At 62.4% G+C, this 56585-nt stretch carries 50 protein-coding genes (1 of these 50 running past the window's edge); 19 read left to right on the top strand and 31 right to left on the bottom strand.

Features of this window, described 5'->3' with window-relative positions:
• Together HBN54_RS08395 and HBN54_RS08390 are read left to right on the top strand one after the other, a co-directional pair.
• A protein-coding gene (locus HBN54_RS08395; RefSeq protein WP_168672756.1) for a sensor histidine kinase crosses the window boundary here: on the top strand, positions 1 to 1251 show its 3' portion. It extends 129 nt beyond the left edge of the window; the window shows 1251 of its 1380 coding nt (coding positions 130–1380); the start codon falls outside the window, past its left edge; the stop codon is at positions 1249 to 1251.
• Between the two features lie 36 nt (positions 1252 to 1287).
• Positions 1288 to 1542: a hypothetical protein gene (locus tag HBN54_RS08390; RefSeq protein WP_168672755.1), complete on the top strand. Its 255-nt coding sequence runs from the start codon at positions 1288 to 1290 to the stop codon at positions 1540 to 1542.
• A gap of 59 nt (positions 1543 to 1601) precedes the next feature.
• Here HBN54_RS08390 and surE read toward each other — a convergent pair whose 3' ends face one another.
• On the bottom strand, positions 1602 to 2468 hold the full coding sequence (surE, locus tag HBN54_RS08385; protein ID WP_168672754.1) for a 5'/3'-nucleotidase SurE: 867 nt from the start codon (positions 2466 to 2468) through the stop codon (positions 1602 to 1604).
• A 189-nt stretch (positions 2469 to 2657) separates the two neighbouring features.
• Here surE and HBN54_RS08380 point away from each other — a divergent pair, with 189 nt between their 5' ends.
• Positions 2658 to 4421: a M14 family metallopeptidase gene (locus HBN54_RS08380; protein ID WP_235955449.1), complete on the top strand. Its 1764-nt coding sequence runs from the start codon at positions 2658 to 2660 to the stop codon at positions 4419 to 4421.
• Positions 4422 to 4727: 306 nt separating this feature from the next.
• Entirely contained in the window at positions 4728 to 6545 is a 1818-nt protein-coding gene (locus tag HBN54_RS08375; RefSeq protein ID WP_168672752.1) for an alpha-amylase domain-containing protein, read from the top strand.
• 166 nt (positions 6546 to 6711) lie between these two features.
• Here HBN54_RS08375 and HBN54_RS08370 read toward each other — a convergent pair whose 3' ends face one another.
• The 4 genes from HBN54_RS08370 to HBN54_RS08355 all read right to left on the bottom strand — a co-directional run bounded on the left by HBN54_RS08370 (position 6712) and on the right by HBN54_RS08355 (position 11105).
• On the bottom strand, positions 6712 to 7179 hold the full coding sequence (locus HBN54_RS08370; protein WP_235955448.1) for a DUF4112 domain-containing protein: 468 nt from the start codon (positions 7177 to 7179) through the stop codon (positions 6712 to 6714).
• Positions 7180 to 7290: 111 nt separating this feature from the next.
• The gene (locus HBN54_RS08365) at positions 7291 to 8052 is read right to left on the bottom strand and encodes a COG4705 family protein (RefSeq protein ID WP_168672750.1); all 762 of its coding nucleotides are present in this window, start codon (positions 8050 to 8052) and stop codon (positions 7291 to 7293) included.
• A gap of 266 nt (positions 8053 to 8318) precedes the next feature.
• Entirely contained in the window at positions 8319 to 9866 is a 1548-nt protein-coding gene (locus HBN54_RS08360) for a sigma 54-interacting transcriptional regulator (protein WP_168672749.1), read from the bottom strand.
• A 132-nt stretch (positions 9867 to 9998) separates the two neighbouring features.
• Entirely contained in the window at positions 9999 to 11105 is a 1107-nt protein-coding gene (locus HBN54_RS08355) for a vWA domain-containing protein (RefSeq protein ID WP_168672748.1), read from the bottom strand.
• 165 nt (positions 11106 to 11270) lie between these two features.
• Here HBN54_RS08355 and HBN54_RS08350 point away from each other — a divergent pair, with 165 nt between their 5' ends.
• Positions 11271 to 11552 carry a DUF427 domain-containing protein gene (locus tag HBN54_RS08350; protein WP_168672747.1) on the top strand — a complete coding sequence of 94 codons (282 nt, stop codon included), beginning with the start codon at positions 11271 to 11273 and terminating at the stop codon, positions 11550 to 11552.
• A 145-nt stretch (positions 11553 to 11697) separates the two neighbouring features.
• Here the strand turns inward: HBN54_RS08350 and HBN54_RS08345 are convergent, their stop codons facing one another.
• The 6 genes from HBN54_RS08345 to HBN54_RS08320 all read right to left on the bottom strand — a co-directional run bounded on the left by HBN54_RS08345 (position 11698) and on the right by HBN54_RS08320 (position 19049).
• Positions 11698 to 12678, bottom strand: coding sequence for an acyl-ACP desaturase (locus HBN54_RS08345; protein ID WP_168672746.1), 981 nt, complete (start codon positions 12676 to 12678; stop codon positions 11698 to 11700).
• A gap of 145 nt (positions 12679 to 12823) precedes the next feature.
• Positions 12824 to 14491 (bottom strand): hypothetical protein, encoded by a 1668-nt coding sequence (locus tag HBN54_RS08340; protein WP_168672745.1) that lies wholly within the window; start codon positions 14489 to 14491, stop codon positions 12824 to 12826.
• A gap of 45 nt (positions 14492 to 14536) precedes the next feature.
• Positions 14537 to 15388, bottom strand: coding sequence for a phytanoyl-CoA dioxygenase family protein (locus HBN54_RS08335; protein WP_168672744.1), 852 nt, complete (start codon positions 15386 to 15388; stop codon positions 14537 to 14539).
• 58 nt (positions 15389 to 15446) lie between these two features.
• Positions 15447 to 16397, bottom strand: coding sequence for a glycosyltransferase family 2 protein (locus HBN54_RS08330; RefSeq protein ID WP_168672743.1), 951 nt, complete (start codon positions 16395 to 16397; stop codon positions 15447 to 15449).
• Positions 16398 to 16570: 173 nt separating this feature from the next.
• Complete coding sequence (locus HBN54_RS08325; protein WP_168672742.1) at positions 16571 to 17842, bottom strand: MATE family efflux transporter; 1272 nt, start codon at positions 17840 to 17842, stop codon at positions 16571 to 16573.
• Positions 17843 to 18059: 217 nt separating this feature from the next.
• Positions 18060 to 19049, bottom strand: a complete 990-nt coding sequence (locus HBN54_RS08320; RefSeq protein WP_168672741.1) for a hypothetical protein — start codon at positions 19047 to 19049, stop codon at positions 18060 to 18062.
• Between the two features lie 192 nt (positions 19050 to 19241).
• On the opposite strand from HBN54_RS08320, the gene corA reads away from it, so the two are divergent.
• Complete coding sequence (gene corA / locus HBN54_RS08315) at positions 19242 to 20447, top strand: magnesium/cobalt transporter CorA (RefSeq protein ID WP_168672740.1); 1206 nt, start codon at positions 19242 to 19244, stop codon at positions 20445 to 20447.
• 81 nt (positions 20448 to 20528) lie between these two features.
• Here the strand turns inward: corA and HBN54_RS08310 are convergent, their stop codons facing one another.
• Together HBN54_RS08310 and HBN54_RS08305 are read right to left on the bottom strand one after the other, a co-directional pair.
• Entirely contained in the window at positions 20529 to 21578 is a 1050-nt protein-coding gene (locus HBN54_RS08310; RefSeq protein ID WP_168672739.1) for an AAA family ATPase, read from the bottom strand.
• 199 nt (positions 21579 to 21777) lie between these two features.
• On the bottom strand, positions 21778 to 24540 hold the full coding sequence (locus HBN54_RS08305) for a hypothetical protein (protein ID WP_168672738.1): 2763 nt from the start codon (positions 24538 to 24540) through the stop codon (positions 21778 to 21780).
• Between the two features lie 135 nt (positions 24541 to 24675).
• On the opposite strand from HBN54_RS08305, the gene HBN54_RS08300 reads away from it, so the two are divergent.
• The 3 genes from HBN54_RS08300 (at position 24676) to HBN54_RS08290 (ending at position 27485) form a co-directional block, all read left to right on the top strand.
• Positions 24676 to 25269, top strand: a complete 594-nt coding sequence (locus HBN54_RS08300; RefSeq protein ID WP_168672737.1) for a hypothetical protein — start codon at positions 24676 to 24678, stop codon at positions 25267 to 25269.
• 125 nt (positions 25270 to 25394) lie between these two features.
• Positions 25395 to 25925: a hypothetical protein gene (locus HBN54_RS08295; protein WP_168672736.1), complete on the top strand. Its 531-nt coding sequence runs from the start codon at positions 25395 to 25397 to the stop codon at positions 25923 to 25925.
• Between the two features lie 81 nt (positions 25926 to 26006).
• Positions 26007 to 27485, top strand: coding sequence for an APC family permease (locus HBN54_RS08290; protein ID WP_168672735.1), 1479 nt, complete (start codon positions 26007 to 26009; stop codon positions 27483 to 27485).
• 163 nt (positions 27486 to 27648) lie between these two features.
• Here HBN54_RS08290 and HBN54_RS08285 read toward each other — a convergent pair whose 3' ends face one another.
• The 3 genes from HBN54_RS08285 to HBN54_RS08275 all read right to left on the bottom strand — a co-directional run bounded on the left by HBN54_RS08285 (position 27649) and on the right by HBN54_RS08275 (position 29937).
• On the bottom strand, positions 27649 to 28356 hold the full coding sequence (locus HBN54_RS08285; protein ID WP_168672734.1) for a carboxypeptidase-like regulatory domain-containing protein: 708 nt from the start codon (positions 28354 to 28356) through the stop codon (positions 27649 to 27651).
• A 291-nt stretch (positions 28357 to 28647) separates the two neighbouring features.
• Positions 28648 to 29073, bottom strand: coding sequence for a hypothetical protein (locus tag HBN54_RS08280; protein WP_235955447.1), 426 nt, complete (start codon positions 29071 to 29073; stop codon positions 28648 to 28650).
• 72 nt (positions 29074 to 29145) lie between these two features.
• Complete coding sequence (locus tag HBN54_RS08275; RefSeq protein WP_168672733.1) at positions 29146 to 29937, bottom strand: DUF547 domain-containing protein; 792 nt, start codon at positions 29935 to 29937, stop codon at positions 29146 to 29148.
• Between the two features lie 390 nt (positions 29938 to 30327).
• Here HBN54_RS08275 and HBN54_RS08270 point away from each other — a divergent pair, with 390 nt between their 5' ends.
• The 4 genes from HBN54_RS08270 (at position 30328) to HBN54_RS08255 (ending at position 34063) form a co-directional block, all read left to right on the top strand.
• The gene (locus HBN54_RS08270; RefSeq protein ID WP_168672732.1) at positions 30328 to 31662 is read left to right on the top strand and encodes an NAD(P)/FAD-dependent oxidoreductase; all 1335 of its coding nucleotides are present in this window, start codon (positions 30328 to 30330) and stop codon (positions 31660 to 31662) included.
• A gap of 103 nt (positions 31663 to 31765) precedes the next feature.
• A complete protein-coding gene (locus HBN54_RS08265) occupies positions 31766 to 31990 on the top strand; it encodes a hypothetical protein (protein WP_168672731.1) in 225 nt (74 codons plus the stop codon).
• Between the two features lie 81 nt (positions 31991 to 32071).
• Positions 32072 to 33433, top strand: coding sequence for a 4Fe-4S binding protein (locus tag HBN54_RS08260; RefSeq protein ID WP_168672730.1), 1362 nt, complete (start codon positions 32072 to 32074; stop codon positions 33431 to 33433).
• A gap of 237 nt (positions 33434 to 33670) precedes the next feature.
• The gene (locus HBN54_RS08255) at positions 33671 to 34063 is read left to right on the top strand and encodes a hypothetical protein (RefSeq protein WP_168672729.1); all 393 of its coding nucleotides are present in this window, start codon (positions 33671 to 33673) and stop codon (positions 34061 to 34063) included.
• A gap of 123 nt (positions 34064 to 34186) precedes the next feature.
• Here the strand turns inward: HBN54_RS08255 and HBN54_RS08250 are convergent, their stop codons facing one another.
• From HBN54_RS08250 to HBN54_RS08240, 3 genes are read right to left on the bottom strand one after another with little or no spacing between them, the layout of a single operon-like run.
• Positions 34187 to 35179, bottom strand: a complete 993-nt coding sequence (locus HBN54_RS08250; RefSeq protein ID WP_168672728.1) for an alpha/beta fold hydrolase — start codon at positions 35177 to 35179, stop codon at positions 34187 to 34189.
• A 37-nt stretch (positions 35180 to 35216) separates the two neighbouring features.
• Positions 35217 to 35672, bottom strand: a complete 456-nt coding sequence (locus tag HBN54_RS08245) for an SRPBCC family protein (protein WP_168672727.1) — start codon at positions 35670 to 35672, stop codon at positions 35217 to 35219.
• Between the two features lie 7 nt (positions 35673 to 35679).
• Positions 35680 to 36135: a peroxiredoxin gene (locus HBN54_RS08240; protein WP_168672726.1), complete on the bottom strand. Its 456-nt coding sequence runs from the start codon at positions 36133 to 36135 to the stop codon at positions 35680 to 35682.
• 94 nt (positions 36136 to 36229) lie between these two features.
• Between HBN54_RS08240 and HBN54_RS08235 the strand changes: the two genes are divergently transcribed.
• The 3 genes from HBN54_RS08235 to HBN54_RS08225 all read left to right on the top strand — a co-directional run bounded on the left by HBN54_RS08235 (position 36230) and on the right by HBN54_RS08225 (position 39944).
• A complete protein-coding gene (locus HBN54_RS08235; protein WP_168672725.1) occupies positions 36230 to 36928 on the top strand; it encodes a glycosyltransferase family 2 protein in 699 nt (232 codons plus the stop codon).
• Positions 36929 to 37025: 97 nt separating this feature from the next.
• On the top strand, positions 37026 to 38483 hold the full coding sequence (locus HBN54_RS08230; RefSeq protein ID WP_168672724.1) for a glycosyltransferase: 1458 nt from the start codon (positions 37026 to 37028) through the stop codon (positions 38481 to 38483).
• A gap of 105 nt (positions 38484 to 38588) precedes the next feature.
• Positions 38589 to 39944, top strand: coding sequence for a hypothetical protein (locus HBN54_RS08225; RefSeq protein WP_168672723.1), 1356 nt, complete (start codon positions 38589 to 38591; stop codon positions 39942 to 39944).
• A 126-nt stretch (positions 39945 to 40070) separates the two neighbouring features.
• Here the strand turns inward: HBN54_RS08225 and HBN54_RS08220 are convergent, their stop codons facing one another.
• The 8 genes from HBN54_RS08220 to HBN54_RS08185 form a co-directional block, all read right to left on the bottom strand.
• On the bottom strand, positions 40071 to 40967 hold the full coding sequence (locus tag HBN54_RS08220; protein ID WP_168672722.1) for a hypothetical protein: 897 nt from the start codon (positions 40965 to 40967) through the stop codon (positions 40071 to 40073).
• Positions 40968 to 41059: 92 nt separating this feature from the next.
• Positions 41060 to 41710: a TIGR04282 family arsenosugar biosynthesis glycosyltransferase gene (locus HBN54_RS08215; protein WP_168672721.1), complete on the bottom strand. Its 651-nt coding sequence runs from the start codon at positions 41708 to 41710 to the stop codon at positions 41060 to 41062.
• On the bottom strand, positions 41703 to 42239 hold the full coding sequence (locus HBN54_RS08210) for a rhodanese-like domain-containing protein (RefSeq protein WP_168672720.1): 537 nt from the start codon (positions 42237 to 42239) through the stop codon (positions 41703 to 41705). The genes HBN54_RS08215 and HBN54_RS08210 overlap by 8 nt, the downstream gene beginning before the upstream one ends.
• A gap of 29 nt (positions 42240 to 42268) precedes the next feature.
• Entirely contained in the window at positions 42269 to 43318 is a 1050-nt protein-coding gene (arsS, locus tag HBN54_RS08205) for an arsenosugar biosynthesis radical SAM (seleno)protein ArsS (RefSeq protein WP_168672719.1), read from the bottom strand.
• A 110-nt stretch (positions 43319 to 43428) separates the two neighbouring features.
• Entirely contained in the window at positions 43429 to 43767 is a 339-nt protein-coding gene (locus HBN54_RS08200; protein ID WP_168672718.1) for an arsenosugar biosynthesis-associated peroxidase-like protein, read from the bottom strand.
• Positions 43768 to 43812: 45 nt separating this feature from the next.
• Complete coding sequence (locus tag HBN54_RS08195) at positions 43813 to 44352, bottom strand: heme NO-binding domain-containing protein (RefSeq protein WP_168672717.1); 540 nt, start codon at positions 44350 to 44352, stop codon at positions 43813 to 43815.
• Positions 44353 to 44687: 335 nt separating this feature from the next.
• Positions 44688 to 45605 carry an anti-sigma factor gene (locus HBN54_RS08190; RefSeq protein WP_168672716.1) on the bottom strand — a complete coding sequence of 306 codons (918 nt, stop codon included), beginning with the start codon at positions 45603 to 45605 and terminating at the stop codon, positions 44688 to 44690.
• Between the two features lie 7 nt (positions 45606 to 45612).
• Positions 45613 to 46173 (bottom strand): sigma-70 family RNA polymerase sigma factor, encoded by a 561-nt coding sequence (locus HBN54_RS08185; RefSeq protein WP_317170192.1) that lies wholly within the window; start codon positions 46171 to 46173, stop codon positions 45613 to 45615.
• Between the two features lie 265 nt (positions 46174 to 46438).
• Between HBN54_RS08185 and HBN54_RS08180 the strand changes: the two genes are divergently transcribed.
• Positions 46439 to 47833, top strand: a complete 1395-nt coding sequence (locus tag HBN54_RS08180) for an NAD-dependent succinate-semialdehyde dehydrogenase (protein WP_168672715.1) — start codon at positions 46439 to 46441, stop codon at positions 47831 to 47833.
• Positions 47834 to 47870: 37 nt separating this feature from the next.
• Here HBN54_RS08180 and HBN54_RS08175 read toward each other — a convergent pair whose 3' ends face one another.
• The 3 genes from HBN54_RS08175 to HBN54_RS08165 form a co-directional block, all read right to left on the bottom strand.
• Complete coding sequence (locus tag HBN54_RS08175) at positions 47871 to 48635, bottom strand: YdcF family protein (protein WP_168672714.1); 765 nt, start codon at positions 48633 to 48635, stop codon at positions 47871 to 47873.
• 29 nt (positions 48636 to 48664) lie between these two features.
• Positions 48665 to 49024 carry a thioredoxin family protein gene (locus HBN54_RS08170; protein ID WP_168672713.1) on the bottom strand — a complete coding sequence of 120 codons (360 nt, stop codon included), beginning with the start codon at positions 49022 to 49024 and terminating at the stop codon, positions 48665 to 48667.
• Positions 49025 to 49138: 114 nt separating this feature from the next.
• Entirely contained in the window at positions 49139 to 50905 is a 1767-nt protein-coding gene (locus tag HBN54_RS08165; RefSeq protein ID WP_168672712.1) for a DUF885 domain-containing protein, read from the bottom strand.
• Between the two features lie 236 nt (positions 50906 to 51141).
• On the opposite strand from HBN54_RS08165, the gene aspA reads away from it, so the two are divergent.
• Positions 51142 to 52548 (top strand): aspartate ammonia-lyase, encoded by a 1407-nt coding sequence (gene aspA / locus HBN54_RS08160; RefSeq protein WP_168672711.1) that lies wholly within the window; start codon positions 51142 to 51144, stop codon positions 52546 to 52548.
• Positions 52549 to 52731: 183 nt separating this feature from the next.
• Here aspA and HBN54_RS08155 read toward each other — a convergent pair whose 3' ends face one another.
• Complete coding sequence (locus HBN54_RS08155) at positions 52732 to 55302, bottom strand: alpha-amylase family glycosyl hydrolase (protein WP_168672710.1); 2571 nt, start codon at positions 55300 to 55302, stop codon at positions 52732 to 52734.
• A 202-nt stretch (positions 55303 to 55504) separates the two neighbouring features.
• On the opposite strand from HBN54_RS08155, the gene HBN54_RS08150 reads away from it, so the two are divergent.
• Complete coding sequence (locus HBN54_RS08150; RefSeq protein ID WP_168672709.1) at positions 55505 to 56383, top strand: alpha/beta hydrolase; 879 nt, start codon at positions 55505 to 55507, stop codon at positions 56381 to 56383.
• Positions 56384 to 56585 lie beyond the last annotated feature (202 nt).

The raw sequence follows: 56585 nt of genomic DNA, 5'->3' as shown, positions 1-56585 counted from the left end.
GCCAAAAAGCAGCAGGTGCTGGCCCTCATTGCCCGCGATGGCCTGCAGGCGTTCGAGCGCGGCGAGCGGGCCGAAACCTATGCCGACTACAACATCTTCAAGCAGGAATACATTACCCTCACGCCGCTGGCCGCCGGCAAAGCCCTGCCGCCCGAGCACATCTTCGAAGAGCCCCGGCAGGTAGACCAGCAGGTGGAGGATTTTCGGATTTTGAGTTTTGCGCGGCCGGCCCAGGCGGCGGGCCAGCCGGCGTTTCGGGTCGAGATTGGCTCCTCCCTAGAAACGGTGGAGCTGCTGACGGGGACGTTGCGCAACCTGGCCCTGTGGGTGCTGGTGGCGGCTTCGCTGCTCACCGTATTTTCCGATGCGGCCTTTGCCCACTACCTCCTGGAGCCCCTGCGCGAGCTGACCGTGCGCAAGCTGCGGGGCATCCGGCAGCCGTCGGATTTTCAGTTTGAACCCATTGATACCGATACCACTGACTTCCGTCGCCTCGACGACCGGTTGAACTCGCTGATGCGGCAGGTACAGTCGGCTTTTGCCAAGGAACGGGAGTTTATGAGCAACGTGAGCCACGAGCTGCTCACCCCGGCCAGCATCCTGCAATCGCGCTTCGAGAACATGCTGCAGGACCCGACTTTGCCCGAGCAGCACGCCCAGCAAATCGTGGAATCGCAGCGCACGCTCTACCGCCTGCGCAACACCGTGCGCACCCTGCTGCTCATCGCCAACATCGAAAACGAGCAGTACCTGCGCAACGAATCGGTGCGCCTCAGCACCGCCGTGGCCGAGGTGGCCGAGGAGCTGGACGACCGCCGCCAGCAGCGCGACATTACCCTGGAAGTGGACATTGCCGGCGACGACACCCGCCCCCTCGCCAACGCCAGCCTGCTGCACACGCTGGTGCGCAACCTGCTCTCCAACGCCATAAAGTACAACCGCGAGGGCGGCAGCATTCGGGTGCTGGGCCGCCCCCTGTCCACCGGCGGCTACACACTGCGCGTGGAGGATTCCGGCCCCGGCATCGCTCCGGAAAACATCCCATATCTGTTCGACCGGTTTCGGCGCTTCAACTCCAACGCGCCCGGTTCGCCGGAGGGCTACGGGCTGGGGCTGCCCATTGCCCAGACCATTGCGGGCTTTCACGGGGCCACGCTGCGGGCCGAGTCGGAGGTAGGCCGGGGCACGGCATTTATCCTGGATTTTCAGCCGGCCACCAAATTATTGGTAGGATTCATGCCGGCTTCATAGGGGTACTGGTAGTTTCGGGAAGTCATTCTACTTTCCGTGCGTACTCTGCTTAAAATCCTTCTTGGTAGCCTATTGCTGCTGCTGCTGGTGGCCTTGGGTACCGAGGTAGTGGCCCTGCACCGCAGCGCCTTGCCCCTGCCCGGCCAGACGGCCCCGCCGATGGTGGTGCGCAAATCGACCACGGCCCCCATGCCGCCCAAAACGGTGCGGCTGGTGGTGGCACATCACCCCCCGCCAGCCCGCCCGCGCAACGCGGCGGTCCCCGTTCACCACAACGCCCCGGCTGATTAGCCGGGGCGTTGTGGTTTCTCTCATCCTAAGCTCCGCTCAGGATGGCACATATCAATTGGCTACTCCTGGTTGGCTACTCCGTAATCTTCCGAGGATATGGGCTGGGGTGGGGTGGCCACTTCCTGCGCTTCGGGCAGGGGCAGCTGCCACTGCTGGCTGAGGTGGGCCAGGCCATGCACGGCAGTGAGGTCGAACTTGCAGGGCACGATGGACACGTAGTTGTGGGCCAGGGCCCACTCGTCGGTGTCGGTGCCGGGGTCGAGGTTTACGAACTGGCCCACCAGCCAGTAGTACGGGCGCTGGTAGGGGTCGAGGCGGCGGTCGAATTCCTCCTGCCACTTGGCGCGGGCCTGGCGGGCCAGGCGCAGGCCGGCAATGGGCGTTTCAGATTTCTTGGGGATGTTCACGTTGAGGGCCGTGCCGGCGGGGATGCCGTGGTCGAGGGCGTGGCGGCATACCTGGGTCACCCATTCGGCCGTGTGCGAGAAATCGGCGTTCGGGCCATACTCGCAGAGGGAGAAGCCCACGGCGGGCAGGCCTTCAATGGCCGCTTCAATGGCCGCCGACATAGTGCCTGAGTACAGCACGTTTACCGAGGCGTTGGAGCCGTGGTTGATGCCGGACACCACGAGGTCGGGGGTACGGTCTTTGAGGACATAGTGCTTGGCAATTTTCACGCAGTCGGCCGGGGTACCGGAGCATTCGTAGGCAGCCACCTCGGGGCCGAACACCGGGTTGTTGGTAAGGCGCAGCGGGTGGCCGATGGTGATGGCGTGGCCCATGCCGGATTGCGGCGAATCGGGGGCGACGACCACCACTTCGGCCCCGAGGGCCACCATGGCTTCGACGAGGTAGCGGATGCCGGGGGCAGTGATGCCATCGTCGTTGGAAACGAGAATGAGGGGACGCGGGAGGGCAGCGGACATGGGCAAGGGGTGTTTGGATTAGGGCAAAGGTAGGTGGGCGCTTTGCAGGGTACGAACTAGCGCAAGTAGCGTGTAGTAGCGCGAACTTTGTAGTTCGCGTTCCCGCGCCGTTGCAACGATTGCAAACGGCGCGGGGACGCGAACTACAAAGTTCGCGCTACTATGTTCATCCTGCTCCTTGCTTCGCTCATGACCCTCGCTCCCACCCCACCGGCCCCCGCTCCGGCCTGGCGCACGCCCTTCGAGAACGACCCCGCCGGCAATACCACGGCCACCTATACCGAATGCATTTCCTACTACCAGAAGCTGGCCGCCGCCTACCCGGCTTACCTGCACCTGGCCGAGGCCGGGCCGACGGATGCCGGCCGGCCGCTGCACGAAGTGGTACTGAGTAGTGCGGTAAGCTTTAGCTTGCCGTCGAAGGAAAGCCCGGACGGCAAGCTAAAGCTTACCGCACGCAAGCCCGTCTTATTCATCCAGAACGGCATTCATCCCGGCGAGCCGGAGGGCATCGACGCGAGCATGATGCTGGCGCGGGACCTGATGCAGCAGCCCCGGCTGCGCAAGCTGCTTGAAGCGGTGACGGTCGTCATCGTGCCCGTGTACAACATCGATGGGATGCTGAACCGGAACTCGACCACCCGCGTGAACCAGAACGGGCCGGTGGCCTACGGCTTCCGGGGAAATGCCCGGCATCTGGATTTGAACCGCGACTACATCAAGCAGGAATCGCGCAACGCGCAGTCCTTCGCGGCGCTGTTTCAAAAGTGGCAGCCCGACGTGTTCGTGGAAACGCACACTTCCAATGGGGCTGACTATCAATACACCATGACGCTTATTGCCACCCAGCACAGCAAGCTGGCCCCGGCGCTGGGCACTTTCCTCCAGGGCCAGCTGCTGCCGGCGCTGTACCAGGGCATGGAGAAAAAGAAATGGCCGATGACGCCCTATGTCGACTTTGAGGGCCAGACGCCGGAGAGCGGCCTGCGCGCTTTTCTGGAGTCGCCGCGCTATTCTACCGGGTACGCGGCGCTGTTCAACACCATCGGCTTCATGCCCGAAACGCACATGCTGAAAGCTTTCGCGCCCCGCGTGCACGCCACCTACGACTTCCTGCTCACCATGCTGGAAACCGTGGGCCAGCAGGCCCCTGCCCTGGCCGCCGCGCGTACCCTTGCTGCTGCCGACATGGCCGCCCAGACCACCTTCCCCCTCGCCTGGGCGCTGGATGAAACCCAGCACGAAACCGTGCAGTTCCGGGGCTACGAGGGCCGGATGAAGCCCAGCGATGTGAGCGGCCAGCCTCGCCTCTACTACGACCGTACCGCGCCCTTCACCCGGCCCGTGCAATATTTCAACACCTTCAAACCAACTGCCACCGCCGGCCGGCCCACGGCCTACATCATTCCCAAAGCCTGGACCGAAGTGGCCGATATCCTGCGCCGCAACGGGGCCACGCTGGAGCCACTGACCCACGAGGTGACCGCGCCGGTGGAAACGTATTACTTCGAGGATTTCAAAACCACGCCAAAGCCCTTCGAGGGCCACTACGTGCACAGCCAGGTGCGCCTGCAAACCCGCCCCGAAACCACCACCTTTCTCCCCGGCGACCTAGTGGTGTACCTAAACGATGCCGCCCCCATCCGCTACCTGATGGAGACGCTGGAGCCGCAGGCCACCGACTCCTTCTTCGCCTGGGGCTTTTTCGACAGCGTGCTTCAGCAGAAGGAGCATTTCTCCGACTACGTGTTTGAAGACCTGGCCGCCGACCTGCTCCGCCGCGACCCGAAGCTGCGCGAGCGGCTGGAGAAACTCAAGCAGGACAACGCGGCTTTTGCCGCCAACGGCCCTGCTCAGCTCGAATGGGTGTACCAAAGCTCGGCCTACCACGAGCCCGGCCACAACCGCTACCCGGTGGCGCGCTGGCTGGGTGTGGGCAAGCTGGGCGAGTAGGGCCAGCACCGCCCGCCGGGGCGCAGCACTTACCACCCGGGCAGCCCGGCACCGCTGGAGCCAGACACGTTGAAAATATTTCAAACAAGGCCTATATTCTGAGCAAACGTTTGCATTATTTAATTTTTTTAGGCAATATTTTTATGATATTAGCAAGTGCAATCGTTGTGCTTTGGAGCGAAATACAATTTCCGGTATCGATTGTGGGGGTAAATTAGCAGGAATGCAAATGCCAAAATCCTATACTTTAATAGGATTTAGCCAGCGCTATACCTTTCGGCTTCACACTCCAATTCCCACCACTTTATGACACACTTTCTCCGCGGGGCAGCCCGCGCATCGCTCGCTGCTGCCCTGTTGCTGACGGGCTGCGCAAAAGAAACCCTCACGCCGGGCGCAGGCGCGCCCACCGCCGTGGCCCCCGCCACCTCCAACGCCACCGTGGTAAATGGGGTGATGATGCAGGGCTTCTACTGGGACGTGCCCACCAGCACACCCGCCGGCACCTGGTGGCAGAACCTGGGCAGCAAAGCCACCGAACTGAGCCAGGCTGGCATCACGGCCGTGTGGCTGCCGCCGGCCTATAAGGGCTCCGGCGCGCTGGACGTGGGCTACGGCGTATATGACCGTTACGACCTCGGCGAATTCAACCAGAAGGGCACCGTGGCCACGCGCTATGGCACCATCGGGCAGCTGCAAAGCGCCATTGGGGCGCTGCACGGCCAGGGCGTGCAGGTATACGAGGACATGGTGATGAATCACTTCACTTCGGCCGATGCCCAGGAGCTGGCCAATGGCCAGTACAACGTGTACACCAGCTTCACCTACCCCGGCCGCAACAATACCTATAGCAACTACCAGTGGCACTGGGGTAATTTCACCGCCACCCAGCAGGCTCCCAACAACGGCTGGTACCAGTGGAAAGCCTACGACTTCCAGCCCTACGCCAACGGCGACGCCTACGATAACCTGCTCGGCTCCGAGATTCAGTACAACAACAACCCTTCGAACGTTAACGAAACCATCGGCTGGGGCAACTGGATTACCACCAAACTCAGCCTCGACGGCTACCGCCTCGATGCCACCAAGCACATGTACACGCCCTTCGTGAACCAGTGGCTGGATGCGGTGAAGGGCACCAGCGGCCGCTTTGCCGTAAGCGAGGCCTGGTTTCGCAACCTGGGCGACATGAACAACTACGCCGCCAGCACCGGCGGCCGTACCAGCCTTTTCGACGTGCCGCTGCACTACCTGTTCAACGACATGAGCAACGGCAACGGCAACTGGGACATGCGCGGCCTGCAGTTCGCCGGCTTCACCGAGGCCAACGGCGCGCTGTCGGTGAGCTTCGTCGATAACCACGACACCGACCAGACCGGCGGTGCGCTGTTCTCGCCGGTTTCCAACCTGAAAATGCTGGCCTACGCCTACATTCTCACCCGCGACAAGGGCTACCCCTGCGTGTTCTACCGCGATTACTACGAGTACGGCCTGGGCGCGCAGATTAAGAAGCTCATCGCCATCCGCAAAGCCAATGGCTACGGCGCGGCCGCCGAGTACACCAGCGTGAACGATGCCAACGTGTATGCCTACTCCCGCGCCGGCGACGCCTCGCACAAGGGCCTGCTGGAGCTGTTGAATGACGGTGGCAGCGCCGCCAGCAAAGGCATTACCACCCCTTTCAAGAGCGCCTCGCTCACCGATGCCACCGGCAACAACGCCGGCACCATCACCACCGATGCCAACGGCTACGCAGTGTTCCCGGTAGGGGCCCGCTCCTACGCCGTATGGGTGCCCACCGGCGGCACCACCACCCCGCCCCCCACGGGCGGAACCACGGCCGTAGCCTTCAACGTGAATTACAGCGGCACCGTGAGCGGCCAGGATGTGTACGTGCTGGGCAGCACCGCCCAGCTCGGGGCCTGGAACACGGCCAACGCCATCAAGCTCAGCGGCGCGGCCTACCCCATCTGGAAAGGCACCATCAACCTGACCAGCGGTACTTCGGTCAGCTTTAAATACATCCGCAAGGACGCGGCCGGCAACGTGCTGTACGAGGGCGGCGCGGACCGCACCTTCACCCCCACCGGCACCAGCCAGACGCGCAACGACACTTGGCAGTAAGGCCTGGCTTTTGCGACACATTAGAAAGGCGGACCGAATGGGTCCGCCTTTTTTTGTATGTGCAAGACGTTATGGCCGGCAAATCTTTCCTTTTTGCTTGATATTAGGAAAAATTCTATCAGCCAGACGGCGACCTTATGCGAATGGATGTCTCAGCAGCAACTCCTTAGCTGAGCTGGTGCCAGCCCCAGCGCAGCAGCACCACACTGCCCCAGCCCACCAACCCCACAATGGCCACCAGCACCACCAGCAATAGCAGTATCAGGCCCCGGCCGCTGCCGCCGTGCCGGCCCTCGGCATAGTGGCGGCGCAGCAGGGCCACGTTGCGCTCGTTGCTTTTGTAGGCGAAGTCGAACACGTTGCCGAGGATGGGAATGCCGCCCACCACCGTATCGATGAGAATATTGAGCGCCATACGCACCACTACCGCCCCGCTGGCCCCGTGCCGCACCATGGTGAGCAGCAAGGCGATGGAAACCACGGTGGTCGATAAATCGCCGACCACGGGCAGCAGTCCCAGCAGCGGGTCGAGCCCGAAGCGGAAGCGGGTGCCCGGCAGCTGAAACTGGCTGTCCATGAGCCGGGCCACGCGCTCGACCCAGCGCAGACGCTCATCGGCATCTAAAGAAGGCAACGGTAGTGGTGGCTGAGTTCGGGGAAGCATAAGCAGGGCTTTCGAGGCAGTACGTACATCGACGACTAAACGATGGCCCACGCGGCGCCAAACCGGCCCGACGGCCCGGGCCTAGCGGGCCGCGATGCTGCCCGGCTCAGCCACGCCCGCCGGCTTGCGGCGCAGCGTTTCATACAGCACCAGCGCCACCAGCAGCCCAAACAGGATGAGCGAGGAGCCTTCGGTACCGAAGCCCAGCCCCTGCTTCGCGGTGGGCTTGGTGAGCAGGTCGCCAAACGTGGCCCCAAACGGCCGCGTGAGCACAAACGCCGCCCAAAACAGCAGCACCCGCGAGATTCCGGTGAAGTAATAGGCCAGCACCAGCACCGCCAGCAGGCCGCCAATGAGCAAGGCCCCGCCCCCAAAGCCCAGCCCGGAATCATCGGCCAGAAAGTCGCCCAGGGCCGTGCCCAGCGTGTTCGACACCAGAATGGCGGCCCAGTAAAAGACCTCCCCGGTGCGCGTCCTGATTTCGGTGACGGACAGCGACTTTTCGCGCAGCCACCACAGGCCCAGCACCAGTCCCAGCAGCGACACCAGAATCAGCGAGCCGGTGGCGTAGCCCAGGCCTAGGGTGCGGTCCATGTAGTCCGACATGGTAGTACCGGCCGTGCTCGTGGCCAGAATGGTAGCCCAGTACAGCGCCGGAATGTAGTGCGACACGGCCAGCTGCCCGGCCAGCACCAACAGAAAAATGCCCAGCAGAATAAGCGAGCTGGTGCCGTAGCCCACGTTCATGGTTTGGGCCAGCAGGTCGCCGGCGGTTTCGCCCAGCGTGGTGGCGCAGATTTTGGTAATCCAGAACAGCAGGGTGACTTGGGCGATTTTATTCATGGGAGAGCTTACCGTGACGAAAGCGCGAAAGTTGCCGCAATTCCTGTTGATTTCCTGTTGTCGGAAAATTCCCCTCTGGTTAAAGAGAATTATCCGCAAGGTGTAGAGACGCGTCCTTACGTCTCTCCGTTGAACGACAGAAGATGGCGCGAACACCGGGATGCGACATGACACGGTGCGGACGCCGAGACGCAAGGATGCGTCTCTACACAAAAGCCCCGCGTACCATTCAGTACGCGGGGCTTATTTCTGACGATTATAGGCAATTACCGGCGGCGGCGCGGCTTTTCCTCCTCGTCCTCGTCGTCCTCATCCTCGCCGAAGGTAGGCATGGTGAACATCGACGACAGCAAATCCTTGAACTGCGCGCCGGCCGTGAGGCGGTTGCGCGAAATCAGGCTGTGCTCGCTCAGGCCGTGGAGCAGGAATTCCATGAGGAAGTAGGTGTGCTCGGGCGTTTCGTTGGGGTGCAGCTCGGTTACGATGTCGCGCAGGCCGGGCACTAGGTCGAGCGCGTGCTTGTAGTCCTCGGTGCTGGCGTCGTGCAGCAAATCCAGCGTGTGGCCGTTGCCGAACCACTCCTGAATGGCCTTGTAGGGCGACACCCGGTTCTTGAGTTTCTTGCTCTTGTCGGGGTCAGGGAAGTAGTTCAGGAACAGCGTGCGGATGGCCTTGCCCATCAGCTTCTCAGCCACGATGCCCGCACCCTCCTGCTCGCCTTCGTACACCAGCTCCACCTTGCCCGTCACGGCAGGCACGGCAGAAATAAAGTCGCCCAGGCGCACGTAGGTATTGGCTTCGCCGTTCACCAGCGCGCGGCGCTCGGCCCCGGCAATCACCTGCTCGTAGGCCGAGATGGTGAGGCGGGCCGACACCCCCGACTTGGCATCCACGAACTCGGAGCCGCGGGCCTCTACGGCCACTTGCTCCACGAGGTCGTGGATTACTTCGTTGCTGGTCACCATGCCCTTCTGCTCGTCTTTGATGCGGGCTTCCTGCTTAGTGATGCGCTTGCCGATTTCAATCGACTTGGGATAGTGCGTGATAATCTGCGCATCAATCCGGTCCTTGAGCGGCGTCACGATGCTGCCCCGGTTGGTGTAGTCCTCCGGGTTGGCCGTGAACACGAACTGGATATCGAGCGGCAGCCGCACTTTAAAGCCGCGAATCTGGATATCGCCTTCCTGCAGAATATTGAACAGCGACACCTGAATGCGGGCCTGCAAGTCAGGCAGCTCGTTAATCACGAAAATGCCCCGGTGCGCCCGCGGAATCAGGCCGAAGTGAATCACCCGCTCGTCGGAATACGGCAGTTTCAGCGTGGCGGCTTTAATGGGGTCGGCGTCGCCGATGAGGTCAGCCACCGATACATCGGGCGTGGCCAGCTTCTCGGTGTACCGGTCGTTGCGGTGCATCCAGGTCACGGGCGTGTCGTCGCCGTGTTCAGCAATGAGGTTTTTGGCGAAGACGGACAGCGGCTGCAGCGGGTCGTCGTTCAGCTCGGAGCCGGCCACTACGGGCATGTACTCGTCAAGCAAATTGATGAGCAGGCGCGCAATGCGGGTTTTGGCCTGCCCGCGCAGACCCAGCAGGTTGATGTGGTGCCCGGCCAGAATGGCGCGCTGCAACTCCGGAATCACGGTTTCATCGTAGCCAAAAATGCCGGGAAACACGTCCTCCTTCAGACGAAGCTTACGAATGAGGTTTTCCCGCAGCTCAGCTTTCACCGTGCGGGGCTTGTAACCAGACTTTTTCAGCTGACCGAGGGTGGTGATGTGGGCGGAATGATTAATTGGAAGCTGGTTGTTGGCCATGAAAAGGGTTAAATTGTCATCCTGAGCAGCGCGAAGGACCTTACCACGTTCGCACTGGTTGAAATAAGTGGCACCGACGAATGCAGCCGTGATAAGATGCTTCCTTCGTCAGTATGACAGGAAAGTTGGGGTTTACAGCGTCTTGCGCCGGTTTTTCTTGTAGTCTTCGAACACCAGGTGGCCCAGCCCTTTCAGGCCCGAATAATACGCCTTGCCCTGGTTCACCTCCGTGAATTCCTCCACGAACTTCTGCAAGTACGGGTCGGAGGTAATCATGAACGTGGTGATGGGGATTTTGACGCGGCGGGCGGCAGCGGCCAGGTTCAGGGTCTTGTTCACCACTTTGCGGTCGAGGCCGAAGCTGTTTTTGTAGTAGCCGCCGGCTTCTTTCAGGCAGGTGGGCTTGCCGTCGGTAATCATGAAAATCTGCTTGTTGGGCGTTTTGCGCTTGCGGAGCAGGTCCATGGCCAGCTCCAGGCCGGCCACGGTGTTGGTGTGGTACGGGCCGACTTGCAGGTAAGGCAGGTCCTTGATTTCAATCTGCCAGGCATCGTTGCCGAACACGATGACGTCGAGGAAATCCTTGGGGTACTTCTGCTTCACGAGCTCGGCCAGGGCCATGGCCACCTTCTTGGCCGGCGTGATGCGGTCCTCGCCGTAGAGAATCATCGAGTGCGAGATATCAATCATCAGCACGGTGCTGGTCTGGGACTTGTGCTCGTTTTCGCGCACTTCGAGGTCGCCCTCGGTCAGCATAAACTCGTCGCTTTCCATGCCGTGGTTCAGCTGGGCATTGCGGATGGACTCGGTCATCTGAATCGACTCCATGCTGTCGCCGAAGCGGAACTCGCGCAGGTCGGTGCTCTGCTCGTCGCCCTGGCCGGTGTGGGGCGTGCGGTGGTTGCCGGTGCTGCTCTTTTTGAGCTTGCCAAAAATCTCCTCCAAGGCCGATTTGCGGATGCCCTGCTCGGTTTTGGGCGTAATCTTAAATTCGCCCTTCGCTTGCTCATTCTCATCGATGTAGCCCTTTTTCTTCAGGTCATCGATGAAGTTGCCCATGCCGTAGTTGTCATCGGTTAGGCCGTACTGCTTGTCAAGCTCATTGAGCCATTGTAGGGCCTCGCCCACGTCGCCGGAGGTGATGGTAACGAGCTGCATAAACAGCTTAAATAACGACTCAAAGCCCTTTTCGGGCTGGTCTTCGGGAATAAAATCGCGGAAGCGGAAGCCAACGGCCATAGCAAGGGATAAGGGGAAGGGAATAGAAAATACGGGCAGTATGCTACCGTGCAACCCGGACTGATAAACCCCTGGGCCCGTATTAATGTTCAGTCTTGGCGAGTGGCGCGGTTCTTTGCTGCCAACTCCATATTCCTTATTCCCTGCTCCCCTATTCCCATTCAAATGAAAGCCATCTGGAACAACACCGTTGTGGCCGAGAGCGACAACACCGTAGTGGTCGAGAACAACCACTATTTCCCCGCCGATTCCATCAAAAAGGAGTTTTTTGAGGAAAGCGTGGCCCAAACCAGCTGCCCCTGGAAAGGCCGCGCCAGCTACTACTCGCTGAGTGTGAACGGCGAAAAGAACAAAGACGCCGCCTGGTATTACCCCGAGCCGAAGGACGCCGCCAAAGAAATAAAAGGCCGCGTAGCCTTCTGGAAAGGCGTGAAAGTGGAGAAGTAATCGCCGCCAGCATTACTACCGAGCGCCAGAACGTCGGGCCAATGCTGGCTTTGATTAAGGTTTTGGGGCAGCTATCGCCAAATGACAAAAGCCGCTTCCCAACATGGGAAGCGGCTTTTTTTGGTTTTCAGGCAGTAGCGCGGGGCTACGAAATCCACTTGAACTTGTATTCTAGCTTGGGCACGGCCATGCGGTCGCTCACGCGGCGCAGGCGGTTGGGCAGGGCCATCACGTAGTCGCGGGCCTTTTCGGCCTCGCCGGTGAGGCCGCCAAGGTGCTCAATGTCCCAGTCGGCAATGAGCGAATCGAGGATATCGGTGTAGTCGGCGCTGGTGTACACACCCAGGCGCTGGGCAGCATCGGTGAAGTGACCGAAGGTTTTGCCCATCTCCACGCCCATTTCGCGCATGTAGTGGGCAGGCATCACAATCTTCTTGCGCATCATGTCCTCGAAGGCCAGCATCATTTCCGAGGGGTCGTACTTGAAAATCTCGGTCACGAAGGACTTGTACACGCGGGCGTGGCGGTTTTCGTCGCCGGCAATCATGCCGCAGATTTTGGAGAGCTGGTCGTCGCCGGCGGTGCGGGCCAGCTGACCCACGCGGCGGTGCGAAATGTTGGTAGCCTGCTCCTGGTAGCTCGTGTACACAAAAGCACGGTAAGGGTCGTTGGCCGTGCCGAGGTCGAAGGCGTCGTTGATGAGGAACTGGGTACTCACCTCAAACTCGCGCATATTCACGCGGCCGCTAAGGTAGAGGTAGCGGTTGAGGAGGTCGCCATGGCGGTTTTCCTCGGCCGTCCAGCCCCGAATCCACTCGGCCCAGCCGTTGTTGCGGTCGCGGTTGATGTTGTCGAGCTCGTGGAACCAGGCTTCGTAGTTGGGCAGGGCCTCCTCGGTGATGGTGTCGCCGATGAGCACGGCCAGCAGGTCGTAGCTGAGGCTGCCGGCTTTCTCGCGCAGCTCTTTTACTTCGTCAAAAAAAGTATCGCGGCGCGAATCGGGCAGGAAATCGGCGGGCTGCCAGCTTTCTTCCACACTTTTGAGGAAGGTGCTCATGTTCGATTTCACGAAGCCTTCCATCTGTTGCAGGACTTCGCTGCGGGTAGTCGATATGGAGGTTTGCATGGAAATGGGGCAAAAAAAGCGTGAGGGGTTAATGAAGAAACGCTTTTCGCGCAACAAAGGTCTTACTCAACCGTAGGGGGGCGGGTATAAGATTATGGCATTGTGACCGATTCGGCACCTGAAAAGTGCCTTTGCAGCCTCAATATCACGGATTATTCGGCCTCTGAAAGTGGTACACCCGCACCCACGAGTCGGGGCCGCAGGGTATTGCGGCCGCTTCGGGGTAGAGCAGCAGGCGCGGCCCGTCCAGGCCGAAGCGACGGCTGAGCCAGTGCGCCGTTTCGGGGCTGAGCACCCACAGCGCCTGGGGCGACACCCCAAAAGTAGGCCGCCGGGCCAGCCGGCGGAGGCATTCGGTCTGGTCGGTGGTGCCGGTGAGGGCCTGGCGCAGGCGGGCCTGGGACGCATCGTGCGAAGACCAGCCGGTGAGCAGCAGCACCGGGCCGGGGCCAAGGGAATAACCGCGAAAGGGCGAGAGGCTTTTCAGCAAATCGTTGGTGCCGGCCAATATGCGAACCGCGCCGCCACTCCGGGCCTGAATGTAGCGCAGGCCGCTTTCGTGCTGGCGCCTCTCCTGGCTCAGGACCTGGTGGCGGTGCCAGGTTTTGGCCCCGTAGAGCAGCCCCGCCACCGCCCCGGCCAAGGCGAAGGCCGGCCACACGAACGCCGGCATTGCCCGGCGCGCCGAACTCTCGGTTGGCTTCAGCAGAAATGCGCCATTGGCCAGCAACCAGAAATCGAGAATGGGCAGCTCCAGTCGCGGGGGCAGCTTGAGCCAGCCCGCCAAAAAAACCAGCATCCCGGCAAAGGCCGCCTGCACCAGCCAGAAGGCCCCCGCGAACCCGGGCCGACGCCCGGCGGCCACAGCCGTGGCCGCCAGGGCCAGCAGCAGCGGGAAATAGTCGCGCAGCAGCAGGCCGGCGCGCAGGTACAGCTTGGCCGGCACTTCCCGGGCGAGAAAATCGCGCACGTCGAACTGGTAAGCCCGCTGGCACATTTCCTCGTTCACCACGGTCACGTCGCCCATCAGCCACAGGCTCAGGGCAGCCGTGCCTAGGCTATCGGCCGGCGTGCGCGGCTGGGGCCGGAGCTGGTCGAAATCGAGAATACGGGCAAAATAACGGTCCCGGGCCTGGGTGTGGGCCTCGTTGGGCGTTTGAACTGCGGCGGCCAGCAGGGTAGCCAGCACCAGCACGGCCACGCTGCCAGCCAACGTGGCCCGCGCCTGCCGCCAGCTGCCGGCCAGCCATACCGCCGCCGGCAGGGCAACCGCCAGCCCCATTACGGCCAGGCTGGGCCGCATGCACCACGCGGCCAGAAGCCCCACAAAGCCCACTGCCAGGGCTTTCCGGCTGCCCGGCCGCTGCGCTGCGAACAGCACCGCCGCGCCGGCCAGCAGCAGCGCCACCCGCACGTAGCTAAACCACAGCCAGTGCTCGACCCAGGCCAGCCCAAAAAAAACCACCAGCGCCAGGGCTACGCCCCCGGCCCGCCACCGCGGCCGCAACATCTTATCCAGCACCGCGAAGGTCAGCACCGTGGCCAGCAGCAGGCCGCCCCCCAGCAGCAGGCCAAACCACGGCACGGTGGGCACAGCCGTGTAGGCGGCCGCCAGCGCATGCCCAAACCCGTGGAAATAAAGCGGCACCGAAGGCACCGGCCGCAACGCAATGACGCCCGAAAACAGCCATGCCAGCAGCAAGTCATCGCTGGCTTCGAAGTAGCTGCCCAGGCCGGCCACCGTTGCGGCCACCAGCGCCAACGGGAGCAGCGCTACGCGAATAAAAACGGTGAATCGGGCGGAAAGCGGCACGGCGGCAAAGTGAATGAAGCCGCTAAGAAAGCTGGTTCGGCGGCATCAGGCGGGCCAGAAGCGCATTTCGAGCGACACCCGGGTGGCATCGGCGTTGAGATTGGCGGCGGCCCCGTGCAGGAGGTAGGGCGAAAACACCAGCACCTCGTCGGGGCCGGGGTTGGGGCGCAGGGGGTGCAGCGGGCGCACCGGGCGCAGCACGCCGGGCACCGTGTAGGCCACGCCGTGGTAAATGGCCCCGCCGGCCGTGCGCTCCACGGCGCTTTCGGGCCAGTGGTGGCTGCCGGGCACCAGCACCAGCGACGACTGCGCGGTGCTGCCCGCCACGGGCAGGTAAATATTCAGGGCGTTGCGGTAGCGCGGCAGCCAGGCGTCGCGGTGCAGGGGGTTTTGGTCGGAGCGGTGGGGCCGCACGATGCGCAGGTGGAACACGGCCTCGTTCACGTTTGGGTTGTGCGCCCGCACCTGTTGGCCGCAGGCGGCGCTCACCAGCTGCTCCAGCAGAGCCGGGGCCACGGGCAGGCGGGCCAGGTCGTAGGCTTTGGTCTGGGTGATGACGGCCAGGTGGCGGGCAGGGTCGTCGCCCACGGCGTGGTGGTATTGCGTGATGTCGAAATCGGGGGCTACGGGGCAGCCGGCGGCCCGCAGGGCTTCGCGCAGCAGCTCGGCCAGGCCCGCTTGCAGCTGCCGTTGGGCGCCGCCGGACAGGCCCGGCACCACGGCAAAGCCCGCCGCCGCCCACGGGGCGCGGGCACTCAGGTCGGTGTCATGGGCCAGCAGCACCTGCTCGCTGGCCACGGCCACGGGCGCGCCCTCTACCCGGTAGGCCAGGGGCTGCCCATCGAGGTGCAGATGGTCGAAGGGCATGGCATCGGCGGCCGGGTCGGTCGGATTCATGGCGGGGTAGGGCTCGCGGTAGACGTTGGGATTGGAGTCGTCAAAATTAACAGGAAATCTACTCCAACAGCTTACTCCACGCGGCCAATGCGCGGTCGAGGAGCGTGAGGCGGGTGGTTTGGCCCAGCAGCTGGCTCAGGGCACGCGCTTCGGCGTAGCGGTGGCGGCGCACGGCCTGGCGCAGCTCCCAGCGCAGGCGTACGGCCAGGGCGGCACGCTCGGCGGGGGTGCGGGCCAGGGCCAGGGCTTTGGTGCAGACGCGGATGGTGGAGGCCAGGTAGGGGTCGTGGCGCTGGTAGGCCTTGGCGCTCATGCTGCGCGGGTGCTTGCGCTTGCGGGTGGTCACTTCGTCGAGGTACAGAAATTGCCAGTCGCGGCTGGCCCGCACCCAGAAATCGAAGTCCTCGTAGGCCAGGGTATCGTCGTAGCCACCCAGGCTTTGGAGGCAGGCGCGGCGCATCATCATAGTGGGCGTGCTGATGAAGTAGCGCCGCAGCACTTCGGCAAAGACCCAGCCGCTGGCGGGCGCGGGGCGCAGCTGGCTGGGGCCGTTGGGCCGGTGGTGCAGGCCCAGCGAGTGGCCGGCTTCGTCAATGAGCTCGCAGTTGGAATACACCATGCCTACTACTGTGTCGGCGGCCTGAAACTGCGCTACCTGCTGCGCCACCCGCGCCGGCAGCAGCACGTCATCGGTGGCGAAGTCAATCACGAGCTCACCTTCGCTTTGTAATAAGGCAGTATTGAAGGCGCGGCAGTTACCCACGTTTTCGGGCAGCAGCAGCAGGTGCCAGGTGGGGTGGCGGGCGGCGTATTCGCGCAGGATGTCGGGGCTACCGTCGGTGCTGGCATCGTCCACGAGCCATACCTCCAGGTGCGGGTAGGTCTGGGCCAGAATGGAATCGAGCGCCTCGCGCAGAAACGGCGCGTGGTTGTGGCACAGCGCGATAATGCTGACGCTGGGCGCTTCGCTTAATGGAGCATGAGGAAAGAAGGATGCGGAATTGGGCATGAAACGACAGGCGGCAAACGGGAGCACAAGATTAATTCACCAAGGACTTACGCAGTCAATGGCTGGCCGGCACATCGGCGCATAAGTCTTAAGTAAATAGTCAGTAATAAGTAGCCAATACTCAGATTGCAGCTATCTAAAAATCAGTCAATTGATTACTGATGAATGACTAATTATCGCCCTTCAGCCTTATTACTAATCAGGTGCAGCGTGCCGCACGCCAGCAGCAGCAACCCATACCGCACCGCGTGCGCCCACACCGCTCCGGCCAGCCCCAGGCGCGGCAGCAGCACCGCCAGCAGCACCGCAAATACCGCCGCCGAGCCCGCCTGCACCGCCACGTACGGCCCCGTACGCGCCCGGGCCGTGAGCTGGAAAATGAACAGCCAGCTCAGCAGCTTGGCCCAGTCGCCGAGCAGCTGCGGGGCCAGAAACTCCCGCGCCCCCAGCAGCCGGGGCGCAAACAGCAGCGGCAGCAGCCAGTCGCGGCACCAGAATATCAGCCCCAGGCCCACGGCCAGCACCGGGGCCAGCAGCGCCAGTACACCGCGCAGGTAGCGCCGCGCCGCCAGCGGCTGGCCCGCCATAGCCGCCAGCCGGGGATAAAAGACACTGCTCATCACCGCCCCAAATACCATGGTGTAGTTGTCCGAGAGCTTGGCCACAGCCTGCCACAAATCGGTGCGGGCCGGGCCGAAGGTGGCCAGCAGGTAATCGCGCAGCACGTAATCCACGGCCTTGCCGAAGAGCAGCGTGCTCACGGCCATCAGCAGGAACTGGCTGAGCCGGCGCAGCGCCAAGCGGCTGACGGGCGCAGCCGGCCGCAGATGCCGCAGCAGCCCGGCCCGCGCCGCCAGTCCCAGCGCCGGCAGCAGCGTGAGGCCCTGCGCCACCAGGTAGGCCAGCACCACCACCCGCAGCGGCCAGCCGCCCAGCAGCGTGGCCGCCGTGGCGGCAGTGCCCAGCACGGCCAGCGTCACCGACAGGCCGATATAAGCCTGCAACCGCCCCGCCGCCAGCAGCGCCGAGCCCAGCAGCGCCTGGCCGGTAATCAACGAAATACCCAGCATGAACACCACCAGGCTGCCCCACCCCCAGCCCAGCAGGCCCCGCGCAGCCAGCACCCCGCCCCCGGCCAGCAGCGCCGCCGCGTTCAGCACGGTGGCCGCGCCCAGCCAGGCACGGTAGCGCGGACTGCCCGGCCGCAGCGGCGCGAGGTACTTCACCAGGCCCACCTGCACGCCATCGTACGGCAGGGTGGTGAGCAGGGCCATCAGGTTCTGGAACTGGGCCAGCAGGGTGAGCCCGCCGGCCGGCGCATAAGTAGCAAACAGCTTGTTGACGATGAGCGAGCCCGCCGCCCGCGCCGCCACCGCCACGCCCGTGCCCAGCGAGCCCCGCACAAAGTGCCGGATGGGTGATTTAATGGGAGCAGTAGTGGGCATAGGAGCGCAAAGAACGGAAACTCCCCTCCTTACCAAGGAGGGGACGCCAGCGCGAAGCGCGGGCTGGGGCGGTTGCAGGCGTTGAACGGGTTCTGTGTGGCTCAGCTTCGTTCAGTTGATGCCGATGCTACCCTCCGGTGGCACCACCCCAGTGGCCGCGCTTCGCGACCACGTCCCCTCCTTGGTAAGGAGGGGAGTTTCCGCTTCACTTTTCTCCCTACAGCTCCCGCTCCCAGCTCAGCCGCAGCCCCGCCACGCCGCCCAGATGCCGCTTGAACCGCAGCAGCGAGGCATTAGGCCCGGTATCCAGCGTGGAAGTGCCGAGGTCGAGCACCGCCATGTCGCTGGCTTTGGCGAAGGCGTGCAGGCCCTCATTCAGCAGCACGACGGGGCTGAAGGAATTGCAGCGCAGCGGGCTGGCCGGGTAGAAATTATACAGCACCAGCTTATCCACCTGAATGGCCACGGTGAGGGCCGCCCACTCCCCATCGGCCTGGCGCACCGAGAACAGGAAATGCTCCTTTGGGAAGCACCGAAACAGCTCCTGCACCCGCGCCAGGGGCAGCGACAGCTCCTGTCTCCGCTCCTGCCGGCAGGCCTGGATAAAGGCGTAGGCCGCCGGCAGCAGAAACGGCGGCTCCTGCTCGAAGTGCAGGCCGGCCCGGCGGCACTTGTGCAGCCGGCGGCGCTCGGAAGGGTGCAGGTGGGCTTCGTAGGGCAGTGCGGGGTCGAGGTGGTAGTTCTGCTCGGCCAGGGCCACGCGGTAGTGGCGCTGGCGCAGGGCCTCGGCCAGCGTGGCGGCGCCGGTGGGGTCGTAGGCAAAGGGGTAGCCGCGCAGGGCCAGCCGGCGCACACCCCGTTGGCGCAGCGCGGCTTCGGCGGCATCCAGCAACAGGTGCAGGGCGGCCAGCGACAGGCCGGGTGCCAGCTGCACCCCGCCAAAAGGGGCCTGCGCGGGGCTGTGGGCCGCGCCGGTGGCTGCATCGAAGGCTACGTGCAGCTGCGCCACGGTGCGGCCGGCGGCGGGGTCTTCGAGGTAAAAGCTGAGCACCGGGCCGGCCGCCGCCTGCAGGGCCTGGTGCGCGGGCCGCAGGTACAGAAACGACTCGAAGGCCAGCGGCAGCCGGGGCTCGGCCGGGCCAAGGGGGCCGCTTTCGGCCACGGCTACGACCAGCGCCGCCGCGCGGCCCATCGCACCCGCTTCCATTGCAACCAGAGAATCCGTACTTTTCAACGCTTAAACGTGTGGCTTTCCCGGCAAAGTACGGCACAGAATGAGTGCCCGGCACTGCCCTACGCTTCGCTTACATGCCTGCTGCCGGCCCAATGAAGACATCTTCATCGCATCGCCACGCGTAAGGGCCGAAATTGCGCCTTGCTTTCGCTTCTTCCCTGCTGCATGAATCCTCTCAGCTCTTCTCCTCAGGCCGCGCCCAACCGCTCGCCGGCGCTCACCGAGCCCGCCGGTACCGCCCCTTACAGCATCGCCGACCGGGAGGCCACCCGGCTGGCCCGCGAGCAGCAGGTGGGCCAGCGCCCCGGCACGCTCAACATTCGCCCCGGGGCCCTCAAGCCGCGCCTGTTTCTGATGTCGTACAGCGACGGCAACTTCACCGAAGCCGAATACACCGACCGCTACGACGAGCTGCTCGACCAGCTGCGCCAGCACGCCGAGCTCAAGCACTGGATTGACGTGCGCGGCTACGGCAACCTGCCTCTCATTGAGCGCATGATGCAGGATTTTGGCCTGCACCCGCTGCAGATGGAAGATGTGCTGAACGATTACCAAAGGGCCAAAATCGACGTTTTCGACGACAACCGCCTGTTCATGGTGTCGCGCATGACCGATTTCACCCGCAGCCTGGAAATCGACGACGACCAGCTTTCCATCTTCACCGGCCCGAACTACGTGCTCACGTTTCAGGACGACTACGACGATTGCCTCGATTCGCTGCGCACCCGCATCCGGGCCAATTTCAGCAACCTGCGTCGCCAGCCGGTGCTCTACCTGGCCTACGCCCTCACCGACGTGGTGCTCGACCACTACTACCCCACCATGGCCGCCATCGGCGACTACATCGAGGACCTGGAGGAAGCCATTTTTGCCGACCAGCGCCCGCGCCGCCTGCTCAACCGCATCCTGCGCATTAAAAAGGATGTGGTGCGCTTCCGTCGGCTGGTGTACCCGGAGCGCGACAAAATCGCGGAAATCCTGCGCCTGCCCGAGGAAATCATGCCCGAAAACCTCAAAATGTTCTACCGCGACGCCTACGACCACGCCATTCAGGCCCTGGACCTGGCCGAAAGCTACCGCGACAACATCTCCTCGCTCACCGACCTGTATATGTCGGACCAGGGCAACCGCATGAACGAGGTAATGAAGGTGCTCACCATCATCAGCACCATTTTCATTCCCCTCAGCTTCGTGGTGGGCCTCTATGGCATGAACTTCCAGCACGTAGACGAGCACGGCCACATGCTGCCCCGCAACATGCCCGAGCTCTACAGCCCCTGGGGCTACCCCATGGTGCTGCTGGTGATGTTTGGCGTGGTGGCTATGCAGCTCTACTACTTCTACCGCAAGGGCTGGCTGACAAATAGGTAGGTTTTCATTTAACATTTATCAATTAACATTTAAACAGCCGTTCAACGAGCCAGAAATGACCCGTTGAACGGCTGTTAAATGTTAATTGATAAATGTTAAATGACTCTGCACCTGCGCTACCCGCTCGGCCACGGTACCCTCTACCAGCGTGTAAGGAATGTTGAAGTAGTCCAGCTGCATCAGTATCATGCCGTGCTGGAAGCTGCGGAGTGCCTCGGGGCCGCGCCAACCGTCCTGCTCGAAGGGCACGGTGGGGGCGCACACGAAGGTGTGGGCATAGCGCTGCCCGCACACGGCCGCCATGGCTTGCAGGGCCGGGTCGCAGCGATGGAAATAGTAGTAGGAATACAGTGCCGTGGTGGCCGCGTTGGTATCGCAGAATAGCACGCCGTGGGCCTGGGCGGCAGCTTCGTCCTCCAGCTCGGCGTGGCGGCGGGCAATGTAGAGCAGGTCATCGTAGTCGAGGTTACCGTTTTTCTGCTCGTGCAGGGTACGGCCGTATTCGGGCACCCACACGGTAGCGCAGGCCTCGGCCAGCGCCGCGCACAATGTCGATTTGCCGCTGCTTTCGGCTCCCAGAAATACCACGCGCGGCACCTCAGTGGGCGGCACCACGCCCAGCTGCGCGGCTACCAATGGGTGCAGGTGACGGGCATATTTCATCGGGTTGTTGCGTACCAGCGTGCCCGATACGGGCACCAGCTGGCGGGCATTATCCACGGCGACATGGGCCACGCCCAAATGCGCGGCGAAGCCCGGCCCGTAGTCCTCGCTGCTGAAAATCACATCCACTACCAGGCCCTGCCGGGCCAGCCACTGGCGCACAAACTCGCGCTGGGTGGTATAGTCGGCGGCGTCGGGCGGTACCCCGTCGGCCTCGGCGGTGAGGGCGAAGATGCGCAATGGCGTACGGCCAATGCGCGGCCCATCGGCCAGCTTATCGCCCCGATACAGCTCGCGCAGCCACTGGGCGCGCACGGGCGCGGGCATCGTTTCAGAATCCGGGCGGGCATACACCAGCACCAACAACTCGGCGACTTGGGCAGCAGCGGTTTCAAGCAGCAGCTGGTGGCCCCGGTGCGGCGGCCAGAACTTGCCGACCACGAGGCCGGTGCGGGCGGAAGAAGTCATGCTTTTTTTATTTACCAAAACGTCCTGTTGAGCGCAGCCGAAGCATCGCTACCGAGTAGCTGCTCCTTGTGATTGGATTACCTCCCTGATTGGATTATTGCTGCGATAGAGATACCCCGACTGCGCTCAGCACAAAGGCTTTATACCATGTGAACCCGCCATTCCATCAACCCACCAACCAGCCATTCCACCAACTCACTTACTGCGCCAGTTTCAGCTCGGTGCGGCGCAGCTCACGGCCCACAATGCGGACTAGCTGGTACGCATCCGTGGTGGCGTCGTAGCTGAGGCCTATACCAGTGCCGGTGCTGGGCAGCGGCGCATCGCCCAGCAGCCGGCCCTTGCCATTATAGAGGTACACCTGGCCCGGGCCGGGCTCCGTGACGGCCACCAGCCGCCGGCCATTGCTGAAATCGAAGAGCTGCACCGGCATCTCGCCCGAGGTTACGAAGCGCTGGGTGAGCAGCGGGGCCGCCTGATTGGGCAGATACACATCGAGCTGGTTACCATCTTCGCGGGTAACTACGAAGCTGCGGCCCCGGGCATCGGGCACCAAGTGAAAGCGGGCGGTGCGGCTCCAGGTAGCCACCCGGCGGCGGGTCAGGATGTCGCCGCTGAGCGTGAACGTCACCAGCTCGCCGTGCTGGTTCATGGCGGTGAGGTGGGTGCGGCCCAGGGTGGTGCCGGCCTGCACCAGCAGGTTGCCGGCCAGCCGCGCCCCCAGGCTCAGCGGAAAGCCCGGGAACAGGTTGCCCTGGCCATCGAAGGCATACACGTAGCCGTTCTGGAGGGGGGCCACCACCACATCGCGCCCGCTCACGCTAAGCAGCGCGGGCTCGCCGGCCAGCGGGAAATCGAGGCGCTTGGGCTGCCAGCCGGGGAAGAGGTGGCCCCGGGCATCGAGCAGCCGCAGCTCGTGGCCGGCAGTGCGGGCCAGTAGGCGGGCGGGCGCATCGGGGCCGGCGGGGGCAGCCAGCAGCGCGGCGATGTGCACGGTATCGGGCAGGTTGAGGGGAAAGGGCAGCACTTCGCGGCCGTCGTTGGCCAGCAGGTGCAGGCGGTGGCCCGCGCCCAGCAGCAGGCCGCCCGGCACCCCGCCGCCACTGGGCAGCAGCGCCTGGCCCACGGCCGGCCCGGCCAGCGTATCAGACCACAGTACCGCATTATCGGCGCTCACGAAGTGCAGCGTACCGGCCGAGTCCTGCACCACCACGGCCGGAATGCGGGTGCCCAGCGCGGGTAGCACCGTGGGCATTCCCACCAACGAGTGCTGAAAAGCCAGCACTCGGCCATTGGCCGCCGCGCCGCCGGCCTGCGTGATGGCCGGGCCCAGGTCGGGGTGGCGCAGCAGCAGCTGGGTATAATATTGGGCATCGGGCGCGGCCTCGTTCTCGGCTGGCATCAGCTGGAAGGCGAACTGCGGGAAACGCTTGAACAGGGCCTCGTTGCGCAGCAGGCCGGCCCGGCGGTCTTCGGTGAGTACGCCCAGCAGGGCGTTCCAGCTATTGCGCGTATCCACGAAAATGCTCAGGCGGGCGCGGGGCAGTGTTTCCTGCAGGAAAGATACCTGGGCCGGGGTCTGGGCCCAGGTGCGGCCGGCCATCACGTCGGCAAGGTAGCCGTTCAGGGTCAGCTCATCAGAAAGCACGAGGTAGCTGCCCACCAGCACGCCGGCGCTGGCCGCCACTTCTACCGCGCCGGGGCGGGCCGGGGCCAGCAGCGGCCCCAGCACCTCCGCCTCCGTGAAGCCGACAGGGTGGATTTCGTAAGGCCCCACTTTGGTGAAAGCGGGCGAGCTGCCCTCGATGCGGCGCAGGCGGGCCAGCCACTGGGCCGTGCGTGCCGGCGCCGGGCAGCGCACCAGCGCCAGCCGCCCCGGCCGGCTGCCCGCCGCCACGGCGGCCAGGTAGCCAATGGCCATCTCACCCCCAAAAGTGGCCCGCAAACTGTCCAGCGCGGCATTGCGCCCCAGCGAGTCGACCAACGGCGTGCCGGCCCGGGGCCAGGTGCGGGCCGGCTGGGCGGCCAGATGCAGCAGCAGTGCCGTGCGCGTGCTGATGAACTCGCTGAGCCGCAGGGGCTGCGCCGGCTGGCCGCTCAGGCGCTGCTGGAGCGCCCCCCGGGCCGTTTCGGGGTTCGAAAACCCCTGGAGCTGCGCCCGGCTACCATCCAGCTTCAGGCCCAGCAGGCCCTGCGACACCAGCCCGGCGAGCTGGTCGACCTGCCCGTGGGCATCGCGCCGAAACAGCACGTCGAGAAACTGCGGCAGGCGGCGGTAGTTAATCAGCAGCGAGCCATCCACGCCGCGCAGCTTCAGCAAATCGGTGGTGCCAAAGCTGGCCAGCACGGTGGGCGCATCGGGGTGGGCCAGGCGGCGCACCACCGCTTCCACCAGGCCGGCATTAGTGCTGATGAGCAGGTGGTTGCGGTAATTGAAAACGGTGAGGCTCAGCTCGCTTCGCCGCTCGGTGAGTACGGTCAGCTCCTGGCCTTCGTAGTCGCGGGTGGCGAGGCGGTAGCGGGCGTCACGACCCAGGGTTTCGAGCAGGCCGCGCACCTGCCGGTACTCGCTCACGCGGCTCAGCGGCACCTGGTAGAGCACGTCGAACTCGCCCGGCCCCGTTACGTGCACCGAGGTGATGACCAGCTTGCGGCCCAGCAGGTTGAGCAGGCCGTTGCGGCGGCGCGAGTTGCCGCCGGCCAGGCTGTCGGCCAGGGCCAGGTGGCCGGCCGCCTGCTGGAAGTAGCGCACGGCCGTGAGGTTGTCCCATAGCTCGGTTTCCTGCAGATGGCGCACCAGCGTGGGGTGGTCGTGGGTGCTGAGGACCAGCACGGCATCGTCGGGCACCAGGGCGTAGGGGTCGACGGGCACGGCCGCCAGCGTGCGCCGGTAGTAGACGTACGTGGCCAGCGTGAGCAGCAACAGCAGCGTGGTGAGTAACGCCAGAAGCTTTCGGGACATGCAGGGGACAGCGGATGACGGGCGACGAAAGTACGGCGGGATGCGGTTTGGCCGATGGGCGGCCCCGCGCCGGCTTGTTTTTAGAACGCCCTGCACCGCGTATCTTTCTGCTGAATACCTCTCCCCTGCTTCATCATGAACAACTGGCCCAAGGCATTAACCGGCAACGCGGCCCGCCTCCTGGCAGGGCTGGCCCTGCTGGCGCTGCCGGCCTGTTTCCAGCTGCGCGAGCCCGAGCCCGCAGCCACGGCCAGCGAGTGGATTCAGCCCACCCAGATTGATATTCTGCTGGCCAACTTCACCACCGCCGTGCAGAGCGTGAACGTGGGCAACTACGAGCGCACCTTCAGCGGGCCCGACTACCGCTTCGTGCCCGACCCCACCAGCGCCGGCTCCTCGCCCGCCCTGTTTGCCAACTGGAGCGTGCCCGAAGAAACCACTTACTTCAGCAGCCTGCGCCGCCGCACGGCCACCGGCACCGCCAACACGCTCACCCTCAGCGGCCGACGCGACCAGCTCTACACCACCGATTCGGCCGAGGTTTCGGCCCTGTACCAGCTCAAAATCACGCAGCAGGACACGGCCTTCCGTGCCGGCCTTTTGCAGGGCAACATCCGCCTCATCCTGCGCCGCCGCAACAACGAGTGGCGCATCGTATCCTGGCGCGACCAGCGCACCACCCCCGGCCTGTGCTGGACGGATTTGAAGAAGTACTTCAGCTCGCATTGATGCGGTGCTTTAATTAGAAATTATGAATGTGAATGATTGAGCTGCAGTCGAGCCCAGCTTCCTCATTTTTAATTTATAATTCGTAATTTTTAATTTAAGCGTAGCGCCCGCGTATATTTCGCCTCATGAAATTACCGTCCCGTCCCACTGTGCTGCTCTCGGGCATTGTGCTCATGCTGACGGTTCCGGCGTGCAACCCTTTCGCCCCGGCCCTCGACGAGGTGCCCGCCGACCAGAACGAGCTGCTGGGCAACCCCGTGTACGTGCGTGGCTTCTTCGACCGGTTCCGGTCGGCCTACCAATTGCGCGATTCCACCCTCTACGGCCAGCTGCTTTCGCCGAAGTTCAAGTTCACCTACCGCGACTTCGCCGCCAACCTCGACCGCTCCTGGACCCGCGACGTGGATGCCAACACCACCTACCGCCTCTTTCGGGCCGCCCGCTCCATCAATCTGCAATGGACACAATACCTGCCCAGCTCCGACACGCTGGCCTCCGACACGCTGGCCAGCGTGGAGCGCTCCTTCCTGCTCACCATTGAGCAGCGCGACAACGAGCGGTTTTCGGGCTCGGGCACGGCCCGGCTGGTGCTGGTGCGCAAAAACCGCAACGACCCGTGGCGCATGCGCAGCTGGTACGACCGCAGCGAATTTTAACGCTTTTCCGGCTTTTAATTGCGAGGCCCGCCTTCCACGGCGGGCCTTTTCGTTTTCTTTGACAAAAATTCCTGCTTTTATATGACCGAACCTCAACCCGACCAACCGCATTTCAAGCGGGCCATCAATCTTTTCGACGCCATTATGCTGGTCACCGGCAGCATGATAGGCTCCGGTATCTTCATTGTTTCGGCCGATATTGCCCGGCAGGTGGGCAGCGCCGGCTGGCTGCTGGTGGTGTGGCTGCTCACCGGTTTCATCACCATGGCCGGGGCCATCAGCTACGGCGAGCTGGCCAGCATGTTTCCCAAGGTAGGCGGGCAATACGTGTACCTGCGCGAAGCCTTCGGCCGCCTCACCGCCTTCCTCTATGGCTGGACGCTGTTCCTCGTTATTCAAACCGGCGTGATTGCGGCCGTGGCCGTGGCCTTCGCTAAGTTCACGGGCGTGCTCCTGCCTTATTTCAGCGTGAAGAACCTGCTGTTTAAAACCGTCAGCTTCGAGTTCAGCAGTGTCCAGCTGCTGGCCATCGTGCTCATCATCGGCATCACGGCCCTCAATGCGCAGGGCGTGCGCACCGGCAAGATTATCCAGAACGTGCTGGGTAGCACCAAGCTGGTGGCGCTGGCCTTGCTCATCATCTTCGGCGTGGCGCTGGGCCTGAACCACGAGGCTATATCCGCCAACTTTGCCGACCTCTGGACGGCCACCCGCTACCCGGCCCCGGGCGTGAGCGCCGCGCCGCTGCCCATCAGCGGCTATTCGCTGGTCATTGCCATCGGCATGGCCATGACGGGCTCGCTCTTTTCCTCCGATTCGTGGAACAACATCGGCTTCGCGGGCGAGGAAATCCAGAACCCCGAGCGCACGCTGGTGCGCAGCATGGCCATCGGCACGGCCATCGTCACGGCCCTCTACATCCTCATCAACATCGTGTACCTGCTGGTGCTGCCCCTGCACGGCGCGCCCGAAGCCGCCACGCTGGCCGGCCGCGGCATTCAGTACGCCACCGACGACCGCGTGGCCACCGCCGTAGCCGAATCGGTACTCGGCAAGGCCGGCGCTTACGTCATGGCCGTGCTCATCATGCTCAGCACCTTCGGGGCCAATAACGGCATCATTCTCAGCGGCTCCCGCGCCTACTTTGCCATGGCCAAAGATGGCCTTTTCTTCCCCGGCCTGGCCCAGCTGAACGGGGCCGGCGTGCCCGGCCGTGCCCTGTGGGCCCAGTGCCTGTGGGCCTGCCTGCTCTGCCTCAGCGGCTCCTACGGCCAGCTGCTCAACTACGTGATGTTCGCCGTGATTCTGTTCTACGTCGTCACCATCATCGGTATTTTCGTGCTGCGCCGCACCCGGCCAGAGGCCCCGCGCCCCTACCGCGCCTGGGGCTACCCGCTGGTGCCGGGCCTCTACGTGCTGCTGGCCTCGGCCTTCTGCATCATCCTGCTCATCGCCCCCGACACCGCCGAATTCTCGCGCCGGGGCCTGGGCCTAGTGGCGCTGGGCCTGCCGGTATACTTCCTGTTCGGCCGCCGCTTTGGAGGCAAGGCCGAAGCTTAGCACCGATTCTTTCCTTCCGACGAAGGAGAAATCTGAAGAAGACACGTTACGTTTTCACCCAGGTTCCTCCTTCGTCGGAATGTCAAACCGCTATTTCATTGGCACAAAAAAAGGCCTCCCGCACTGGGAGGCCTTTTTTTGTGCTGATAACTTGCCCGGAAGCTTAGCGGCGCTTGCGGCCGGTTTTGGCGCGGGGCGTGAGGGTCACGTTTACGGGCTTGCCGCCGCTGTTGCGCAGCACTTCGTCGTCGTAGCCGCCGTAACCGTAAATGAGCGTGTTGTCGCCGCTGGGCACTTCCATGGTATAGTTGCCGTTGGCGTCGGTGCTGGTGCCTTTGCTGCTGCCTTTCAGCAGCACGGTGGCCCCCACCAGCGGCCGGCCGTTCTCATCCTCAATCTTGCCCGACATGGTGACGGTAGTGGGCGCGGCGGGCTCGGGCGCAGCTACGGGCGCGGGGGCCGGGGCATCTTCCACGGGCGCGGCCGCATCGGTTACAACGGGCGCAGCAGCGGCCATGGCAGCCGGGGCGGCAGTGGTCGTTTTGGTGGTCGTTTTGGTAGTGGTTTTGGCGGAGTTTTCTTCTTCGGCCACTACCGGGGTGGCTTTGAGGCCGGCGGCAATGCTGTCGGCCGCAGTGGGGGCCGTGGCCGTCACGGCCGCATCGTCGAGCATAAAGGTGGGCGTGACCGAAGCCATGCCGCTGCCGCCGCCCTTGGGCAGGGCCACGTAGCCCAGCACCAGCGCCAGAATTACGCCTACCAGAATGTAGGTAAGCTTGTTATTACCTCCCGACACAACATCCTCATCCTGAGCATCCAGATTTGGATTGTAGGGCTCGTTATCAACCTTGGGTAGATTTTCTGAATTCATCGTAAAAAAGTAAACTGTGGATTAAAGCTTGCGCAGATTTTTTTATTGGTCAAAGACACCTTTCCAAATAGGCTGCGCAAGTTAAGCTTTTGCGGCGTTATCTGCCCCGGCTTCTCTTTTTTTTGGAGCAGTAAATTATCGCCGGAGTCCGGATGCGATTGTTGATGACCCATGCCCGCCTAGTACCTTGGTGGCTAAGGCATAAGCAAGCCGGGCCGGAGCCGCCCGACCGTAGTCATGGCGGGCTCCGGCCCGGCTGGTCGATTATTGCATTACGCGTCTGGCAACGCCTTACTCGGCGGAAGCTTCGCCGTCGCTGACAGGCTTGGCGGGGCCGCTGGGGGCCTTTTCACCAAATTTCTGCTCCTTCGTGCGCAGCTTGTCGAGCTCGTAGCTGCCTTCGGCTTCAAAGCCGGGGCCCTGGGCCTGCTCGCCGGCCGTGGTGTGGTTGTTGCCGCCCTGCGGGGTGGTTTCGGAGCCGCCGATGTGGAGGTTTTCCAGCTGGTCCTTCTGGTTGTTGCGCTGGGTGTAGCCGTTGGGGCCCACGTTGCGAGCGGCAGTAGGGTCATTGCTGGCTTTGCCGTTGCTCTCTTCCTGCTGGTACTCTTTCTGTTTTTCCAGCTCTTCGTTCTTCGGAAACTTCTTGTTTTCAGTGATGTCGGCGTGTTCGCCTTCGTTGGGGTCGGTGCCGTCGCCGGAGATGTTATCGGGAATCATAAGCTGGGAAGACTGAGGATGAAGTGTCTCTGGCTTACGCAGGCCCCGGCAATGCGTTACGCCCGACGGGGCTTATTTGCTGGCCACGGTTTCGGCGTCGGTGCGCTTCTGGTCGTTCAGCGTCCAGTTGTAGGGGTAGTATTCGACGGTATACCAGGTGGGAATGCGGCCATTCTTGCGGAACTGGTTCACGTACATCACCCCGGTTTTGCCGCTGGTGCTGAAGTCGCCCTCGTACCATTGGAATATTTCGGGCAGCCGCACGAGTTTATTCGCATCGTCCACCTTCACATAGCTGGGGTCGAGCAGGGCAAATTGGGCCTGGTTGTTCAGCTGCACAAACAGGTCTTTGCCCACGTAGGCGGCGCGGCTCAGGCGGGGGCAGCTGTTGGTGCCACATACCAGGGCAAAATGCAGGCGCGGGTCGTCGTAGATTTTACGGAGCTTGTCGGTTTCAATCTGGTCGAGGGTGAGCACCTCGCGGCCAACGCGCATCTGCGCACGGTTGAAAAAGCCGGGCATGTCCTGCACGGACGTGAGCGGGTAGTTTCGCACTATTTCGCCGATTACCAGTGTATTGTAGGCGTTCAGATAGAAGGCGTATTGGTCGGCCATCTCGGCTTTGCTCACGTCGAAACCGGCAATATTGCTCAGTAGCGCGTCCAGCATTTCGGGGTTTCGCTGCAGGGCTTCGTAGTTCACTTTGCCCTCCTTGTTCACAAATTTTTGCAGGAAGGCCGTCGTCTGCGTAGTAATGGACGTAGCTGTGAGGGGCGTACCGGTGCCGGCCGCCGCCGTACCACCCAAAATCAGGCTCAGCAGCAGCACGGCCCAAAACTTTCCGAAAGTGTAGAAGGATTTCATAAAATTGGAAGTGTAGCAATTGTTTGAAGACTCGAAACTTACTGGCGAGTGGAAGCATCGGATTCGCCCTTTTTTAACTTTCCCATTTTGAAACAGCCCCGTTTTCCCGTTTCCGGCATTCTGACGAGGATTATGGGTTGAAGGAATATTTTTTCCAAAAAATAGTCTGGCTTTTTTAGGTTGGTCGTTCATTTCAGGTTGTTCATCGGGTGAAAACCCACTTTCACAACGCAACATGCTAGCTGGCCCGACTATATTCCTAAACCAGCCGGCTGCGATGCCCGGCGCGTAGTGGCTTCACCCGGCGTTCTCCGGGCCCAAATCTTCGGGCCGCCATCCGGCCAACCTTGTCGCTACATTTGACACCTGACTTTTCTCCCTTCCCATCCCATGCACCTCGTCATTCTCGGCAACGGCATTACCGGCGTGACGTGCGCCCTCACAGTGCGCCGGCTGCAGCCCGAAGCCCGCATCACGCTGGTATCGAGCGAAAGCGCCCACCACTACTCCCGCACCGCGCTCATGTACGTGTACATGGGCCACCTGCGCGCGCAGGACATTAAGCCCTACGAGGACTGGTTCTGGAATGAAAACCGGCTGGCCCTGGTGCACGCCACCGCCACCGCGCTCAACACCGCCGAGAACCTACTCAGCCTCGCCGACGGCACCACCCTCGCCTACGACCAGCTGCTGCTGGCCACCGGCTCCGAAAGCAAGCTGTTTGACTGGCCCGGGCAGGAGTTGGCCGGCGTGCAGGGCCTGTATAACCTCCCCGATTTGGAAGCCATGACCCGCGACACGCACGGCATCAGCCGGGGCGTGGTGGTGGGCGGCGGCCTCATTGGTGTAGAGCTGGCCGAAATGCTGCACACCCGGGGCATCGAGCCCGTGGTGCTGGTGCGCGACGCCCGCTACTGGGGCGCGGTGCTGCCGCCCGAAGAAGCCAACCTGGTGGACCGCCAGTTCCAGGAAAACCACATCTCGGTGCGCTACCAGACAGAGCTACGCGAGATTCTGGGCGATGCCCAGGGCCGCGTGCGCGCCGTGGTGACCACGGCCGGCGAAGAAATTGCCTGCCAGTGGGTGGGCCTGGCCACCGGCGTCACACCCAACCTCGCGCTGGCCAGCACCTCGAACGTGGAAACCGACCGGGGCATTCTGGTCGATGAATTTCTGCGCACCAACGTGCCCAACGTTTTCGCGGCCGGCGACTGTGCCCAGCACCGCCAGCCCGGCGCGGGCGAGGTGCCCATCGAACAGCTCTGGTACACCGGCCGGATGCAGGGCGAAACCGTGGCCCACACCATTTGCGGGCAGGCCACGCCCTACCGACGCGGCATCTGGTTCAACTCGGCCAAATTCTTTAACCTCGAATACCAGACCTACGGCTACGCTCCGGCCGGCCCGGTGCCGGGCCTCAGCAGCTTCTACTGGGAGCACCCGGGCAGCCGGGCGGCGGTGCGGGTGTATTTCCGCAGCGAGGCCCCGCACGCCGTGGTAGGCTTCAACGCACTGGGGCTGCGCCTGCGCCACGCCGTATGCGAGCAGTGGATTGCCCGGCGCACGCCCGTGGCCACGGTCATGAGCCAGTTTGGGTCGGCCAACTTCGACCCCGAGTTTTTTCCGCAGCACGAAAAAGCCATCGTGGCCGATTACAACCGGCAGTTTCCCGGGCAGCCCGTGGCCCTGAAGCAGCGCAAAGGACTTTTTTCAATTAAAAATTAATAATTAAATATTCCGTTTTTGGCGACCTGAAAAGCAGCTTGTAGCTGCAGTGCTGGCGCACCCATTTTTAATTTTTAATTATAAATTTTTAATTTCCTAATCCGTGGATTTCTCCAAGCTATACCGCCCCTCGGCCCTCAACAGCTTCCAGTTCATCGCGCTCACGGGCCTGCTGATGAGTGCCGGCGCGCACCTGATTCTGCACTTTTTCGTGGGCTACCTACCGGCCGGCTTCAACTGGCTCTACGTATGCTGGACGGGCTTTTATCTCGTAGGTACGCTCATCAACATCTTCGGCAAGCCCGACGAGCCGCACCACCATCATTAATTTAATGAGGAATGAAGAATTGGCCGAAGCGTCATTCAGCAATTCCTAATACTTCATTCCTAATTCTTCATTAACCAAAGAATGACGCCTACCCTCTCCCCGCCCCTGCCCGCGACTTCGCCCGCCGAAAAGCTCACGCTGGCCGTGGTGGCCGGCGGCCTGCTGGCCCTGCTCCTGGCCTGGGCCGATGCCGACCCCGCGCGCCGCACTACCTGGTTCTGGCTGGCCCTGGGCCTGGTGAGCGCCGGTACCTTAGCCTGGAGCTGGCTGAAGTTTGGCCAGCACCCGGCGGGCGTGCAGCAGGACAACCTTTGGCTACGGGCCAGCACCGGACGCGGCGCCATTGCCTGGATTACCGGGCTGGTGCTCACCGGCTTCTACGTGGTGCTGTACTGGTACAGCGGCGACGATGGCAAGGGCAATTTTGGCCTGCTCAACAACTTGGTGCATCCACTCGATAGCTTTAGCCAGGCCCTGCGGGGCCGGCCGGCCGACCAATGGTTTCTCTACGGCACGTTCTACACGCTGGCGATACTGCTGATGGGCGGCCGGGCGCTGTGGAAATACCGCCACTCGCGCTACCAGGTTATCCGCACGGCTTCGGTGATGTTTTTCCAGCTGGGCTTTGCGTTTCTGATTCCGGGGCTGCTCCAGTTTTTCCAGCAGCCGGAGTTTTATTTCACCTACTTCTGGCCGCTGCACTACCAGTACCTGTGGCCCAGCGATGTGCATAGCCTCGTCCAGAACGGGCAGGCGCTGGGCGTGTTCATGGTGTTCTGGGGCGCGGTGATGTCATTTGTGGCCACGCCCGTGCTCACGTACTTCTACGGCAAGCGCTGGTACTGCTCGTGGGTGTGCGGCTGCGGCGGCCTGGCCGAAACCGCCGGCGACCCCTACCGCCATCTATCCGACAAAAGCCGCACCGCCTGGCGCTGGGAGGTCCGCATTATCTACACCGTGCTGGGGCTGATAATTGCCATTACGGCGCTGCTGTGGGTACACTTCGCCACCGGCGGCACGCTGCTGGGCGAGGCCGGTAATGTAGGGGCCAAGTGGTACGGCTTTGCCATCGGGGCCGTGTTTTCGGGGGTCATCGGGGTGGGCTTCTACCCCTTGATGGGCTCGCGGGTGTGGTGCCGCTTCGGCTGCCCCATGGCCGCTTACCTGGGTCTGCTGCAAAAGCATTTCTCGCGCTTCCGCATCAGCACCAACGGCGCGCAGTGCATCTCGTGCGGCAACTGCTCCAACGTGTGCGAGATGGGCATCGACGTGCAGCAATATGCCCAGCGCGGCGAGCCCATCATCCGGGCCTCGTGCGTGGGCTGCGGCATGTGTAGCACCGCATGCCCCCGCGGCGTGCTCAACCTGGAAAACGGCCCGCGCGAAGGCCGGTATCAGGCCTCGCAGTTGATTCACGCCGATTCGCTGCGGATTTTGAGCTAGCTGATTCAGAAGTTTAACAGCGTTTCACCAGCTTGATAGCGAATGATTTCCGAACTTTGAAAGATGAACGAGTTCATTAAACTAACAGTACTTGGCAGAGGCTTGCTGCAAATAATTTTCAGTCAACTAGTTACTGCTCACTGAAAAGATGAAAGTAATCTTTTGCCCTATATTTTGAGTGCAAGCAACTAATACACAGCAGCAGCGGTCACGTCCATGTAATCATTCCCCTATTTTATGAAAACGATTTTTTCGTGCTGCCTGCTGAGCGGACTGCTATTTGCCAGCAGTGGGTGTCAGAAATGCGAGGAAGCCCCCGCAGTTACTTCTGAATCCTGTGCCTCAGATAAGCAGCCCGTGAAAACGGTGACGAACGTAGAAGGCACGATTGGCTTCGAACCTGCACTGCAACAGTATTACGTCCGTCGGGTAATACCAGGCACGTATGATTCGGTGGATTTCGGTATGCTTTGTGGGACCTTGCCGACAAACCTGCAAAGGGTGGGCAACCAAGTGCTGTTTAGCGGCACTTATAAACCATACGATAAGCAGCCGCCTCTTGGACCTGCTGGTCGCACATTCTATTACTTGGAAGTAACCAAGGCATTAGTGCAAAAAAAAGACGAGTAACGGCCACTTAGTTACCAAGTTATAAGCCTCCTCTGCTCACTAGCAGGCGTTAACCTAAACGGGGGTTAAGGTACAGTGGACAGAGTACTTACGTACTGCCAAAGTCGGGTCGTATTCTTAACCCTACCCTAAAAACCCCAGCAGCGCCTTGTAAAACTGCGCCGGAGCTTCCAGATGCGGGATGTGCCCCACGTTCGGAATCTCCACCAGTTTTGCGCCCTTTATTTCGGCGGCGGTGCGGCGGCCCAGCGCCGGGTATTGGCCCATTTGGGCCAGTATTTTGGGGTCTTTTATCAGGCCTTTGCCCACCACCGTGCGGTCGGCCTGACCGATGATGAGTAGCGTGGGCATGGTTATGCGGCTGAATTCGTAGCTCACCGGCTGTTGGTATATCATCTCGAAGGTGAGGGCGTTGGCACGGGCTACTTTGGGGAAATCGGGGCTGCGGGTTTGGGCGGCCAAGGGCAACAGCCACTGGTCGTGGGCCGCCGGGTAGCCGTTGGGGTAATAAGTTGCGTGGTACTTGCGGATACTGGCTTCGGTGCTTTTCAGCTCGTTGGCTTCGGCCTGGTCCACGGATTGGAAGGGCACACCCACGCGGTAATCCTCCAGGCCGATGGGGTTTTCGAGCACCAGCTTTTCGGTGGTTTCGGGGTACATCAGGGCGAAGCGGGTGGCCAGCATGCCGCCCATGCTATGGCCCACTATTACGGCATTTTTCACGCCCAGCGTGTCGAGCAAGTGCCTGGTATTGCGGGCCAGCTGATGAAACGAGTAGTGGATATCCGGCTTATCCGACTTGCCAAAGCCCAGTTGGTCGGGCACCACCACCCGGAAACCAGCGGCGGCCAGCGTCTTTATCGTCTCGCGCCAGTAGGACCCGAAGAAGTTCTTGCCGTGCAGCAGCACTACGGTGCGGCCGTTGGTCTTGGCGGTGGGCGGCACGTCCATGTAGGCCATGCGCAGGGCCTGCCCTTCCAGCTTCAGCGGCAGGTAGCGCACCGGGAACGGATATTCGTAGCCGTCGAGCGTGGCGTTGATAGGCGCGGTCTGGGCCGGGGCGGCAGTAGTGGCCAGCAACAGGGGCAGCAAGAGAAAGAGCAGGAAACGGGGCATCGTGGAAGCAATTGGTGAGGTTGCTTCTACGGGAAACCTAGCGGTTTTGCTCAAGCTGCTGTTTCAACATCGCATTCCGAGCCCGCAGAAACCGGGTTAGGTACCGCTTCAAAAACAGCTTATCGAACCAGCGCCCCACGAACCCCAGCGGACTACTAAACTCAAAAATATCGCGCACCCGGGTACCACCCGGCACCGCCTCAAAATAATGGTCGTGCCGCAGCGTTCGGAATGCACCCCTGACCATCTCATCCCGGAAATGATGGGGTGGCGTGGCCGCCGAAATCCGCACCGTCAGGCGCTGGCGGATGCCCAGGTGCCGCGCTTCCCAGGTCACTACGTCGCCAAGCTTCAGCTGCCCATCAGCGGGGCCAGCTACCACGCGCTCCCCCGTTTGGAGCGTGGAAGCGAGGTGGGCCTGCACGTTCAGCGCCAGCGCATAGCAAGCCTCGGGGGGCACCTGCACCATCATTTCCAGCTCAATGCGCGCCATTTATTGGTTAGGCGGGCAGCCCTTGCAGCACCTTTTTGGCGTTGCTCACATGGTCGGTAGCGCCACTCAAGGAGTTGAAGATATACTGAACAACTCCTTCTTTATCAATCACAAATGTGACGCGCCCGGGCAGCAGGCCCAGCAGGGCGCGGGGCACCTCGTAGAGCTTGCGCACTTTCCCGTCGGTATCGGCCAGCAGCTCGAAGGGCAGGCGGTGCTTCTGGGTGAATTTCTGGTGCGACTTCTCGCTGTCGGAGCTGATGCCGATGACTTCGGCCCCGAGGTCCTTGAAATCCTCGTACTGGTCGCGGAACGAGCAGGCTTCGGCGGTGCAGCCGGGGGTATCGTCCTTGGGGTAGAAGTAAAGCACCAGGTGCCGGCCACGCTGGTCGGCCAGGCGGAATGTTTCGCCGGAAGTGGTGGTGAGCGTGAAATCGGGAGCGGGCTGGCCTACCTGGAGCATACAACGGGGGATTGAAAAAGAGCCGCAAGGTAGCGGCACGGTGCGGCTTTACGGCGGCGGCGGCATCTTTGTGGCCCGTTACACCATTTGCTTCATGCCCCAGCCCCGCGTCAGCGTTATCATTCCCGCCCACAACGAGGCCGCCGCCATTGGCCTGGTACTGGCCGAAATCCCGGCTGGTTTGGCGCAGGAGGTGATTGTGGTCGATAACAACTCGACCGACAACACCGGTGAAATGGCCCGGGCCGGTGGGGCCACCGTGCTGCGCGAGCCCCGGCCCGGCTACGGCTACGCCTGCCTGGCAGGCATGGCCCACGCCTTTGGCCGGCCGCAATCCGAACAGCCCGACTTCGTCGTATTTCTCGATGGCGACCATTCCGATTTCCCCGAACAAATGCCCGAACTACTGGCCCCGCTCCTACGCGGGGAGGCCGACCTGGTCATCGGCTCCCGCGCCCTGGGCGTGCGCGAAAAGGGCTCCCTCCTACCCCAGCAGCGGTTTGGCAACTGGCTGGCCGCCCGCTTGCTCAACATCCGCTACGGCGGCACCGTCACCGATTTGGGACCGTTCCGGGCGGTTACGGCCCCGGCCCTGCTGCGCATTGGCATGGAAGACAAAACCTACGGCTGGACCGTGGAAATGCAGGTGAAAGCTGCCCGCCTGGGCCTGCGCACCGTGGAAGTGCCCGTGCGCTACCGCAAGCGCATCGGCACGAGCAAGGTGTCGGGCACGGTGCGCGGCACCCTCGGGGCGGGCTACAAAATTCTGTGGACGATTTTTAAATACTGGTAATTTTTTCCGGTCGGTAAGTTTCCGGCCCGGCCCGCGTCTGCCCGGTCGGTGGAGCTGTTTTTTTGGTTGTGTTGCGAATCTTTATTCTTTGTTTCTGATGGCGGTACTGCCCCTTTTGCTGGTGGTGCTGTACACCCTGTGCCTGCTGTTCATCCTGGGGTTTAGCGCGGGGCAGTGGCAGCTCACGCGGCTGGCCCTGCGGGCGTATGCCAAGGGGCTGGCTCCGGCCCCACCCGCGCCGGCCAAGTGGCCCCGTGTGCTGGTGCAGCTGCCGCTCTACAACGAGCAAAACGTGGTGGAGCGCATTATCGACGCCGCCGCTGCCCTCGACTATCCCGCCGACCGCCTGCACATCCAGGTGCTCGACGACTCCACCGATGCCACCGTGGCCCTGGCCGCCGCCCGCGTGGCCCATTACGCCGCCCGGGGCCTGCGCATCAGCCACGTATGCCGGCCCGACCGGGAGGGCTACAAAGCCGGCGCGCTGCGCTATGGGCTGGAAGAAAATGCGGATGAGTTCGTGGCCATTTTCGACGCGGATTTCGTGCCCGACCCGGATTTTTTGCGGCGCACCATCCCCTTCTTTTTGCAGGATAAAGCAGTGGGCGTGGTGCAAACCCGCTGGGGGCACCTGAACGAGAACGAGTCGCTGCTGACCCGCCTGCAGGCCTTTGGGCTGAACGCGCACTTTCTCGTTGAGCAGGTGGGGCGCACGGCGGCGGGCTTTTTCATCAACTTCAACGGCACGGGCGGCGTGTGGCGACGCGCCTGCATTGACGATGCCGGCGGCTGGCACACCGACACCCTCACCGAAGACCTCGACCTGAGCTACCGCGCCCAGCTGCGCGGCTGGCGCTTCATCTTCCGCCCCGAAATAGTGGCCCCCGCCGAGTTGCCCGCCATGATGGATGCTCTCAAATCGCAGCAGTTCCGCTGGACCAAGGGCGCGGCCGAAACCGCCCATAAGCACCTCGGCAACATGTGGCGCTCCCAGCAGCCGCTGGGCGTGAAGCTGCAGGCCACCTTCCACCTGCTCAACAGCAGCGTGTACATCGTCATCATGCTCATGGCACTCCTTAGCGTGCCACTGGTGTTTGTGCGGGCGCAGCACCAGGAGTTTAAGGGCGTGTTTCGATTGGCTTCGGTATTTCTGATTGGGTTCACGCCGCTCATTTATTACTACTACACTGCCTGGCGGCTGGCCCACCCCACCAAGCCACTGTGGCGCTACCCGGTATTTTTCCTGTTGTTTTTATCGGTTTCGATGGGCCTGTCGCTGCACAATGCCCGGGCCGTGGTACTGGGCTGGTGGGGCAAGCGCACGCCGTTTGTGCGTACGCCCAAGGCCGGCACCGGCAGCCCCGCCCGCAAGCGGCGCTACCGCACCGGCGGCGTGGGCGGCCTTGTAATTCTGGAAGGCGTGCTGGCAGTGTACTTCGCGTTTGGCCTCGCGGCCGGCCTTTACCTCAACGACTTCGGACTGCTGCCGTTTCACTCGCTGCTCACCATTGGCTTCGCGGCGATTTGCTACTATTCCGTCCGCGACGACAACTAAGTAGTCGATAATCAGACGGAAATTAATTGACTGATTTTTAGATAGCTGAAATCTGATTACTGACTACTTATTCCGGACTACCTACTCAACAGAACGCTGAAACCCTTGTCTCTCAAGCTGCCTTCCGTTTCTCAGGTTGCGGCGCTGCTGCTGGCCGGCGGGGCGTACGCGGGCTTAGCATTTGCCACCCCAAGGGTAAATTTTGGCCAGCTTGCGGGCTTGTTTGCGGTGGCGCTGGGGGCGTATGCGTGGCTGCTGCACAGCCGGTTGCCGCTGCGCTGGGGGCTGGGTGCGGCGCTGGCGTTCCGGCTGTTGTGGCTGCCGGCCACGCCGGCTTTTTCCGACGATTTTTTCCGCTTTCACTGGGATGGCCTGCTGGTAGCGCACGGCGTGAACCCGTTCCGGTTTCGGCCCGATGAGATAATTGCCGACGGTGCCCGCACCGCCCTGCCCGATGCCAGCGTGCGCAACGCGGTATTGCCCGAGCTTCAGCAGCTATACCGGCAGCTCAACTCGCCGCACTACTACTCGGTATACCCGCCGGTGTGCCAGGCGATATTCGGGGGCGCGGCCCGCCTGTTTCCGGCTTCCGAGCACGGGTTTGTCACCTGCCTGCGCCTGGTAATTATGGCCGCCGAAGCCGGCACCGCCTGGCTCCTGCTGGCGTTGCTGGCCGCCATGGGCTGGCCCCGGGTTCGGGCGCTGCGCTACCTGCTGCACCCGCTGCCCATCATGGAACTCACTGGCAACCTGCACTTCGAGGCGCTGGCCCTGTGCTTTCTACTCCTGGCCATCTGGCTGCTGAGCCGGCAGCAATGGGCCAAGTCGGCGGGGGCGCTGGCCCTGGGCGTGGCCGCCAAGCTGCTGCCGCTGCTGGTGCTGCCCTTGCTAATCAGGCGGCTGGGCTGGCGGCGATTTCTGGCATACGCGGGCATGGTGGCGGGCACGCTGCTGGTGCTGTTCAGCCCGTTCCTGTCGGTAGCGCTGGTCGTCAACATCAGCCGCAGCCTGAACCTGTATTTCCGCAGCTTCGAGTTCAATGCCAGCATCTACTACGTGGTACGGGCCATTGGCTACCAACTCACTACGTACAACGAAATTGCCCAAATCGGCCCGGCGCTGGCGCTCACCGGCGGCCTGCTTGGGCTGGCGCTGGCGTGGCGCGAGCGCCACCTCACCGTAGCCTCGCTGGCCCAAACGCTGCTGCTGATGCTTACCGCGTATTATGCCCTGGCCACTACCGTGCATCCGTGGTATCTCACGCTGCTCATCGGGCTGGGGGCGCTGTCGCGCTTCCGCTTTCCGTTGGTGTGGGGCGGGCTGGCGGTGCTTTCCTACGCCGCCTACCGCAGCAGCGCCTACACCGAAAACCTGTGGCTGGTAGCGCTGGAATATGTGGTTACGCTCGGGGTACTGGTGTGGGAGCTGACGCTGGGTTTACGCAATCGGGCAGCAGAATGATAGTAGAAAAGCAAGACACACCAAACGCAGCGCATTTTCTTACAGCCCCTTTAAAGCTAGCAAACGGCGCATCTGAGTTTCTGCAAAAATGCCACCGCTATGCGGCTCCAACTCCGCAACTGAGGGCTATTTAGGCCAATAGGCGTAGCGGCGCACTGATTTCAGACGCAGCATGCGGCCATCCCAGGTAGCCTGGCGGAGCAGGATATTAGGGTACTTTTTGGCGAACCAGTACACGCTTTCCTTGCCGGGAGCCAGCGCCAGGGCCACGCGCCAGGCGGGCTCGGCCGCATCGGCGGCGGGGGCTTCGGCGGTGGTGAGGCGGGCCTGATAGTAGACCGGCGGCGTGGCCTTGTTGGTTTGCTGCAAATCCAGCACCGTCAGGTTGAAGCTGGGCTTTTGGTCGAATCTCAGGGCGCGGAGCGTGTACGGCAGGGCATCTTCGAGAATGATATCGCGGCGCAGGTCGCGGTTGTTATCGCCCTGGCCGTCCCAGTAAGAATGAAACCACATCTCGAAATTCACCCCGTCGTCGATGATGGACTTGAAGGTATTGCCGCACCATTCCTGCGACGACGACGACATTTTGAACAGCGACACCGGCTGGTCGCGCCGGAAGAACAGCGACGTGAGGTAATGGTACGGGTATTGGTCGGTCTGAATATTACAAAACTGGTTGATTTTCATCACCGGAAACAGGTCATCCCGCTTGTAGTCGTCCGTTTTCACGTTGAACTGCTGGTTGAACTCCTCCTTCACCGTAATCTGGGTGTACTCAAACAGCCGCTTCTTCTTATAAACAACCCGTTCGGCATCGTAGGTTGCTACTTCGGCCAGGCCGTCTTCCCACAGCTTGTGCATGGCCCATTGCTGGTCGAAAGCAGGCATCACGGCCTGCAAGGCCTGGGCCGAAACCGGCGTTCGCGCTTTCGCCGGCTTGTCTTCGGTCGGCGTGCAGCCGCTCAGGAGCAGGCCGGTAAGCAGCAAGGGCATCAAGCGGCGTAGCGGCGGGCAGCTCATCATATCGGGCAGGCGTTGGAAAGACGAAGAGAGGAGCGGTACGCTACGAACGGGCCTGAATGCGATACTGGCAAAGCAAGCCAGCCAAAATAGGTCTAGCTTCCGCTCGCAGCGCGCCAGACGGCCAGGTCGTCGGCGTTGTCCACGTCGCGCAAGGTAGGCAAAAAGGCTGCCCGCAAGCCCAGCCGGGTGGCATCGGCCAGCGTATCGGTCAGAACCGAATCGGTGCTCCAGGTTTTGTTCAGAAACAGCTCGGGCTGGGGCTGGCGCAGGCCGAGCAGGTAATAGCCGCCATCGGTGGCCGGCCCCAGCACCAGGTCGTTGGTTTCGAGCAGCGCAAAAGCCTCGTTCAGGTGCGTGTCGCGCAGGCCCGGGCAATCGGTTCCGATGATGGCCACGCGCCCTGCCCCCGCGGCAAAGGCCGCCGCAAACGCGGTGGTCATGCGCGCGCCGAGGTCGCCCTCAGGCTGGCATTTAGCGTGGTGGGCTGCCCACTCGCGGGTTTCGGCCGTGGTGGGCTCCGGCCCGGCAGTATCGGCCAGCCACACGGTGGCTGGCACGCCCGTGGCCATCACGGCGGTGTTGGTAATGGCCAGCAGCTCGTGGTAGACAGCCAGCGCGGCAGGTGCTCCCACCCCGGCCGCGAGCCGGCTTTTTACCCGGCCCAGGGCCGGAACACGGGCAAATACCAGCAAATGGGAGTCGCTATCTGATTGCGCAGCGTGGGCCGCAAGGTCTTCACTCATAAACTTTTCGGCCCCGCTTCAGCCAGGGGCTCCAGAACGTGGAATAAGGATGCACATTGTTGGTGGGACCGGCGGAGTCCACCACGGGGTGGCCTTCGTTCACCCACTCAAACAGCCCGCCGTAGAGGTTGCGCACATCGCGAAACCCCAGGGCGTGCAGGCGCTCGCCCAGCCGCTCGCTCCGCACGCCCACCGAGCAGTACACCACCACGGGCTGTCTACGGTCGATGCCGGCAAGCTGCACGGTAGCAACGGAGTCGAACGGCACGAAACGCGCTCCGCGCAGGTGGCTCACTTGGTATTCAATGGGCGTGCGCACGTCGAGCAGCAGCGGCGGAGCGGGCTTGGCCAGCTCCGTTGCCAAGGCAGCGGCGGGCACCGTGGGCACAGTGTTGTGGTACAGCGTGCGTAGTAGCTGCTTGTAGAGCATGCCGGGACCGGCCGTTTCATCACCGGCTCCGCTCCCGCAGGCCCCCAGCGCCAGTAATCCGGCACTCAGGCTAATACGAATGAGTCGGGGCCAGCTCATGGGGAGAAGATTTAAAGTTCGATTTGCCACTAAGCCGTAGCCCCGCCGCAGCTGGAGCCCGCGCCGGCGGTGCAGCCATAACAGTGCTGGTTCACCACGATGTTCCGGTTTTGCAGCGCATCGAGGTCAAAATCGCGGATGTGCCGGGCCGAGGCGGTGGCTACCGGCAGGTCCAGCATCTGGTTGAAGTCGCAGTCGTAGAGCAGGCCGTCCCAGCCCACCGAGATGGTGCTGCGGCACATCACATTGGCGGCGGCTACGGGGTTGTAGGCCTGCACCAGCTTGTCCATGTAGCCGTCGTAGTTGCCGCTTTCAATTAAATAATCAAGAAAGCGACTAACGGGCAGGTTGGTGATAGCCAGGAGGTTATTGAAGCTCACGCCGTGGTCGCGGGTCAGGCGCTGCTTGAACTCGCGCTCCAGGCTAACCTGGTTGCCGGGCAGGAATGCGCCCGACGGGTTGTACACCAAATCCAGCATCAGGCCCGAGCCTTCTATGCCATAGCCCACGGCGTTGAGCATGTGCAGGGCCCGCATCGAGCGGTCGAACACGCCTTCGCCGCGCTGGGCGTCGGTGCGGCCGGCCGCGAAGTGCGGCAGCGACGACACCACCTGCACGCCGTGCTTGACGAAAAACTCGGGCAGGTCGTTGTACTTCTTGTTTGCTACGATGATGGTCAGGTTGCAGCGCACGATAACCTGGCGGCCCAGGGCCGAAATGCCCTCCACGAACCAGCGGAAATCCGGGTTCATCTCGGGGGCGCCGCCGGTGAGGTCTACCACCTGAATATCGGTCTGCGCCAGCGCATCCAGGCACTGCTGCATGGTTTCGCGGGTCATGATTTCGGTGCGGTCGGGGCCGGCATCTACGTGGCAGTGCTTGCACACCTGGTTGCACATTTTGCCCACGTTTATTTGCATCACCTTCATTTCGGTGGGCCGCAAGGGCAACAGGCCGGTTTCGCGCAGCTTGGCGGCGAAAGCGGGAAAGCGGGCACCCACCGTCTGCGCCGGGTTGAGGACGTCGAGCTGGTAAGTGGAATCAGCCAGCGCGTGATGCTGGGCGTGGAGAGATTTCATGAATTTAATTTACAGGAGGATGTAAGGCACGATAATGCTGAACACAGATAGGTTATCGTAAAACGGAGGTAGGCCTTTCGAACTGCTTAGACAGCGCACCGCCCCAATCCTTACATCGACAGTTCTTTGGCTTTGTTCATCATCATGGTGGCGTGCACCAGCGTGGCACCGCCTTTAATGGCCGCCCCCACGTGCACGGCTTCCATCATCTGGGCTTCATCGGCCCCTTTCTGGAGCGAGTCGGCCGTGTAGGCGTCGATGCAGTACGGGCATTGCACCACATGGGCCACGGCCAGGGCAATCAGCGCTTTCTCGCGCTCGCTCAGCGCGCCTTCCTTGAATACCTCGCCGTAATAATCAAAAAACTTACGGCCCATTTCGGGCTGCCATTCGGAGATTTTTCCAAATTTGGCCAGGTCGGCCGGGTTGTAGTACGAAGCGTCGCTCATGGATTGAAGAAATAAATGAAGGAAGTTGAATCAGGGAAAGATAAGCTAGTGCCGACGTACGTGAATTCGGACCCGCTCGCCGTCTTCGGTGGTCGTGGGCATCACGTCGATACGGTCGGCTTCGTCGTAATACGCGGCCAGGCCACGCACGATACCCACCGCCAGCCCGCTCATGCGACGCGGCGACACGTAGTCAATCATCAGCTCGTTGGGGCCGAGGCGGCTGACTGCGAGCACGGGCGGCGAATTCTCGGTATGCTCCTGGCGCACTTGCTTGTGCATGGTTAGCTCGGTGTGCTCCAGCATATCCAGCGTTTTCCACTCGGGCTTGAGCAGGCGCTGATACATATACATGAGGTCGGGCACGAGGTATTCGCCAAATTTTTCGTGCAATTCCCCGGCCGAGAGGCCAGTCATTTCGGCCGCGTGGCCCACGAGGGCATAAATATGCTCGTCGGGATAAACGGTTTTGTGGTTGAACTCTACTTTATCGAGGCCCGCAAGCTCTACCAGCTTCACCCAGGTACTGTGGTCGTACTGGGTTTGCACATAGCGCTTTAGCAGGGTCAGAATGGTGCCGTGCATAGACGTTAAAGATGCATTTTTTAAGTGACAAACAATGCCGCCTGCCAGCCCAAACGGCCAGCAGGCGGCATTGTTCATTTTCGACGAAACCAGATGCTGTCTTTTTTCACTGACTGAATAACTGATGTTACGCTGGCAACGCTTGTGCCGCAAATTTCAACCGGTACATCGTTGCTGATTTCTCATCCTGAAAAACGGCTCAAAAGCTTTAAACCAGCAACGAGAAACCAGCAACGAGAAACCAGCAACGAGAAACCAGCAACGAGAAACCAGCAACAAAACCAGACGCTGCACAAGTCACTAGGCAACAGCAATGAAACCAAATTCGGGGCGGGCTAAATATTGCCTACCACCGTCATCGTGCTCAGGGTGGGGCCGGCGCTACCGCCAGCGGGCTCAATGGTCATGGCAAAGGTTTGGGCGCTGGCAATGTCCTTCATGTGCTGGAGGCCTTCGCCCGAGGCCGTGGCCACGGTGAGCACCCCGGCATCAATCGGCTTGCCATTGTCGAGGGCCCAGAGCTGGTACTGCTTGTCGGCGGGCAGCGGCGGCAGGCTGCGCACGTCTATGTACACCTTGTGGGTGGCCACGTTGAACAGCACCCGGGCGTGAGCCGAGGGCGCGGTTTTGGTGCCGGCCAGGGCCACGGCGCGAAACTCGTCGTTGCGCAGCACCTGGTTTTCCTGTTGCAGCGCGCCCAGCTTCTCGTTCACGACCTGCGTGGTAGCGGCAAAGCGGGACTGGTTGTTTTGCAGCGCTACCAGTTCCGAGCTGGCGTTTTTCCAGTTCGAATACAGCAGCATATTGCCGCCCAGGCTCAGCAGCAGGGCTACCGAGGCAGCAATGGCCCAACCCGAGCGGCTGGCCGGCGCCTGCACGGGCGCGGAGGACATGGGCCGCACCACGGCTTCGGGCGCGGCGGCCACCGGCTGCGGAGCGCTGGCTACGGGGCCGGGGCGGCTGGTGGTCTGGGCTACGGCATCCACGTCGGCGCGGAGGCTGGCATTGGCGGCGGGGCCCGCAATCTGGGCCAGTACGTTGCTCAGTACCCGCTCGCGCATGGCGGCGGGGGGCGCAATGGCGTGGGCTTCGGCGTAGAAACCCAACGCTGCCTGAACCTGCTCCAGCTCGGCCCGGATGGCGGGGTGGCTGGCGGCCTGGGCTTCCACTGCCGCCTGCTCGGCGGCCGAGAGCTCGCCCAGAGCATATTGCTCCAGGATGCCCGATTCTATATAGTCTTGGAAGTTTTCCACGGTAGGTTCAGCGAATAAGTTTGCTTAGGACTTTGATAGCGGTGCGGGCGCGGGTTTTCACCGTCCCCAAGGGGATGTTGAGCTCCTCGGCCACCTCACTTTGGGTGAAGCCCTCGAAATAGAGCATGTCGATAATCTGGCGCTGCTCAGGAATTAGCTTTTGGGTAATTTCCTGCAGGCCAATGTGCTCGGGGCGGAAGGTTGTGGGCGCGGCCTGGCGCTGCGCCGTCAAACTATCGTCCAGCCCCGTTGTTTTGCTACCTACGCGGTGCTGTCGTGAGCGGATTTTATCGATGCTCAGATTCCGGCAAATGTTCAGTACCCAGGTGAATAAACGGCCCTTGGTGGGGTCGTAGCTGGCAAAGGCATTCCAGATTTTTACCAGGGCTTCCTGCAACACGTCCTCGGCCTCGTCCTCGGCCTTCACAATGCGAAAGATGACGCCGTAGAGCGCGGCCGAATACCGGTCGTAGAACAGCGTCATGGCCGTCTGGTCGCGGGCCTGCAGGCGCCGGACCAGGTCCTCCTCGGCGGCAGGTGGGAGGGAAATTAACGGATTATCGGACACGGGAGTGACTGAAAGTGAGTAATAAAGCGGAAAGGCGGGGCCTTACGGAGCGCACGAAAATACGGTGTGCCGCGCAATTGCCCGTATACGGCCTTACGCGGGCCGCAACTAAAGCCGGCAACCGCTATTTTGGTTGCCGCCGCCGCCACAACCCGCAACGGGGCTATGATGTTGACCAGCTACTTATCTACGGTTCGTAGCCGCCGCTTTTTGCGGCAGCAATAGCCCGTGCACGCTCCTTATTTTACTGATTTTCTTTTTCGCAATGCCCATCGAGTCCTACAACCCCTACACCAACCGCGTCCTGCGCCGCTTCACCGCCTTTAGCTGGGCCAAAACCGAGCGCATTCTCGGCCAGGCCCACCGGGCGGCGGCCACCTGGCCCGCCACCACGTTTGCCCACCGCGCCGGGGTGCTGCGCCGGGCCGCCGCCCTGCTGCGCGAACGCCAGGACGAGTTGGCCCGCCTCATGGCCCTGGAAATGGGCAAGCCCATTGCCGACGGCCGCGCCGAAGCCCTGAAATGCGCCACCTGCTGCGACTACTACGCCGAGCACGCCGAGGAATTTCTCAGCGACGAACTCATCAAAACCGACGCCGGCCGCAGCTTCATCAGCTACCAGCCCATTGGCGTGGTGCTGGCCGTGATGCCCTGGAACTTCCCCTTCTGGCAGGTGGTGCGCTTTGCCGCGCCGGCCCTCATGGCCGGCAACGTAGGCCTGCTCAAGCACGCCTCCAACGTGCCGCAGTGCGCCCTTGCGCTGGAGAAGATATTTCACGACGCGGGCCTGCCGCCGGCCTGCTTTCGCACGCTGCTCATCGGGTCCGATTTGGTGGAGAAGCTCATTGCCGATGACCGCGTGATGGCCGTGACGCTCACGGGCAGCGAGGGCGCGGGCGCGGCCGTGGCCGCCACCGCCGGGCAGCACATCAAGAAAACCGTGCTGGAGCTGGGCGGGTCCGACCCGTTCATCGTGCTGGCCGATGCCGACGTGGCCCTAGCCGCCAAAACCGCCGCCCAAAGCCGCATGATAAACAGCGGCCAGAGTTGCATCGCGGCCAAACGCTTCATCGTGGAGAAAAAGGTAATTAAGGAATTCATCAGCCACCTCAAAACCCACCTGCTGGCCCTGCGCCCCGGCGACCCGCTCGACGAGGCTACGCAATACGGCCCCATGGCCCGCCCCGACCTGGCCGACGAGCTCAGCGAGCAGGTGAACGACTCGGTAGCCCAGGGTGCCAAAGTGGAGCTGTACGGCGGGCAGGCCAAGCCCGGTACCGCCCTCTTCCGGCCCATGATTCTGTCGAACATCAAGCCCGGCCAGCGGGCTTATGCCGAGGAATTATTCGGCCCCGTGGCGCTGGTGCTCGAAGCTAAAAATGCCGACGATGCCGTGCGCCTCGCCAACGATTCGCGTTTCGGCCTGGGGGCCGCCGTGTGGACCGGGGACCCCAAAAAGGGCGAGGCCATGGCCCGCCAGATTGAAAGCGGGGCGGTGTTTGTAAACGGCCTGGTGAAGTCGATGTCTGAAATGCCGTTTGGCGGCGTGAAGAAATCGGGCTACGGCCGCGAGCTTTCGTATTTGGGCATCCGCGAGTTCGTCAATCAGAAGTCGATTTGGATTGGCAAGGAAGTGGTGCCAGTGGCAAAAACGGAGTAGTATGACGTTCTGGGTATTCCGTTGCCCGCTGCTTTCCCTACAAATACCCCAACACTTTGTACGTCAGCCAGCCCGTCATTTCGTGCACCAGCAGGCTGATATTGACCATTGCCTCCGGGCTGGGCACCAGCCAGGCATCGGGCGATAAGCGGCGGTCGGCGCTGCGGTAGCCGGCCGGGAAGCTGATGGGGTGCAGCCCGACTTTGGCGAAGCAGCCCATGGCCCGCCGCTGGTGAAAGGCGGAGGTAACAAGAATGAGCGTATCCAGCTCGGGCCGGGCGGCCACCAGCTTTTGCGTGAACAGCGCGTTTTCGCGGGTGTTGCGGCTCTGGTCTTCGAGCAAAATGGCGGAGTTGGGCACGCCCGCGAGCCGTAGCAGCGTGGCCAGGTCGCTGGCCTCGGTGTGGGCGGCCGTTTTCACGGTGCCCGAGCCGCCGGAAATGATGATGCGGCGCACCCGGCCGGCCCGGTACAGCCACAGCGCGCTGGTGAGGCGGTCGGCCCCGGGGCCGAGATACACCCGGTCGTGAGGCGACTTGTTGACGCTGGTGATGCCGGTGAGCAGCACGGCGGCATCGGCGTGGCGGGGCAGGGCGGCCAGGGCTACGGGGGGCTGTTCCCAGGCCAGCAGCAGCTCATTGGCCAGGAATGGATTGGTGCTGAGCAGCGTGAGCACCAGCGCAGCCACCAGCCAGCGCCGCTGGCGCGGCGGCCGCGCTACCAATGCCGCAATTAGCAGTGCCACCAGCCACACGGTGGGCAGCAGCGCAAAGTCGAGAACCTTCGAGAGCAGAAAAAACACGCCCAAAGGTAGCGCCCAGCCGGGACGGACTACCCGTTATCGGGCACAAAGGCGCGGAGGCGGTCAAGCTGAGCCTGTACGGCAACGTCCGTTTTGAGGGAGTCGCACTCCAGGAGTCGGCCCTGACAGTAGCTCACGAAAAACGGCGAGGCGCGCTCATTCATCAACTGCTTGGCCACGGGATTTTCCTCCGACGAAAGGCGCACAAACTGAATGTCGCGGTATTCTTCGTCTTCTGCAAATTTGGCGAAGCCCGGACCCAGCAGCTTGCATATCGCGCAGTCTTCGGCCGTGAATTTGGCAAAGACTTTTTGGTGCTCGTAGATGCGGTGACGCAAGCCTTCGTCGTTGGTATCGAGCACCGGATTGGTGAGTAATAAATCAGCCATTGAAATAAGCGTAGTTGCAGGGAAAAAGGGGGCAGCACAAGCCGAAGCAGGCATGCGGCCCCCATACACGCCGGAAAGCGGAAAGATTCCCGCTTTCCGGCTGCTCCCACTATTCTACCGGTTGGCTTGATTTGGCCGCAGCATCAGCTCCCGGATGTATTTCACCGGGGCGCTGCCGTAGCTGAGGAATTTTTCGTTGAACGATTTCAGGTCAAAGTCTTTGCCTTCTTTCTGCTTCAGCTCCTGGCGCAAGGCGTAGATTTCGGTGTAGCCGGTGAAATAGCTGCTGAGCTGCACCTGGCTGAGGGTGGCGCGCAGCCACTTGCCCCGGGCCTCGGCTTCTTCCTGGAAGCCCTCGCGGCGGAGCATGGCCACCACGGCGGCTTCGCTCATGTTTTCGGCCTGAATGGCGTGGTCGATAACGGCGTTCAGGGTCGAGCGCATGTTCCATTTGTCCCACATCAGCCACATTTCGTCGGAGTTGTTGCCGTAGCCGCTTTCCAACATCATGCGCTCCGAATACACGGCCCAGCCTTCTACCATCGCGCCGTTGCCAAAGATGCTTTTCACCAGCGAAGGCGAGCGGTTGGCGTAAACGAGTTGGGTGTAGTGGCCCGGAATGGCCTCGTGAATGTTGAGAATCTGGAGGGTGTAGTCGTTGTATTCGCGCAGGTAGCTTTCGGCCTGGGCGGGCGTCCACTCGGCGGGCAGGGGCTCCACGTTGTAGTAGGTATTCGCGCCCTTATCATAGGGGCCGGGGGCCGATACGCTGGCGCCCGCGCCGCTGCCGCGCATGTAAAGTGGCGTTTCGCGCACCACCAACGGCTTGCTGGGGTCCTGAGTCAATAATTTATGTTCGTTCACGAAGGCTACCAGGGTCGGAATCTGGCGCTTCACGGCATCTACGAAACCGTCGCGCGGGGCGTGCTTCAGGGTGAGCTGGTTGATGACGGCCGTGATGAGGGCGAGGGTGTCGGCCGGGGCTTTCTGGCCGGGGAAGTACTTGGGATAGAGGCGGGCGGCGCGGTGGCCCATGTCGTGCAGCAGCTCGGCCTTATGGGTCAGGGCCTGCTCATACACTTCGGCGGCAGTGAAGCGCGACTGAATATCGTAGGCAAATTTCTGGTCGAACAGCTCCTTGCCGATGCGGAACGAGCGGAACGAGCCCTTGGTCAGCACGTCGTTTTTGAGGAAATCCATGTAGCCCTGCACGGCCTTGCTGGCGGCGGCCACGCGGTCGGTCAGCGTCTTTTTCTCGGCTTCAGTCAGGCTCGATTTGCGTACCGAATCGGCCAGCGCGGAACCGAAAACGGCCAGGCCGCCCGCGTTTTGCTTGATGCCCAGTTGCGTATGCTCCTTCGTCGGGTTGCTGATGTTGGCGCGGGCGGCGGCGTAGAACTCGGCCGCGTGGCTGATTTTATCGGAGATGTTGCGCAGGCGGCGGTCGAGCGGGAAGTGGCGGCCGTTGAGCAGGTCGCCCACCGAGGCCCCGAGGTTGTAGCTGGCCGGGTTCCACTGCCAGTTTTTGAGAGTGTCGGCGTACCAGCGCTCGGCGCGCAGCTCGTTGCGGAGCAGGCGCAGGTCAATCTGGTTGTTGGGCGAGAGGCTGTCGAGGGTGAATTTGCCCAGCGTGGCCAGTTTGTTTTGGGCGAAAGCATCGTCGGCCTGCCGCTGGGCAGCGTTGGGAATCAGCAGCAGCGAGTCGTATTTGTGGTAGCCCATGCCGGAGGCATAGTCCGGATTCTGCTTCCACAGGGCTTCGATAAACTGACCTTTAGAGGCATCGAAGCGGGCATCGGGGCCGGTGGCGGTGGCCGATTTATCGGCCTGTGAGCAACTGGCGAGGGCCAGGGCCAGGATAGGCAGGTAGCTGAATTTCATGGGTGGGGTTTGAACGATGAAAAAAGACCGTTATGCAGAGCGCAGCGAAGCATCTTTACCTCAATAGTAATTAACACGAATGCAACGAAGCGGTAAAGATGCTTCGCTGCGCGCTGCATGACGTGCGACAAACCCACACACACGCAAAAACCCGCCACGTTGCAATGCGCCGCCGTAGGTTTGTCCCGCCATCTGGCCATTCCTTAACTATCCATCCTCCCACCCCAAAATTCCCCATGTCCACTTCCCGCATCGAACACGACTTCCTCGGCGAACGCAGCCTGCCCGATACCGCCTACTACGGCATCCAGACCCTGCGCGCGCTCGAAAACTTCGACATCACCGGTATTCCTATTAAGAACGAGCCGCTGTTTGTGCAGGCGCTGGCCTACGTGAAAAAAGGCGCGGCCCTGGCCAACAAAGAGCTCGGCGTGCTGCCCGCCAACATTGCCGATGCCATTGCCGATGCCTGCGACCGCGTGGCCACCGGCGAGTTCGATAATCAGTTCCTGACCGACATGATTCAGGGTGGCGCGGGCACTTCGGTGAATATGAATGCCAACGAAGTGATTGCGAATGTCGCGTTGGAAATCATGGGCCACGCCAAGGGCGAGTACCAGTTCTGCCACCCCAACAACCACGTCAACTGCTCGCAAAGCACCAACGACGCCTACCCCACCGCCTTCCGCATCGCGCTCAACAACAAGCTGGTGGGCTACCGCGAAACCCTGAAAGTGCTGGCCGACGCCTTCGCCCAAAAAGGCGAGGAATTCCACGACATCCTCAAAATGGGCCGCACCCAGCTCCAGGATGCCGTGCCGATGAGCATGGGCGACGAGTTCCAGGCCTTCGCCACCAACCTGCGCGAGGAACTGCTGCGCATCGACGACTCGCGCCGCCTGATTAATGAAATCAACATGGGCGCCACCGCCATCGGCTCGCGCATCAACGCCCCCACCGGCTACCCCGAGCTCGTGACCGAGCACCTACGCACCATCACCGGCCTCAACCTGCTGCTGGCCGGCGACCTGTTCGAAGCCACCTACGACACGGGCGCCTACGTGCAGCTCTCCGGCGTACTGAAGCGCACGGCCGTGAAGCTCTCCAAAATCTGCAACGACCTACGCCTGCTCTCGTCCGGACCGCGCACCGGTTTCAACGAAATCAACCTGCCCGCCTTGCAGCCAGGCTCCAGCATCATGCCCGGCAAGGTGAACCCGGTGGTGCCCGAAGTAGTGAACCAAACCGCATTCTACGTCATCGGGGCCGACCTCACGGTGACCATGGCCGCCGAAGCCGGCCAGCTCCAGCTCAATGTAATGGAGCCAGTTATCAGCTTCGCGCTATTCACCTCCATTTCCTACATGACCAACGCCTGCCGCACCCTGCGCGACAAGTGCGTAGTGGGCATCACGGCCAATAAGGAGCACGCCGAGAGCCTCGTGCGCAACAGCATCGGCATTGTCACGCAGCTCAACCCGGTTATCGGCTACGAAGCCTCAGCCGAAATTGCCAAGGAAGCGCTAAAAACCGGCAAGTCGGTGCACGACATCGCCGTGACCGAGCGCGGGCTGTTGACCCAGGAAAAGTGGGACGAGATTTTCACGTTTGAGAATTTGATTCGGCCGGTGTTTATGAAGTAGGTCGTTCACCTCCCCCCCCGCCCCCCCTCCAAAAAAGAGGAGGAGCCACGGCGGCGCAGAGTTGCGCTAACAAAAAAGCCTCGCACCTGCGAGGCTTTTTTGTTATAATTTGACCTAAATCAGAAAGTCGTATGGCTCCCCCTCTTTTTTGGAGAGGGGGTCGGGGGGTGAGGTGACTTGGTCTTACCGCTCCACCACCAGCCGCTGCATAGCCACAGCTGCCCCTGACTGCACCCGCACAAAGTAAGTCCCAGCAGCCCAGCCACTGGTTTCCACCACGTAGCTGCTGCCGCTGAAGCTACGGGTTTGCAGCAGGCGGCCGGTGAGGTCGAATACCTGCAGCTGGCTTTGGGCGGCTGGGGCGGCGGCCAGCGCCAGGCGCACCGCGCCGGCCGTGGGATTTGGGTAAAGCGCCAGGGCGAAGGTGGGTTGGGCGCTGGCCGTAGCGGTGGCCGTGGTGGAGCGCAGGCGCAGCACCCAGGTTTGATTAGCGACCAGGGCCGGCAGCGTTGTGGCAAAGCTGCTGAAACCGCCCTGCGCGTTCACCGTGACGGTGCCGGCGGCCTGGCCGGTGTATAGCTCCGTCACTTGGTAGGTACCAGCGGCCAGCGTCGACATGGTGAGCGAAAGCGTGGAGCTGCTCACGGCCGTGCTGCCCAGGTTAGCGGCAATCACGGTAGCTTCCTGATTGAAAACGCGGGCGTAGGCCAGTACCGACGTGGCCGACGAGGTGACGGGCAGGTAGTAGCCCTTGCGCAGGGTTTCGTTGGCGGTGCGCAGGCCAATGAGCTTCTTGTAATGGCTGAGCAGCGAGTTGGCGTCGGCCTGCTCGGTGGCTACGTTGTAGGTGGCGTAGTTGGAGTTGAGGCTGCGCCAGGGCGTGCCGGTGGTGAAACCCGACTGGGTGCCGGCCGTCCACTGCATGGGGCGGCGCTTGTCTTCGTCGGGGCCGGTGCCGGCCATGCCCACTTCCTCGCCATAATAAAGAAAGGGCACGCCGGGCATGGTGAGGTAGAGCGCCGCCGCCTGTTTCATGCGGGCTACATTGCTGCCCAGGCCATCGAACACGCGGTTCTGGTCGTGGTTGGTGAGGAAGGTGGCGTACTGCAGGCGCGGGTAGAGGCTGGTGACGAGGTTGAGCTGGGTGCGCAGGGCCGTGGGGCTGCCCTGGCTCACGGCGTTGACGATGCTGCTGGACAGGTCGAACTCGAAGCAGAGGTCGAGCCGGCGGTTGCTTACGTAGGGGATTACGGCGCTGGTGTTGGTCCAAGCCTCGCCTACGGATAGCGCGGCCGGGTTCACGGCCTTCAGCGAGTCGTGAAATTCTTCCAGAATGCCGAAGGTTTCGGGCGTGTCGGCGGTGTTGCTGCCGGTTTCCACCAGGTAGCGCACGGCATCGAGCCGGAAGCCGTCGACGCCCTTGCGCAGCCAGAACCGGTCGGCGTCCCACATGGCGGCCTTCAACTGGGGGTTGCGCCAGTTCAAATCGGGCATGCCTTCCCAGAACGCGCCGTAGAAATAGTTGCCGTTGCGCGGGTGCCAGCCGCTGCCGCCAAACGGCCCGTAGCCCAGGTCGGTGGGCGACCACAAATACCAGTTGCGGTACGGGCTGGTAGTGCTGGCCGCGGCCTGCGTAAACCACGGATGCTGGCTGGAAGAGTGGTTCAGCACCATGTCCAGAATGACCTTGATGCCGCGCCGGTGGGCGGCGGCCAGGAAGGCATCGAAGTCGGCCATGGTGCCATAATCCGGCTCTACGGCTTTGTAGTCGCTGATGTCGTAGCCGTGGTAGCTGGGCGAGTCCATGATGGGCATCAGCCAGAGGCCGGTTACGCCCAGGTCGGTGGTGGTGGCGGGGTTGCCGTCGTTGAGGTAGTCAAGCTTCTGGGTGAGGCCGGCGAAGTCGCCTTTGCCATCGCCGTTGCTGTCGTAGAAGCTGCGCACGAATACTTCGTAGAACACGGCATCATTCCACCAGTACGTGGGGTAATTGGTGAGCGTGGCCCCATTGCAGGCCGCGCAGGTGCCAAAGCAGTAGCTGGGCGTGGTATTCACGACGGCCATGGCGCTCACCACGCGGGTGAGGGTGCCGGTGGCATCGGCGGTGCCACAGGCGGCGGGCACGGTTTCGGCCCCGGCCAGGGTGTTGCCGTTCACGAAGCGGTACTGGAACATGCCGGGGGCCGGCAGCGCAATCGTCACCTCGTAGATGCCGTCGCTGTTGTCGTCGGTCAGCGGCAGCGCGGTGGCGTCGTTATTCGCGCCGTAGCCGGCCAGAGCCTGAAAATTACCCACGACGTGCACGCCGGTGCGGGCCACGGTCTGGCCGGTCATGTCCACGGCGAAGCGCAGCTGCGTAGCGCAGTCGGCGAAGGCCACGATGGGCAGGCGCACGGCCGAGCCGCCCACCACTACCTGGCGGTTCACGTTGCCGCCCCCGTCGGTGATGCCGCAGGTGGCGGGCACCAGCTCGGAAACGCCCCAGGCGTTGCCGTTCACGAATTTGTAGAGGTAGGTACCTGCCGGCACGTTCACGGTGGCTTCCCAGACGTGGTCACCGTCAGGGTCGGTGAGGGCCGTGGTGGCGGGGTTCCAGTCGGCCGGAAAGCCGGCGGCGGCCTGGAAATTACCGGCTACGTGCACGCCCCCGGCGGGCACGGCCGTGGTGCCCATATCGACCCGAAAGGTGAGCTGATTGGCCTGGGCGCTGCCCCAGTTGGCCAGCAGGGCAATAAATAGTAAGCGAAACCTCATTATGCTAGTTGCTAAAAATCGAGGGGTAAAGTTACGCCCACCGCTGCCGGAACCCCTTGCCGCCTGTCATCCTGAGCGCAGCGAAGGACCTTATCGCGTCTGTATAAATCGTTCAGCGGTGATAAGGTCCTTCGCTGCGCTCAGGATGACAGGCGGCTCCGTTACTTTCGCCTCTTCTCCCACCAAAAATCCTACCCCACCTATGTCCCGTTTTCGCCTGCTCCTCCTCGCCTGCCTACTTCTCTCCGCCGCCGCGGCCCGCGCCGCCCGCGTCGACACCCTGGCTATTCCGAGTGCGGCCATGCACAAAACCTATCGGGCCGCCGTGGTGCTGCCGGCTTCCTACGCCAAGAATAAAAAGGCAAATTACCCGGTGCTTTACCTGCTGCACGGGGCCTGGGGCCACTTTTCCGATTGGCTGAATAAGACGCCTGATAAGCAGCTGCTGCACCGCCTGGCCGATGATTACAACCTGATTATCGTGAACCCCGAGGGCGAAACCTTCAGCTTCTACCTCAACAGTCCCGTGAGCCTCGATAGCCAGTTCGAAACCTACCTGACCCAGGAAGTCATCTCGAAAATCGACCAGACCTACCGTACCGTGGCCAACCGCAAGGGCCGCGTTATCGCCGGGCTGAGCATGGGCGGGCACGGCGCGCTCTTCCTCTCGGCCCGCCACCCCGACCTGTATTGCGCCGCCGGCAGCATGAGCGGTGCCCTCGACCTGCGCACCTGGAACCGCAAGCTGGCACCCGCCGAGGCCGCCGGCCGCGCCAGGCTCTGGGCCCCCATCCTCGGCTCAGAAGCCGATAATCCCGAGCGGTTCGCCGACAATTCAGTGCTGACCCTGGTCGAACAAATGCACCGCAACGGCCTGCCCCTCATCATCGATTGCGGGGTAGATGATGGCCTCATCGACATCAACCGCGAGCTGCACCGCCGCCTCGTGTACAACCACACCCCGCATGATTACACCGAGCGCCCCGGCGCCCACACCTGGGAATACTGGCAGACCGCGCTGCCCTACCAGGTGCTGTTTTTACAGCAGGTACTGAAAGTCAATGGAGCAGCCGTCGAGTAGCGGCTGATTGAAGCTATTTAGAAAGTAACCAGAACGGTGTAGAGACGCATCCTTGCGTCTCGTCGTTGAACAATAACGGCGGGTTTCGTTCAACGATGAGACGCAAGGATGCGATTTCTATGATTCAGGCAAGGGCCGTGGCATATTTTTCGTCATATTTTCGCTGGTTCAGGGCACAGGCAAAGAGCAGGTGCACGAGTTT

Source organism: Hymenobacter artigasi (assembly GCF_012275535.1).
Taxonomy (GTDB): domain Bacteria; phylum Bacteroidota; class Bacteroidia; order Cytophagales; family Hymenobacteraceae; genus Hymenobacter; species Hymenobacter artigasi.
This window is presented reverse-complemented; position numbering and strand designations above follow the sequence as displayed.

Excerpts from the sequence above, each read along its gene's own strand:
- surE (WP_168672754.1), bottom strand. The coding sequence starts at position 2,468 with ATGTCCGCTGCCCTCCCGCGTCCCCTCATTCTCGTTTCCAACGACGAT.
- HBN54_RS08380 (WP_235955449.1), top strand. The coding sequence starts at position 2,658 with ATGACCCTCGCTCCCACCCCACCGGCCCCCGCTCCGGCCTGGCGCACG.
- HBN54_RS08375 (WP_168672752.1), top strand. The coding sequence starts at position 4,728 with ATGACACACTTTCTCCGCGGGGCAGCCCGCGCATCGCTCGCTGCTGCC.
- HBN54_RS08365 (WP_168672750.1), bottom strand. The coding sequence starts at position 8,052 with ATGAATAAAATCGCCCAAGTCACCCTGCTGTTCTGGATTACCAAAATC.
- HBN54_RS08360 (WP_168672749.1), bottom strand. The coding sequence starts at position 9,866 with ATGGCCAACAACCAGCTTCCAATTAATCATTCCGCCCACATCACCACC.
- HBN54_RS08355 (WP_168672748.1), bottom strand. The coding sequence starts at position 11,105 with ATGGCCGTTGGCTTCCGCTTCCGCGATTTTATTCCCGAAGACCAGCCC.
- HBN54_RS08350 (WP_168672747.1), top strand. The coding sequence starts at position 11,271 with ATGAAAGCCATCTGGAACAACACCGTTGTGGCCGAGAGCGACAACACC.
- HBN54_RS08345 (WP_168672746.1), bottom strand. The coding sequence starts at position 12,678 with ATGCAAACCTCCATATCGACTACCCGCAGCGAAGTCCTGCAACAGATG.
- HBN54_RS08335 (WP_168672744.1), bottom strand. The coding sequence starts at position 15,388 with ATGAATCCGACCGACCCGGCCGCCGATGCCATGCCCTTCGACCATCTG.
- HBN54_RS08330 (WP_168672743.1), bottom strand. The coding sequence starts at position 16,397 with ATGCCCAATTCCGCATCCTTCTTTCCTCATGCTCCATTAAGCGAAGCG.
- HBN54_RS08325 (WP_168672742.1), bottom strand. The coding sequence starts at position 17,842 with ATGCCCACTACTGCTCCCATTAAATCACCCATCCGGCACTTTGTGCGG.
- HBN54_RS08320 (WP_168672741.1), bottom strand. The coding sequence starts at position 19,049 with ATGGAAGCGGGTGCGATGGGCCGCGCGGCGGCGCTGGTCGTAGCCGTG.
- corA (WP_168672740.1), top strand. The coding sequence starts at position 19,242 with ATGAATCCTCTCAGCTCTTCTCCTCAGGCCGCGCCCAACCGCTCGCCG.
- HBN54_RS08310 (WP_168672739.1), bottom strand. The coding sequence starts at position 21,578 with ATGACTTCTTCCGCCCGCACCGGCCTCGTGGTCGGCAAGTTCTGGCCG.
- HBN54_RS08305 (WP_168672738.1), bottom strand. The coding sequence starts at position 24,540 with ATGTCCCGAAAGCTTCTGGCGTTACTCACCACGCTGCTGTTGCTGCTC.
- HBN54_RS08300 (WP_168672737.1), top strand. The coding sequence starts at position 24,676 with ATGAACAACTGGCCCAAGGCATTAACCGGCAACGCGGCCCGCCTCCTG.
- HBN54_RS08295 (WP_168672736.1), top strand. The coding sequence starts at position 25,395 with ATGAAATTACCGTCCCGTCCCACTGTGCTGCTCTCGGGCATTGTGCTC.
- HBN54_RS08290 (WP_168672735.1), top strand. The coding sequence starts at position 26,007 with ATGACCGAACCTCAACCCGACCAACCGCATTTCAAGCGGGCCATCAAT.
- HBN54_RS08285 (WP_168672734.1), bottom strand. The coding sequence starts at position 28,356 with ATGAATTCAGAAAATCTACCCAAGGTTGATAACGAGCCCTACAATCCA.
- HBN54_RS08280 (WP_235955447.1), bottom strand. The coding sequence starts at position 29,073 with ATGATTCCCGATAACATCTCCGGCGACGGCACCGACCCCAACGAAGGC.
- HBN54_RS08275 (WP_168672733.1), bottom strand. The coding sequence starts at position 29,937 with ATGAAATCCTTCTACACTTTCGGAAAGTTTTGGGCCGTGCTGCTGCTG.
- HBN54_RS08270 (WP_168672732.1), top strand. The coding sequence starts at position 30,328 with ATGCACCTCGTCATTCTCGGCAACGGCATTACCGGCGTGACGTGCGCC.
- HBN54_RS08260 (WP_168672730.1), top strand. The coding sequence starts at position 32,072 with ATGACGCCTACCCTCTCCCCGCCCCTGCCCGCGACTTCGCCCGCCGAA.
- HBN54_RS08255 (WP_168672729.1), top strand. The coding sequence starts at position 33,671 with ATGAAAACGATTTTTTCGTGCTGCCTGCTGAGCGGACTGCTATTTGCC.
- HBN54_RS08250 (WP_168672728.1), bottom strand. The coding sequence starts at position 35,179 with ATGCCCCGTTTCCTGCTCTTTCTCTTGCTGCCCCTGTTGCTGGCCACT.
- HBN54_RS08245 (WP_168672727.1), bottom strand. The coding sequence starts at position 35,672 with ATGGCGCGCATTGAGCTGGAAATGATGGTGCAGGTGCCCCCCGAGGCT.
- HBN54_RS08240 (WP_168672726.1), bottom strand. The coding sequence starts at position 36,135 with ATGCTCCAGGTAGGCCAGCCCGCTCCCGATTTCACGCTCACCACCACT.
- HBN54_RS08235 (WP_168672725.1), top strand. The coding sequence starts at position 36,230 with ATGCCCCAGCCCCGCGTCAGCGTTATCATTCCCGCCCACAACGAGGCC.
- HBN54_RS08230 (WP_168672724.1), top strand. The coding sequence starts at position 37,026 with ATGGCGGTACTGCCCCTTTTGCTGGTGGTGCTGTACACCCTGTGCCTG.
- HBN54_RS08220 (WP_168672722.1), bottom strand. The coding sequence starts at position 40,967 with ATGATGAGCTGCCCGCCGCTACGCCGCTTGATGCCCTTGCTGCTTACC.
- HBN54_RS08215 (WP_168672721.1), bottom strand. The coding sequence starts at position 41,710 with ATGAGTGAAGACCTTGCGGCCCACGCTGCGCAATCAGATAGCGACTCC.
- HBN54_RS08210 (WP_168672720.1), bottom strand. The coding sequence starts at position 42,239 with ATGAGCTGGCCCCGACTCATTCGTATTAGCCTGAGTGCCGGATTACTG.
- arsS (WP_168672719.1), bottom strand. The coding sequence starts at position 43,318 with ATGAAATCTCTCCACGCCCAGCATCACGCGCTGGCTGATTCCACTTAC.
- HBN54_RS08200 (WP_168672718.1), bottom strand. The coding sequence starts at position 43,767 with ATGAGCGACGCTTCGTACTACAACCCGGCCGACCTGGCCAAATTTGGA.
- HBN54_RS08195 (WP_168672717.1), bottom strand. The coding sequence starts at position 44,352 with ATGCACGGCACCATTCTGACCCTGCTAAAGCGCTATGTGCAAACCCAG.
- HBN54_RS08180 (WP_168672715.1), top strand. The coding sequence starts at position 46,439 with ATGCCCATCGAGTCCTACAACCCCTACACCAACCGCGTCCTGCGCCGC.
- HBN54_RS08170 (WP_168672713.1), bottom strand. The coding sequence starts at position 49,024 with ATGGCTGATTTATTACTCACCAATCCGGTGCTCGATACCAACGACGAA.
- HBN54_RS08165 (WP_168672712.1), bottom strand. The coding sequence starts at position 50,905 with ATGAAATTCAGCTACCTGCCTATCCTGGCCCTGGCCCTCGCCAGTTGC.
- aspA (WP_168672711.1), top strand. The coding sequence starts at position 51,142 with ATGTCCACTTCCCGCATCGAACACGACTTCCTCGGCGAACGCAGCCTG.
- HBN54_RS08155 (WP_168672710.1), bottom strand. The coding sequence starts at position 55,302 with ATGAGGTTTCGCTTACTATTTATTGCCCTGCTGGCCAACTGGGGCAGC.
- HBN54_RS08150 (WP_168672709.1), top strand. The coding sequence starts at position 55,505 with ATGTCCCGTTTTCGCCTGCTCCTCCTCGCCTGCCTACTTCTCTCCGCC.